This window comes from Rhodococcus sp. IEGM 1302 (assembly GCF_030056935.1).
In the GTDB taxonomy this organism is placed as follows: Bacteria; Actinomycetota; Actinomycetes; order Mycobacteriales; family Mycobacteriaceae; genus Rhodococcus_F; species Rhodococcus_F qingshengii.
The window spans coordinates 57,672-110,871 of record NZ_JASHKY010000018.1 but is presented as its reverse complement, the minus strand read 5'-3'; the positions used below and the strand labels follow the sequence as shown (position 1 = coordinate 110,871).

The following is a 53,200-nucleotide window of genomic DNA, read 5'->3' as shown; positions in this document are numbered from 1 at the left end:
AGCACGCCGCCAGCGTTCGTCCTGAGCCAGGATCAAACTCTCCGTTGAAGACTCTAGATATCACCAACCCGAAGGCCGGCTAATCAGTCATAGACAAAAAGAGTCAAATCACTAGCAAAAAACTCAACTAGCAAAAAATGTGTCGGCAACCATTCAGACGGAAGAATGAACAATCACCGACGAAAAATACTCACACCACACACAAACCAACCAAACCCCAAGAGGCGGTTGATCATTCGCGGATGTGAAGTACCAAAAAAAATTTTGGCACTGACATTCATCGACACACTGTTGAGTTCTCAAAGAACACGCACACACCATCACCACGACCCTATGGCCGCCGCTCCGGGGCAACTTTTCCAGCCTATCCCAACCTGGCCACCGGCGCAAACCGGAACCCCGTGAAGAAAAACTGGATTGTGTTCGTCAGGCACTTCGTACAACCTCGTGTCACTCACCCTCGCAGGTGGGAGTCGGTGTCCGTGTCGCTCTGACCTGGACAAAGTTACGCGAAGATCAACACAACACCAAATCGCCAGGTCAGAGCACTGACGCCGGTTAACAGGCGATACTTTTCTCGAATTTTTACTTCTCGCGATGACTTTCTGCGCCCACTGCGGTCTGTATGAGCAGGAACCAACAGGAACCGAAGCGTTCAGTAATCAGTCAACCGAGTTCAAGGAGCACCCAATGTCTCGTCTTCTCTTCGTCAACATGCCGGTCAAGGACGTCGTCGCTACCCGTGCATTCTTCAGTGGCCTCGGCTTCGAGTTCAACGACATGTTCAGTGACGAGAACACTGTCTCGATGATCGTCAGCGATTCCGCCACCGTCATGTTCCTGAACGAACCGCGTTTCGGGGACTTCATCGCCGACGACATCTGCGACACGTCGAAAGCTCGTGAAGCACTGATGTGTGTGTCGGCCGACAGCAGGGAGGAAGTCGACACCTTCGTCGACGCGGCGATTGCTGCCGGCGGCAGCAAGTGGATGGAGCCCCAGGATCACGGCTTCATGTACGGACGCGCATTCCGCGACCTCGACAATCACGTCTGGGAGGTCATGTGGATGGACCCGGCTGCGACTGTTCCCCAGCAGTAACGCACAGCAACAGCAGTAACGAGCAGTCGCGCGGGTCCCTCCATACTGGGGGGCTCGCGCAACTCCTTGCCCCTACAACTCGGCAGGGCCCCTACAGCTCGGCAGGCAATCCGAACCGTGCGAACAGACTCAGATCGAAGAAACACGTCACGTGCGAGATCCCGGACTCGGTGACATCGAGAACGTGCAACTGGAAAGCGCGGTGAACACCATCGGGCTCGCGCATGTAGAGGCCGAACGCCGGCTGACCGTTCGCAGCGGTCGGAAGTAGGCGCATCGCTCCTGGTCCGTCGGCCGGGCATTTGGTTCCGATGAGTTGCCCGATTGCCTCGGGGCCCTGGTACCAACCCTCGAACGGAGGCATCTCCCAGATGGCTTCGCGCGTGAACAGTTCGACGATGGCCTCGACGTCGTAGCTCTCGAAGCTGTGCACGTAGTCGCGAAGCAACTTCCGGGCAGCCTCGGTAGTCGGTTCCACGAGATCGTCCTCGGTGGGTCCGATGTGATTGATCTGCGCGCGAGCCCGCTGCAGCAGGCTGTTTACCGCAGTGGTTGTGGTGTCCAGCGCCTCCGCAACTTCCGACGCCTTCCACTGGAGAACGTCACGTAGAACCAGAACCGCACGTTGGCGCGCGGACAAGTGCTGCAAAGCGGCGACAAGGGCGAGCCTGACCGAATCGCGATTGACGACCATGACGGCCGGATCATTGACGTCGCCCAACTCAGAATCGGCGATCGGTTCCAACCAGGCAATCTCGTTGCGCTCGATCAAATCGTCGGCCGGGTCCGAACTAGGTGCGCCGAGGCCGGTCGGGAGGGGACGCCTCGATCTCCCCTCCAGCGCGGTCAGGCAGGTATTCGTCGCGATGCGGTAGAGCCAGGTCCTCAGAGATGACTGGCCCTTGTAACCGTCGAACCCGCGCCAAGCCCGGATGAACGTCTCCTGGACCTGGTCTTCGGCGTCGTGAATCGACCCCATCATGCGATAGCAGTGCGCCAGCAACTCGCGGCGGTACGGATCGGCAAGAGTGAGGAAATCACTGTCCAACGCCTGATCGACTGTCATTTGTTCAGACTAGTGGCCGAGCGCCCGAAACACAGGCGTCGGCGAGAATTCGATCAGGCAGGCGCCTGCACCGCAGTCAACCTGGATCTCTTCCGGAGAACGAACCCCAGTGATTCGTAGAGTCTGATCGCATTCGTATTCGATTGCACTGCATGGAGAAATGGCAGCTCGCCGCGCTCGCGAATCCCGGCAGCGACGGCACGGATCAGCGTCGTACCCAGGCCTCGACCCCGAAAGTCGCTGTCAGTGCACACCGCACTGATTTCCGTCCATCCCGGAGGGTGCAACCGCTCCCCCGCCATGGCAACAAGTCTTCCGTCGACGCGAATGCCGTAGTAACTGCCCATCTCGACGGTACGAGGAAGAAACGGTCCTGGCTTGGTGCGCTCGATCAATGCCAGAATTTCGGGAACGTCGCCCGTTCCGAGAAGTTCGACCGACGGATCAACGGAGACTTCGAGTGCGGATCCGTCCATCTGCACCGAGCCGAACTGATCCACAACGCGCCACCCTTCCGGCGGGCGGTGATCAAATCCTCGCAAACCTACTGTGCCGCCAGGACCTACGAGTGTGCGTAGGTTCTCCCAGTCCTCGGCGTCCAACTCGGGCGGATGACCGACAAACGGCGCGACCGTCGGGTCGTATCGCGCAACTCTCCCTGCCCAGCGAGCGAATTGCGCATGATGTCCGCGAAGTCCTTGTCGCACAGGATCGTCCAGCGGATGGGTGTCGACATCCGTGTCAACTGTCTCGACAAACGACGCCAGGGTCGCCTCCGTGGTCATCGAACCTCTTCCTGCCCTATTTGCCTGTGATGGAGGCGAACGAACCTCCCCGCCCACCTCTATGACAACGCTAGGAACACTTGCTGTCGTAGTCGCCGGATAGAATCAAGATGATTCTGACCTCGACCTGTATTTCCGGCGTCAATCAGGGCTCGATTGCAGATCTGCACCAGGACATTCGTCGCGACGCCTCACCAACCGGAAGGCTATTTGGCATGAGCAACTCCGACCCGATCAGGTCTGCATTCGACCAGTTGCCCCTGAAGGAGATGGACGCTGCAACGCTGGTCTTCGCCATTGAGAGCGCCGTCGACGAGCTGGCGATCTCGGGTGAAACCCTACGGCTCGCCATGGAGGTCGCGACCCTTGCGCACCTCGATCAGTTCAGAAAGAACGGGATCAAGTCCGACGAGGATCCCTACATCGTTCATCCCCTACGAAATGTATTGCGGCTGCTTCGGTACGGGTGCTCCGATGTCGAGATCCTGAGCGCAACCGCGCTTCACGACACGGTCGAAGACCGACCACACGCCGTCATCGCGCTCCTCGGTGGCCAGACTGCAGACGACATGTCCGCATCCGAAGCGCAGGAACGTGCGTCCACACTCATCGCCTCGCGCTTCGGCCACAGAATCTCCGAACTTGTTGAGGCAGTGACCAATCCAATCGACTACCCGCACGACAACACCACCGCCGGATATCAGGATCACGTCATCCGCGCGATAGCGGATCCCGCAGTGTTCCTCGTGAAGTTCAGCGACTTCGTCGACAACGCGGGAAGCGTGAAGTACCTGAACGGGACCGACAGACTGAGACTGGTCACGAAATACGAACCACTCGTGGAGCACTTCAAGCGGACTTCACTTGCTCTCGGCAACGCATTGCACCTCCCTCCCTCAGGACTCGACGCGATCGCAAAGCACATCGCAACCATCGAACGCGATTTCTCGAATACGGTCCGACCGGACATAAAAAATACTCGCCAGTAGTACCGATCAGTAATAATCGAGCAACCCAGAGAATTCTCCGAATATGCGATTTTGTTACCAGTGAGTATTCACTTTCTTGCCGATTTCATTACCATCGTGATCCGTGTCACAAGTCCGAATTCCATTGCACCGCAATGATTTAACGCCATATGTGTAACCGTGGTTCACGTTGACTAATATTCTTCAATTCGCCCAGGTGACATGAGCGTCGACATACTGCATTCTTAGATAAACCAGGGATTCCCTGGAAGCAGACACAATATGTTGCTGATTCGTGATTGGAGCGGTTCTGAGTCCACGCCTGCAGGGTGGCGCACAAGGCACACAGTGTCTCAGCGCACACAGCGCTTCGGTGCACACAGTGCTTCAGCGCAGGGGACTCGACGAACCGGAAGGGCAATCACTTGCCGACGCGCAACCGGGGGAAACACAGCGCATCGCGGCGTAGTTCACGAACCGGGGAATCCGGGTATGTGGGACACGGTCGGCTCATATCGCAACGTACGTGACGAAGAATCTCATCAAGGACGGTGGCAGTGACAATGTTCAAACGAATCGCAGTGGTCAATCGAGGTGAGGCCGCGGTCCGGCTGATCAGGGCTGTACGCGAACTGAACGCCGAACACGACTACGGCATTCGCGTCATTGCGCTGCACACCGAGGCCGAGCGCCGCGCCATGTTCGTCCGCCAGGCCGATGAGGGCGTGACCCTGCGCAGCACCGGCACCGGTAGCCCGTACCTCGACTACGCCGAACTCGAGCGAGCACTGCTCGCAGCCAAGGCCGACGCAGTCTGGGTCGGCTGGGGCTTCGTGGCCGAGGATCCCGCCTTCGCGGAGATCGTCGCGAAACTGGGCATCACGTTCATCGGCCCGAGCGCCGACTCGATGCGCCTGCTCGGCGACAAGGTTGCCGCCAAGATCCTGGCCGAGAAGGTCGGCGTACCGGTCGCCCCGTGGAGCGGCGGACCGGTCGAAACGCGCGCCGACGCTCGTCGTCATGCTCAGTCCATCGGATATCCCCTGATCATCAAGGCCCGAAGCGGCGGCGGCGGACGCGGTATCCGCAAGGTCTGGGCCGAAGACGAACTCGAAGTTGCACTCGAGCGCACGCAGGGCGAAGCAGAGCGGTCCTTCGGCGACCCCGTCGTCTTCCTCGAACGCCTTGTCACCGATGCACGCCACGTCGAGGTACAGGTCATCGCCGACAACCACGGCAATGTCTGGGCTCCGGGCGTTCGCGACTGCTCGATTCAGCGTCGCAACCAGAAGGTCATCGAAGAATCCGCCTCCCCCGTCCTGACCGAAGAACAGTCGGACCACCTCAAGAAGGTTTCCGCCGAACTGGTCAAGGCAGCCGGGTACCAGGGCGCAGGCACGGTCGAATACCTCTACCAGCCCGAGAACAAGCTCTTCACGTTCCTCGAGGTCAACACCCGCCTGCAGGTCGAGCACCCGATCACCGAGGTCACCACCGGAATCGACCTCGTCAAACTGCAGATCCTGGTCGCCAGTGGTGACGAATTGGTCGGTGACTGCCCGCCCGCATTCGGCCACGCCGTCGAAGCCCGCCTCAACGCCGAAGACGCCGACAACGATTTCGCGCCGGCACCCGGCACCGTTCAGCTCCTCAAGTTCCCGCTCGGCTCCGGCATCCGGGTCGACACCGGCATCGCTGCCGGGGACGTCATTCCGCCCGACTACGACTCGATGGTCGCGAAGGTCATCGCGTGGGGCCGCAACCGCTCCGAAGCGCTTGCGCGTCTGCGCACCGCCCTTCGTGAAACCACTGTCGTACTCGACGGCGGCACTACCACCAAGTCGTTCCTCCTCGATCTACTCGATCGCGACGAGGTCATCTCGGCATCCGCGGATACCGGCTGGCTCGACCGCACGGGCGCCCTCACCGGCACCACTCGCCGCGCGGACGTCGCGCTGATCGCCACCGCCATCGATGCTTACGACGCCGAGGAGTCCCTCGAGCGTGCGGCCTTCCTCGCCTCGGCACGTGGCGGCCGCCCACGCGCCAATCACGCGATCGGCCGTACCGTCGAGCTCAACTACCAAGGTCAGGCATACAAACTGACCGTCGGGCGTATCGGCCCGCACCGCTACCGCGTCGACGGAGACGCCGGAGACATCGAGGTCGACGTCGATCGTCTCGGTGACTTCGAGTCACGGCTGGTGATCGGTGATCGCCGCTTCCACGTCGTTTCCGTCGTGAGCCCGGCTCGCTATCTCGTCGAGGTCGACGGCATCAGCCACCAGATCAGCCAGGACGACGCCGGCGTAGTCCGCGCGCCGGCTCCCGCCGTAGTGGTAGCAGTACCGGTCGCGGTCGGCGACGACGTCGAAGCCGGATCCACTCTGGTCGTGCTCGAATCCATGAAGATGGAGACCGCGGTTCGCGCTCCGTACGCGGGTAAAGTGCGTGAGGTTCTCGCTACCGTCAACTCCCAGGTCGATGCCGGCGCACCGCTCCTGCGCGTCGACCAGGTCAGTGAGGAAGCTGTCACGGAGAAGGCTCCGCGAGTCCAATTCGATCTTCCCGCAGCAACTTCCGGTTCCGATACCCGCGCAGATGCATTGGCACAGCTCGAAGCACTGACCGCGATGATCAGTGGCTACGACGTCAGCGGTAAGCACGCAAATGCTGTTCTGGCCGAGTACGACGCACTTCGCAGCGCACTCGAATCCGAGGACCGCGAACTGGTACAGGCCGAACTGGCTGTGCTGACCACCTTTGCCGACATCTGCGAACTCTCGCGCAACAAGCCCACCTCGGGTGAGTCCGCGAAGGACGAATCCGTCCACAGCCCCCGCGAGCACTTCCACACCTTCCTGCACTCACTCGACTCCGAGCGCGAAGGTTTGCCGGCGTCGTTCCGCACGAGACTCGAACGGGCACTTCGCCACTACGACGTCACCGATCTGGAAGATCGCCAGGCCGTCGAGGAAGCGGTGTACCGACTCTTCCTGGCTCTGCAGCGCATGGAAGCCCAGATCCCGGTCATTGCAGCACTTCTCGAAGGCTGGCTCGTCGGCGACAAGGCTCCCGGTTGCTCGGCGCAGGAGCTCAACGAGGTTCTCGATCGACTCATCGTCGCGACGCAGGTCCGCTACCCCGTCATCGGCGACGTCGCCCGCAACCTTCGCTTCCGGTTCTTCGACGAGCCGCGCATCCGCAAGGTTCGCGAAGACGTCTACGACGGAGTACGCGGCAACCTCGCCTACCTCGAAGAGCAGCCGGACGCTGCAGATTTCGACGAGCGAATCGCCAATCTCGTCGCCACTCCCGAACCGCTCCTGGACCTGTTGGGTCGAAAGATCGGCCTCGGCAACCGCGATGGCGGCCCTCTGCTCGAGGTCATCACGCGTCGCTACTACAAGATTCACTCGTTCGAAGACGTCCGCGTTTTCGAGCACGTCGACCGCCGTTTCGTAACCGGTAACTTCGACCTCAAGGGCGACGGGCTGCATCTGGTCTCGACGGTGGCCGAATTCGATGCTCTCGGTACGGCTCTCGACGATGTCGCCACGATCGCGCAGGATGCTCCATCCGGTCGCGGGCTGGTAGTCGACATCTACCTCGACTGGCCTGATCAGCCCGCCGACGGCGACGCGCTCGTCGAGACGCTGCGCACCGAACTCTCGCGCAACGAGACGATCACACGGTCTCGCCGCGCGACGGTGATCATCTGCAACCCGAACGGGGATCCGGTCCGGTGGGTCACCTTCCGCCCCGTCGACGGCGAACTGGTCGAGGACCACATCATCCGCGACATGCATCCGCTCACGGGTCAGCGTCTGGACATGTGGCGCCTGAAGAACTTCAACGGAAAGCGCCTCCCGGCTCCGGAGAACACCTACCTGTTCCACCTCTCGGCCAAGGAGAATCCGAAGGACGAGCGCCTGATCGCTCTGGCCGAAATCCGCGACGTGACACCGCAACTCGACGACGAAGGTCAGATGGTTGCACTCCCGGCCATCGAGCGCACGCTCGCTGCCTGCCTCGACGGTATCCGTCGGGCGCAGTCCCAGCGCGGCGACAAGCGTCGACTCGCAGCCAACCGCGTCGTGCTCTACGTGTGGCCGGTCGCCGACGTTCCCAGCGAGCGGTTCTCGGTGATCGCTCAGAACGCAGCCCGACTGACCGTCGGCGCCGGGCTCGAAGAGATCACGCTCATCACTCGGCTGAAGGACCGAAAGGGCGGCGCGCCCAAGGAAGTTGCGCTGCGATTCTCCTACCGCGCGGGTGCCGGTGTGGTCATCAACAAGACCACACCTCCCACCGAACCGCTGCTCCCCCTCGACGCGTACGCCCAGAAGGTCCAGAGTTCGCGGGCACGCGGAACTGTGTACCCGTACGAGCTGATTCCACTCCTGACCGGCACCAAGGGCACCTTCGTCGAGCACGACTTCGACGAAGCGGGCGTCCTGTCACCTGTCGAGCGTCCGTACGGTCTCAACAAGGCCGGCATCGTCGTCGGCCTCGTGAACACGCCGACGCCGCGCTATCCCGAGGGAATGACCCGTGTCGCGCTCTTCGGTGACCCCACCAAGGCGCTCGGTACCGTGGCCGAGGCCGAATGCTCACGCGTCGTCGCTGCCATCGACCTGGCCGAGAAGTTGAACGCTCCGGTCGAGTGGTTCGCACTGTCCTCCGGTGCCACCATCTCGATGGAGAGCGGCACCGAGAACATGGACTGGGTCTCCCGCGGCCTGCGCCGAATCATCACCTTCACCCAGAACGGCGGCGAGATCAACATCGTCGTCACGGGCATCAACGTCGGCGCTCAGCCCTACTGGAACGCCGAAGCCACCATGTTGATGCACACCAAGGGCATTCTGGTGATGACCCCGGACAGCGCGATGGTGCTGACCGGCAAGCAGTCTCTCGACTACTCCGGTGGTGTGTCGGCCGAGGACAACTTCGGTATCGGTGGTTACGACCGCGTCATGGGCCCCAACGGCCAGGCGCAGTACTGGGCCCCCGACCTCACTGCGGCGTGCGAGATCCTGTTCCGTCACTACGCACACTCGTACCTCGCTCCCGGCGAACGGTTCCCGCGCCGCGCAGCGACGACGGACCCCGTCGATCGCGACGTGCGTAGCTTCCCGCACACCCACCCGTCGAGCGACTTCGAGACGGTCGGCGACATCTTCTCCTCGGCGAAGAACCCGGATCGCAAGAAGCCCTTCGACATTCGCACCGTGATGCGTTCGGTGGTCGACCAGGACCACTCTGTTCTCGAGCGTTGGGCCGACATGGCCGGCGCCGACACGTCGGTCGTTCTGGACGCGCACCTCGCCGGACATCCGGTCACAGTGGTGGGCATCGAATCCCGCGCGATCCCACGTAAGGGGCACTTCCCCGCCGACGGTCCCGACACCTGGACGTCGGGAACGCTGTTCCCGAACTCGTCGAAGAAGACTGCTCGCGCGATCAATGCTGCGAGCGGCAACCGTCCGATCGTGGTGCTGGCCAACCTGTCCGGCTTCGACGGTTCCCCGGAGTCGCTGCGCAACATCCAGCTCGAGTACGGCGCCGAGATCGGCCGCGCCATCGTCAACTTCGACGGACCGATCGTGTTCTGCGTCGTCTCCCGCTACCACGGCGGCGCGTTCGTCGTGTTCTCCGGTGCGCTAAACGACAACATGGAAGTTCTTGCTGTCGAAGGCTCGTTCGCGTCGGTACTCGGCGGCGCCCCCGCCGCCGCAGTGGTCTTCACCCGTGAGGTGAACACCCGCACCAACAACGACCCGAAGGTGCAGCAACTGGAGGCAGACTTGGCAGCAGCCAAGGATGACACGGAGAAAGCACATCTGCGCGTAGAACTGAACGCTCAGCGCATCGCCGTCCGCTCCGACAAGCTCGGCGAAGTGGCATCCGAATTCGAAGCGATCCACAACATCCAGCGGGCCCGAGAGGTCGGCTCGGTGGATGAGATCGTCCCTGCCGCAGAACTGCGCCCGCAGATCATCGCAGCAGTCGAACGCGGCATGAAGCGCGCACTCGCGCAGTAAGTTTCTCCGCACGTCGAGCGGTCCCGCGAAATGCGGGGCCGCTCGATTTGTGTCCAGGCCTCGATTTGTGTCCAGGCAGCGCCTGCGTCAGACCCCCTCGAGCGCCTCTCCGATCTCTTCGAGGACGTGATTGTGCTGCTCTGTTGCGAGCAGATGCCCCGCTGCAATGGTGACTGCCACGGGCCACTCGATGATCTCGAAGGCGACCATCAGTCCCATCACCGCAAAGTAGGCGATCTGCTCGGGTCTCGGAACAGGGATGGCACCGACGATCGGTAGCTCCAACTCGAAGCTCCGTGCCGAACGGACGGATTCGACTACCTCGCGGTGATCGACGGGGTTCGTGTGGTCGACGGTGTTCTGGGACATGTCACGATTCCTCAGGATTCATCTCGGGTCGCCCGGGAGTTCGGCGACGTGTCACTTCCAGCAGCGACGCTCACAAGCGTGTCTGATTCACCGGTTTCCGCTTCTTTGATTTCCACGTCGCTGATTTCCACGCTGTCGCGAGCGCTGACTCCCCCGGTTCGGGAGGTGTACGCAGTGCTCGTTCGCGTCGGGATCTTGCGAATCGTCGACTGACCGTTCGCGTTCTCCTCAGTTGCGGCAATCCGCTCCAACACCCGCGGAGCCAGCGCCGCGAGCAGCGTCGCCGCCGACGCGCAGCCCACCGCTTGGCCCCAGGCGATGGGACCGAGCGGCGTGCAACCGAGAAATTGGCTCACCACGGGTGTGCTGACGAGCGTCGCCAGCGCCGCAGCGGATCCGGCAACGGTTGCGACCACCAGCGGACTGCGTGATTCGAGAAGCGTCTGCCCCAGTTGGGTGCCCACCAGGGCAACCAACGCCACCGTCGACGCTCGCCGCCTCCTACCGCTCGCCCGGGCCAGAAGCCACGCTGCCAGCGCACCTATTGCCGTGGCACCGCCGCGGACAGCGATCGTCTGCCACAAGGCATGAGCGTCCATCTGTTCGGACTTCTCGGATCCGTTCTCGGACGGGGTGCTCATCGCAAGCGCGGCAGCGGGCAAGGCGTCCGTCATCAGATTGACCAGTAGCAACTGCCTTGCGTTGAGCGGTGATTCGCCGGACAACGCAGAACCGATCAGCGCGAATGCGACTTCACCCGCGTTGCCTCCGAGCAAAACCCCTACCGCTGATCTGACCCGCCGCCACAATTGACTGCCCTCGTCCAATGCGTCGGTCAGTCCGCCGACACGGCCGTCGAGGAGCACGATGTCTGCGGCGCCGCGCGCCGGATCACTGTCGGTCGACGCCACCCCGATTCCCACGCTGGAAACTCGGATCGCCGCAGCATCGTTCGCGCCGTCACCGACCATGGCGCACACCCGCCCGTCGGTCTCCAACGCTTGCACGATCTCGACCTTCTGCTCGGGTGTCACGCGCGCAAAGACGCTGCTGCCGCGGACCGCATCCCGTCTTTCGGTGCGAGAGAAGTTCTCCCAGTCAGGACCGGTGACAACATCCTCGCGTGCGACGTCCAACCCCAGTTCGGTGGCGACCGCGGCCGCTGTTGTCGGATGATCCCCGGTCAGCACGCGCACTTGCCGTCCGTCGCCTCGAAGTTCTCGAACAAGTTGCGTTGCTTCGGGTCTCAGCGTGTCCGAGAGTCCGAGAAGGCCGACCGCTTCCAGCCCCTCGGAGCAACACTGTTCGAGAAATTGCGAGTCTTCGCCTGCGCGTCGCGCGTCGTGTTCCGACAACTCGCGCTGGGCGACGGCAACCACCCGCAGTCCGCGTCCGGCCATGCTTTGAACGTGCTTCGCCGACACAGCATTCGGATCTCGTCCTGCTTCGGTCACGAATTCCGGCGAACCTTTGAGTGCGATCCGCCTGCCGAACAAAGCTGCCGAGTACGGCCGCCCCGACCTGAACGGAACGAGGTTGTTCGCCTCGACGTCACCGAAAACCGAAGCATCGTCCAGAGCTTGCTGGGCTGCATCGACGACGGCGGCATCCGTCGAATGAAACACGCGATCGTCGCGACTTCCCAGGGCACTGCGCGCCGCAACTTCCAGAATCTCGCTTTCGTCCCAGCCGTCGACGCGTTCGACCGCGGCCACCCGTAGCTTGTTCTCGCTGAGGGTTCCGGTCTTGTCGAAGCAGACCACGTCGACACGACCGAGCGCTTCTATCGATCGTGGCGCACGAACCAACACTCCTGCTGCAGTGAGCCTTCGCGCTGCGGCCTGCTGAGCCAGAGTGGCAACCAGAGGCAGCCCCTCCGGCACGGCAGCCACAGCCACGGCCACACCTCCGGTGACGGCGCGGCGCAGACCGGTACCACGAAGCAGACCCGCGACTGTCACCAACGCCCCACCGCCGATACTGGCCGGCAGGGTCGCCCTCGTGAGTTCGCGAAGTCTGTTGGTCAGGCCCACAGCAGGCCCGGATCGGGACACACCGACATCGGCACGCCTGGTCACCGTTCGGGCTCCGATGGCCGTGACCACGCCACGACCGGATCCGGCAAGCACTGTTGTCCCTGCGTAGGCCATGCACCTTCGCTCGGCCAGTGGCATCCCAGGGGTCGGGTCGGTCTGCTTGTCGACGGGCAGGGACTCTCCCGTCAACGACGACTCGTCGACTTCCAGCGATTCGACGCTCAACAGGCGACAATCTGCGGGCACGATGTCCCCGGACTCGATTGCCACGACGTCACCGAGTTCGAGCGCGTCGGCCGCTGTCTCGACCGTGCCGTCGTTGGTTACTCGCCGAGCTACCGGTTCCTGAGTCCGCAAGAGCCGCTGCACCGCCCGCTCCGAATGAAGCCGTTGAACAGCGGACATCGCGGCATTGCCGACCAAGACCGAGCCGACCAGGACGGCGTCTACCGGTGAACCGAGGACTGCACTGGCAGCGGAGCCGGTCGCCAACACAGGCGTCAGTGGATCCGCCAATTCTGTTCGCAACGCCGACAATCCGTCACGGATCAACCTGAACCGTGCGGGCGCTCGCACACGAGCTTCCGCACGGTGCGGTGTATGTCGGATGGATTCGGATAGTTCGCGAACGACAGCATCACCGTCCATCTCATGCCAGGTATCGCTCGGAGTACCGACAGGGACGGGCGCTTGAATCACAGATCGGGACAAGGTGTATCCGGTCCACAGTCCCGCGGCCGAACCAGCTGTGATCGGCCCCGGCCCAGCCCCTCGAACTCCCGGAAGCATGATCAAGGCACCCAATGCCGAAGAACCTGAGGAGAGTTCGACACCGCGCCTCGTCGCTGTTCGAGCAGCCGGGAGCGCATGGACAACCCGCCACGCCCCGGCCAAGTCGGTGTGGATGTCGGCACTCACGTGCTCGCCACTCGGTGGTGAAATCCCGATGCGTAGCACTGCCTGTCCCGCTATCGCCCTACTCGACACGATCGCAACTGTCCGACCCTCGGCCACCAACGCCGAGAGAGCCTCGCGCAGGCCGGCTTCGGCAGTCGATTGCGCCGGATAGAGCTCGTCGAATCCACTTCGCAGTGATCCGAGCCCGTCGTCGTCGATCGTGACGGCTGCGACCCCGGCCGCACGTATTTCGCCTATCAGTGTTTCCGCCAGACCTTTTCGCACGGGTCGCACGACCACTTCGGCGCCGCCGATGCGGTGCCTTCCCACTCCCACAGTTCCGTCGTTCAGAGCTTTCCTGGCTTGTTCCCACACTGCGACGCGATCCGACTCGGCCACCTCTCGTATGTCGGAAACCCGGAGCGAGTCGTCGAAGAGGACACTCGGATCGACGAGGACGGTGTCAATACGATCGAGCATGCGTAGAGCCGCAGAGTCCGAAACGGCGGTGTGGTGCGTCCGCCACAGACCGTATGACAAACCAGCAGCGAATGATTCGCGCGACATCCGAAGCGGTCGCGGCGCCGAAACCTTGATACTCGTCGCGACGGTGTCACCGCCGGCAGAGACGGTAGCCAGTGCAGCTCCGGCCGCCAGCTGAACCCCAGCGATCCTGTCTGCGTAACGCTCACCTGAGCCACTCGGTTCAGGCCTCGTGGAAGCACCGCGACCGCCAGGTTCGAATGACCACACCCGCCGAGAGTGTCGCGCCGCCAGAGTTTCGCGTAGCAGCATCGTCCGCAGCCCGAAATCCACGCCCAATGACGCAGGCGCATAGGTCAGAACGTCCGCGAACGACGTCGCCGACTCCAATGCGAAGTCGGTGAGCGAACGGCCAAGGCGCTGTTCGATTCGCCGACGCACCCGGGGTTGATAATTGATCGCCGACGCGGCCGCCGAGACATAGGCGGAACCTGGGATTCGCGGGGCACCGAATATCGATCCCGCTGCTGCAGGAATCATCCCCACACCCGCCAACGCGAGGGTGCCGGTCCGCAACGCCACGTCACTGACAGCGGTTCGCGGAATCGTCGAACCGCCCACCAACGCGAGTCCCGACAACGCCAGGCGCGGCGGCAAAGTTGCCACCGACACCGCACGCCGGGCCATCGCTGAGAACATCAGTGAGTGGATCGAGTGTGCGAAGAACTGTGAGTTCGATCCTGTGACCGGCCGGCCGCCTTGTGGGAGTTTCCGCTCGATTCCTTCTTTACCTGTTCTGGCTTGCTCGTGCGGCCAACCGCCTTGACCTCGCGATCCGTCCGACCGCTCTTGCGATCCCATTCGTGGAGTACCAGGGCCGTGCCGCCGACTGCCAAGATCACCGGCCATTCCACCAATCCCGCCGCACCCACGGCCGCCATCGTGAGAACCGCCGTCGGCGTCGAGGAACTACCCGCACGAATTCCGTCTCGGACACCCTCCGCCGATCCACGTATCCCGCCCGTCACTCCACCGATCACTCCACCGCCGACGGCTCCGGCCACCGTCGTCGTTGCGTCTGCCACACCACGAACGACGCGGGTGGCTTCGTCCACAATCATCATCGGACGCTCCTATCAGCAGTCCATCGAAGAATTCAGTATTTGAGGCCATACCCAACACGGACGGCGGCAATCACGATCCGATACATTTTTCGGCGAACCTGGCGAGGGCGCGCCATCGCCAGCGCCGTGAGAGGGTACGGTGCGGGATGCAGCGACCACCTTCATCGACGGGAGTTCCACACAGTGGCGATCATCGGAAATTCGGACCTCGACATCTTCCGACTTAGCTTGGGCGGCAACCCTTTCGGATGGACAGCAGACGAGAAGACGTCCTTCGAGATCCTCGATTCGTTCGCCGAAGCCGGTGCAAACTTCATCGACACCTCCGACTCGTACACGGCGTCGGCTCCCGGCAATTCCGGCGGGGAATCCGAAACGATCATCGGGAAATGGATCACCGATCGGGGACTGCAGAACGACATCGTCGTCGCCACCAAGGTGGGTAGCCATCCCGATTTCAAGGGCCTGAAGGCCGACAACATCGCGGCCGCAGCTGAGGCGTCGCTGCAGCGCCTGCAGACGGACTGCATCGATCTGTACTACGCGCATTTCGACGACCCGCAGACTCCGCTCGAGGAAACTCTCGAAGCCTTCAATGCGTTGGTCGTCGCGGGCAAGGTTCGCTATCTCGGAATCTCCAACTACAGCCCCGACCGCGTCCGGGAGTGGCTGCGGATCACCGAGGAGAACGGTTACGCCGCGCCCATCGCGCTGCAACCGCACTACAACCTGGTTCACCGCAAGTCGTACGAACCCGAACTTGCCCAGATCGCCACCGACAACAACATCAGCGTCTTCCCGTACTTCGCTCTCGCTTCCGGCTTCCTGACCGGAAAATACAAGACCCGCGCGGACATCGAAGGCAGCTCCCGCGAACGACTGACCGCCGGATACTTCAGCGACGCCGGACTCGACGTCGTCGCGGAACTTGCGACAATCGCGCAGGCACACGACAGCGAGATCTCGACCGTCGCGCTGGCCTGGCTGCTGACTCGACCGGGCATCACCGCACCGATCGCGAGCGTCAGCCGGCCCGAGCAGCTCCCGGCGCTACTGGACGCCCCGAATCTGGTGCTCTCGTCGAACGAACTGGACACTCTCGAACGGGTGTCGGCGGCAGTCGGAGCCTGAGATCAGGCAGTTTTGAGATGAGCGCCGAGGGCCGTGTTGTTGATCGTCCAGAACGACCAACCGTCATGGCTCTCGGTGTCGCCTGAGATGTGACCGGTGACGGCATTTGCGGCCGCGGTCGGATCTGGGAATCGGCGGCCTTCCATCGGTCCGCGCATGATCTCGACGACCTCGGTGGTTTCGTCGAAGCGCCCGACCCAGCGATATCCGTGGCAATCGGCTGTCATCTCGAGGCGATTGTCGACGACTTCGATCTCCTCGACACCGCTGGCGCGACGCTTCTTCGCGGCGACCGGCGACGTCTTACGCTTGGTCGCAACCGGGGTCTCGACGTAAATGCTCGGATCCTTGACCGCGGCCAAGCCCAGCGCATCCCAACGATCGTGACCGTGCACGACGCGCCCACGCGGAATCGCGTGATGGCCGGTGCGATTACGTCCGGGGCTGTCCATGATCCACAGGTCGACCTCGGCGCGGATGTCGTCGGCGACCTCGTTGGAGGGCAACATGTAGAACTCGTGCGGATCTGCTGCCAGGTCGACGAACACCCAGAACTCGGAGCGGGTGTCGTCACTCTCGAGCGACTCGTCCTGACGCCTGGCCTGCCAGTCACCGTCGAGCTTGGACCGCACGCGGACGATTCGGCTGACACCGTCAGCGCCCGTCACCTCGACGGGGTTACGACGTGAGTGCGTGAGACGGACAGCCTTGCCCCCACGCTGCGTAGCTTCGGAAATGAACGCATTGATGCCGCGGCTTGCGGTGTCTTCCATGATCGACCTGTCTCGAGCGGGTACGCCCGCATCACCGGATCGGCATCGGGGTCGAGCATTGAGCGAAATCCCGGCCTTTACTTCGATCGTGTGGCCGGTCAGTACCCCCGACCTTACAGCTCCGGCGACGGCCTGACTACGGCGCCCGACGCTCGTTCCCAGAGGTCAGCAGTGCAATGTCCCCGTAAAGCGCCGCCCGGTGAGCGAACATCAGCTCTTCCACACCGTCGAATTGATCCCCGACGTAGTGCGTGTTTGCAGCCGAAAGTTCACGTGAGCCCGAGCGCGCGAGTAGGTCGTCGATCCGGCTGTCGAGGCTCGCTGCATGCGCAACCGCGCGCTGCGAACTCAACTGATCCTCGGCCCGTGCGACCAGGTCACCGATCCGCGCGAGGGCCGCGACGCGCTCGACCAGCTGGTCCCAGACCGCGCCGAGCGCTTCCCTGCGCGAAGCGATTCCGGCTCGGGTTCCCTCGTCGCGTGCCAGCGCAGCCGCGTCGTCCAACTCCGCAAGAATCGAACGCAGCGCGACGGTGTCGACCGCGATCTGGGTGATCTCGTCGGCCAGGTCGAGTTGGTTGCGTTGAATGACGAAGTGGTCGGAATGCCACGCGCTGGAGCTTTCGATCCGGTCGAACAGATTCCCGGCGAGGTAAAGCAAGGCGTCGTACTCACCGGCGCGTCCCTCGGGTTCTGAATCGACCAGTCCGTCGAGGACTTCCGCGATGCGCCTTCCGGCATCGGCGATGACACCGGTTCCCTGGACCTTCCCGAACTGGGCGGCGAGTTTGTCGAGTGCTGCGTTTCCACTGCTGGCCACGACACCGAGCCCCACCGGCAGCTTGGCTGGAACCGGTGTACGGGTGAGCCCGGCAAAGAGAGCCTCGCGTTGCTCGACGTCGAGATGCAGGCCGTCGCGCCGGTCCTTGCGGATGGCACGGACACTGCTCGCGAAGTGACGATTGGAATGCACGATCGCCGATCGCATCGACTGAACGCGCTTCTCGAGCGCCTGCACCCGTCGTTCGAGGACAACCTGAACAGGGCCGATGCGAGTTGCGAGCAGTCGACGTCTGGTGCGGGCCAGCTCGTCGGTGAGATACCGCAACTCCGAGAAGCCGCCGATCTCCGGGAACGAACGTCCGACACTGCGCCGGTTCGCCAGGATCGATCGCGTCGACTCGTCCCCATACCCCCCGGCAATCAGCAGCGCGACATCATCGGACAACTCCGGCCGGTTCGACTCGACGGTTCCCGCCGCACACCACTCCCTCACTCGGGTGGAGATGAGCGTTCGCCGTTCGGTCACCGATGCCACGACAAAGACGTCGTCAGTTCCGTCTCTCATCTCACGGCCATCCGTCATCTCACGCCTCCTGCTGGGTGCCGGTTACCACTGTTCCAGAATCTGCCGACACGCGCCCGACCCCTGCGACCCAGCTCGACGCACCCCTGCCATACCGTAGGCGGGTGACCTCCCTGCGATCAGACGCGCACGCAGGTCACTCGCGCGCATCGAAGACTGATCCAGCAGTTCAACCGCTGCTTCCCGACCTCGCGATCGAACAACTTCAGTCCTTGTTGCAAGTACGTTCCTGGACTCTCGCGGAATGGTTCGCGATGGCCGACCAACGCGGATTCCTCGCACCCGCGGCCAGTGTCCCGCTCTTCATGGAAGCCGCGCTGAAGTATCCCGAGCACCGCGAGGCGCTACTTCGCCTCGCCGGTCGACGCGGGCAGTACCTGGCGGAGCAGAACCCGGATTGGGCCCAGCTACGACGAATCGGATCACGCCGGGACGAGCTGTGGCTTTCGCCCGATCGGGACGACCGTACGGCCTGGTTCGATTACATACGTACGGTCGACCCGGAACTGGCGAGCGAAGAGCTCGAGATCGCTTGGGACGACGAGGCCACGGCAAGCCGGCTGCACTTCCTCGACCATCTCGACGTCGGGCTGGGTGAACACGACTACGCGCTCCTCGAGCGTGCACTCAACGATCCAGCCGTGCGGGTCCGTGAGCGTGCAATTCAACTACTACGGCAACTCCCCCGATCTCCGTTTGCCTCTCGAATGGTCACTCGGGCTCGGTCCTGGGTGCGGCTCGAGACGAAGCCCTTGCGGCCGCGCCTTGCCGTCCGATTGCCCGGCTCGCTCGACGACCTCGCATTTCGTGACGGCATCGAAGACGTCCACTACAAGAACAAGGGCATCCGGCGCTGGTGGTTACGGCAAGTCGTGACCGCCACTCCGCTGACGCTGTGGGAATCTATGGCCGGTTCGCCACGCGAGGCCCTCACCATCCCCATCGAGAAGCAATGGCGCGCAGTGATGATCGAATCATGGACTGCTGCAACCGTTCTCCAGAAGAACACCGCGTGGGCGTCGGCATTTCTGGAGCGGGACGGGCGCACGACCGACCGGAGAATCGTCGCCATCGCGGACCCACGCGAGCGCGTCGAGTACATCGTTGCCGGCCACGCGGACGAGTACCTTCTGGGCGTCGACGGCAGCGCACTACTCGACGGCATCGACCGCCCATGGCCCCTGGCCGTCGCCGAAAAGTTGTTGAATGCCTTGGAGAACGAAGCGATGGAGCATGCTGCGACGGGTGAGGACTTGGGCATCCACTCGCGTCACAGTCACTTTTCCACCCTGCGAAGCGTGCAGGCGCGCTTCCCTTTCGACGCCGTACCGCTTCTGCAGGACGCGGCGGCCCGAACGAGTGACCCCGGGTGGCAACACGCATTCACCGACAGCGCCGTCAACATCGAGCAGCGCCGACTCCGCTTGGACGTCCTGCGCAATCACCGCTGAACGACGAAGGGGCCGCATCCTTGGAACGGAATGCGACCCCTTCGTCGTTCGTGAAAGATCAGACCACGCTGACCATCTCGTGATCAGCCACACCGGCGGCCAACACCCGAAGGTGATCTTCGGTGCTGCCGAGGGTGTGCTCGATGGCGACGAGTCGGCTCACGTAGTGCCCCACCGGGTACTCTGCGGTCATACCGATACCACCATGCATCTGGATCGCCTCCTGGCCGATGAGCCGAGCCGAACGCCCGATCTGCAACTTCACCCGCGAAGCGATCACTGGATCGACGACGCCGTCGGCAAGGGACATCGTTGCGTACAGACTCATGCTGCGTGCCAACTCGAGCGAGACGTACAGGTCGGCGGCGCGGTGTGTCAGTGTCTGGAACTTTGCGAGGGGAACCCCGAATTGCTTACGCGTCTTGAGGTATTCGGTGGTCAGGCGTAGCGCCTCTTCCATCGCTCCGACAGCCTCGGCGCACAGCGCGGCCTGCTCACGGATCTGCGCGGCCTGGATCAGAGCAGTAGCGTCACCGCCCTCACCGAGTGCTTCGGCCGGCGTATCGGTGAACTCGATCTGCGCCCCGCGCAACCCGTCGTGAGTGGCGTAGGACTTGCGTACCAAACCGGAGGCATCGCTCTTGACGAGGAACAGTCCGACGCCACCGCCGGGGAGCGCAGCGCTCACGACCAAGATGTCCGCCGTCGCGCCGTGGCCGACGGGATTCTTGATACCGGTGATGGTCCAGCCGCCGTCGACCTGCGCCGCCGCGGTGGCCCGTTCGGTTGCCGGCCAACGGATTCCGGGTTCCTGATCGGCGAACGCGAGGAACGTGGTGCCCTCGGCCACTCCGGGAAGAATCGACGAGCGCTGCTCTGCACTGCCACCTTCGGAGATGAGGCCGCCCGGCGTCACGACCGCGTCGAGTAGCGGCTCGGGTGCCAAGCGTCGACCGATCTCGGTCATGACCGCGCCGATTTCCACTGGGCCGGCGTCCATGCCGCCGTCGTCCTCGGAGAATGTCAGGCCGAGCAAGCCGACCTCGGCCAACTGCTTCCAGACCTGCGGGCTCCACCCGGGATCGGAGTCGATGATCGCGTTGCGCTTCTCGGCGTCGTAGCTACGCGCGAGGAGATCCTTGGTGGTGTCGCGGAGAAGTTTTTGTTCGTCGTTGAGTTCGAAGTCCATGCCACGCCTCACAATCCGAGGATCGAGGAGGCGATGATGCTGCGCTGCACTTCGCTCGATCCGCTGTAGATGGATACCTTGCGGTAGTTCAAGTACGTCGGGGCAGTGTGCTGCGCCCAGCTCGCGGAGGCGATGTCGCTGTCCGCGTCGTACGGCAGTGAATCAGGGCCGGCCACGTCCATCAGCAGTTCGACGCTCGCCTGCTGCAATTCGGAGCCACGAAGCTTGAGCAGCGACGACGCCGGGTTCGGCTGGCCGTCAGCGGAACTGGCTACCACTCGGAGCTGAGTGAGCTCGAGGGCAAGCAATTCGTTTTCGAGTTCGGCGAGGCGAGCAGCGAAGAGCGGATCTTCGAGCAGTGTTCCGTTGCCGACCTTGACCTCGGCAGCGCGGGCCTTGGCCTGGGCCAGACGAACCTTCGAGAAACCGACGCGGGTGACACCGGTGCGCTCGTTACCGAGCAGGAACTTGGCGTAGCCCCAGCCCTGGTTCTCTTCACCGACCAGGTTCTCTCCCGGAACGCGGACGTCCTCGAAGAACACTTCGTTGACCTCGTAGCCGCCGTCGATCAGCTTGATCGGGCGGACCGTGACGCCAGGCGTCTTCAGATCGACAAGGATGAACGAGATGCCGGCCTGACGCTTGGGCGCATCGGGATTGGTGCGCACCAGGCAGAAGATCCAGTCGGCGTACTGTCCCAGCGTCGTCCAGGTCTTCTGACCATTGATGACCCAGTCGTCGCCGTCGCGGACCGCACGGGTCTTGAGCGAAGCGAGATCGGAACCGGCCTCGGGTTCGGAGAATCCCTGGCACCACCAGATGTCGAGGTTGGCAGTCGCCGGAAGGAACTTCTCCTTCTGCTCCTGCGAGCCGAAGGCCGCGATGACCGGACCGACCATGTTGGCGTTGAACGCCAAAGGTTCGGGAACCGACGCAAGCTGCAGTTCGTCGAGCCAGATGTTGTGCTGGACCGGGGTCCAGTCCTTGCCGCCCCACTCGACCGGCCAGTGCGGTACCGCCAGACCGTGAGCGTTGAGGATCTGCTGCGCCTCGACCATACGGTCGCGCCCCAACTCCTCGCCGTGGGCGTACGCCTCCCTGATGTCCGCGGGGATTTGCGTACGGAAGAACGTCCGCATCTCGTCGCGGAACGCTAGTTCCTCGTCGGTCAATGCCAGGTTCATCGGGATTCCTTCGCACTCGAAACCGGATTCATGTTCGGTTCGACCGTACCCCGACAGCTATGGAGGCGGAACAGGTACCGCAAAAGACGGCACTCAGGGCCGACCCCCTACACGGTTTTCAGGACCAACAGGTAACCCCCGCCCGCGGCGTCGATACTTGTTTCGACATTCAACGCGGGAGCCAGACGCGACAACCGATCGATCAACCAATCCGACGCTTCCTGGGCGTCGTCCTTGCCGGGGCAGCGAGCGACGGCGACGCGGCCACCCTTTCGCTCGAGCTGCTCCACGACCCCGATGATCGGGGCGGGATCCACGACGAACAGCCGATCCGGCCATTCCACAACAGGTTTGACCGCACCCTTCTTGGTGTTGCATGCGCGGTGCGCCAAGCGTTCGACGCCACCTTTGGTCTTGCCACCCTTTTTTGCGGTGTTGATGCTGTCGATACTCGGGCCGCGCGGATCATTGACGGACATATCGGGATCGACCGGTTCGTCACACAGCCAGCAGCGCCAGGATTCACGTTCGCCGACTTCTTGAAGGGTGCTCATGTGGCAACGGTACCGTGCGCACTTTCGGCTGCTTCCGCTACCAAAAGTGCGCACGGGGCCGAAGGCCCTACATGTCTGCAATCGCCTCCAGCGGCTTTGTCTTGGCCGCTCGGTTGGCCGGCCACAGCGCCGCCAAGACACCCACCACACCCGAGCCGATCAGCATTCCGACCACCTGACCCCACGGGATCGTGATCTTGTCGAGGCCCTGATCCGCGAGAGTGCTCACGAAGGCCCAACCGAACGCGATGCCGAGAACAACTCCGACCGCCGCGCCGTACACCGCGATGAGGACCGACTCGAGGTAGATCGTGCGTCGCATCTGTCCTCGCTGCATGCCGACAGCTCGCAGCATTCCGATTTCTCGTCGCCGCTCGACCACCGAGAGTGCCAGGGTGTTGATGATGCCCAGGATTGCGATCACGACCGCGAGTGCAAGCAGTCCGTAGAGGATCGCCAACAACGTGTTGATCTGCTGGCCCTGAGTTCCCTTGAACTCCTCACGATCCTGCACCTGGACGACGACGTACTTCTCCGTGGCCGTTTCGAGCTCGGATCGCAGCGTTGTCAGATCCGCGCCAGGCTTCGCCTTCACCAGCACCACGAAGTCCGGCAGACTCTCGGCCGGCATCAGCTTCCTGTACGCCTCGTCCGAGACGATCCACGAGCCGATCAGCTGGTTGTCCTCGAACACTCCCGCGACAACGGTCTGGTACTCGACGCCGCCAGGACCGGTCAACGTCTGGGTCGAGCCCACAGTCCAGCCCTTGTCGTCCGCAGTCGACTTCGAGACGAGCATGTTGTTGCCGGTCAGATCGACCGTGCCCTCGAGGATCTTGTACTCGAGCACGCCTTCGATCGGGCCGTCGAACGAAGCGCCCTGCTCGTCCTCACCGTCGACCTTCGCACGCACTCCGTGCAACGACGTCGCGCTCTGCACGTCGGGCACCTGTCGGACCGCGTCGGCCGCACCTCGCGGCACGCCGATCGCGTTGGGACCGGTCAGGATGTAGTCGGCCGAAACACCTACGTCGACAAGAGCATTGATGCTCGCCTTGGCCGAGGAACCGAACACTCCGATGACCGTCACCAGCATCAGACCGAGAGTCAACGCGAATGCCGTTGCGGCCGTGCGACGGGGATTGCGCACCGCATTGGTACGAGCCAATCGCCCGATGGCACCGAACGGCTTGGCGAACACGGCACCGAGCGCGCCGACGATCGGCCGCGACAGCGCGGGAGCCCCGAGAAGCACCGCGATGATCAACGAGAACGCACCGAGGCCAACGATCAGCGCCGCGCCGCCGCCGGTACCGCGAGAGCCGAACACGAGCAGTGCCACACCGATCACGCCGAGAATCGCACCGATCAACGTCCGCACTCGCAGTGAGTCGCCGGTGGAGGCGAACTCCTCACGCATGGCCGCCACCGGCGGGATCTTCGACGCACGACGAGCCGGGGCGTAAGCGCTGAGCGTCGTGACGACGACGCCGACCACCAACGCGACGATGATCGTGCGGGCACCCACCTGGAGCGGGCCTTCCGGCAGACCGACGTCGAATGTGTTGAGGAGACTGCGCAATCCGTAGGCGAGACCGATACCGCCGAGCAGACCGATGATGCTGCCGATGAGTCCGACCACGAGCGCCTCGGTGACCACCGAACGGCCGACCTGCGCTCGGCTCGCACCGATCGCACGCAGCAGCGCCAGCTCACGAAGACGCTGCGCCACGATCATCGAGAAGGTGTTGTAGATGATGAACGTTCCGACGAGCAGAGCAATCGCGCCGAACGCCAACAGGAAGTAGTTGATGAAGCTCAGCGCCGAGTCGACCTCGGCCTTGGTCTCCTCACGAACCTGGTCGCCGGTCTGCACCTTGAGATCGGGGAAAACCTGCTCGACGCGTTGCTGCAGTTCCGTCTGCGACACCCCGTCGCCCGCGACGTCGATGTACTCGACGTGTTGGCCGTCGGTGAAGAGTCCACGGGCCTGCTCGTCGGTGAAGAGCGCGCCGATGAACCCGCCGGTGTCACTGCCCGCCCCCTCGTAGATGCCGGACAACGTCACGTCCACGATTCCGCGGGCCGGTGCCAGAACCTTGGCGGAGTCCCCCACCTTCAGTCCGGCTCGCTCGGCGGCGCTGGTGTTCAGCGCGACCTGACCGGTCTGCGTCGGAGGCGCGCCCTCGACGAAGGTGTCGGGTTCGGCAATCGCCTGGCCCGGCGGTAGGTAGGACTGACCGATACTCGGCGCGCCGCCGGTCTGAACAGCGCCGCCGTCTGCGTTGATCAGGACGATCTGTCCACTGACGGCCGGGGCTACCGCTCGGACGCCGTCGACTGCGGCAAGTTTGTCGACATCCTCGACCGGAACGCCACTGGTGTTGCGCTCTTCCATCGATACCCGGACGTCGACGCCCTGGGCGGTGTTCTCGAAGATCGAATCGAAAGTCTTCTGGAGGGTGTCGGTGAAAACGAACGACCCCGCGACAAAAGCCGTGCCGAGCACCACGGAGAGAACCGTCAGCGCAAGTCGCACCTTGTGTGCCGCCAGGTTGCGCAGGGAAACCTTGCGCATCGGCGAGTTACTTACCGAAGCCATGTGCTCAAGCCCCGGCTTCCACGTTCACGACCGCCTGCGGAGCGTCGAGCCGCTTCATACGATCAAGGACCGAATCCGCCGTCGGCTCACGCAATTCGTCGACGATCTTGCCGTCCGCGAGGAACACCACCCGGTCGGCATACGCCGCTGCTCGCGGATCGTGCGTCACGATCACCACGGTCTGGTTGAACTCGTCGACGGCCGCCCGCAGGATCGAGAGCACCTCACCGGAGGACTTCGAATCGAGGTTTCCGGTCGGCTCGTCGCCGAAGATGATCTCCGGCTGACCCGCCAGCGCACGCGCACACGCCACACGCTGCTGCTGACCACCCGAGAGCTCTCCCGGCCGATGATCGAGGCGATCCCCGAGACCCAGCTTGGTCAGGACGCTGTTCAGCCAGGTCGGGTCCGCCTTGCGTCCCGCGATGTCGAGCGGCAACGTGATGTTCTCGAGCGCCGTCAGCGTCGGCACCAGGTTGAACGCCTGGAAAACGAAACCGATGCGATCGCGTCGTAATTGGGTCATCTGTTTGTCGGAAAGCGTCGTGAGTTCCGTGTCGCCGATGAGAACGGAACCCGAACTTGCGGAATCCAGACCGGCGAGGCAATGCATCAGCGTCGACTTACCGGAACCGGACGGCCCCATGATCGCCGTGAACTCACCGCGGGCGAAATCTGCGGACACCGAACTGAGGGCGTGCACCTGGGTATCTCCGGTGCCGTAGGTCTTGGACAGGCCGACTGCGCGGGCCGCGACATCCTGGGCGTGCGAACTCATGATCGCCTTTCCTGTTCACTTCGGTGCTACTTTGCGGGCGTGACGGGCGCCCGTGAAAACACGGACGCCCGCAATGGTTGGTTCCATCCTGTCGGGTGGCGGGCGCGCCCGCCATCGGGGACCACCCTGATATCTGCGGCCGAGCCGGTCAGGGTCGGCGGAATGCGACCCCTCCTGCTTGCGCGCATTGACTGGAAACAGCGATACGAAGACCGGGCGCACATTAACCTTGTGACACCAATCACACGAGAGAGGCGGCCGAATGTCCGACGCCACCGCTGGAATCATTTTCGATCGGCTAGAGCACTGGGCGACGGTCAAGCCTGATCAAGCAGCGATGACCTTCCAAGGGACCGAATTCACGTGGGCTCAGTGGCGGGACCGCATCTTGCGTATCGCCGCCGCCCTCGCCGAATCAGGCATCGGTGCCGGCGACACTGTCGCGTTCGTCGACAAGAATCATCTGTCCTGTCTCGAAGTCACCTACGCCGCCTCACTGCTCGGCGCCGCGAATGTCGTTCCCAACTGGCGACTTTCGAGCGAAGGGCTGGATTACGTTCTCGCGGACTGTGGCGCTCGCATTCTGTTCGTCGGCAGCGAACTACTCCCCCAGGTCGTCGCGATGCGAGACCGCTTGACGGCCGTCGAATCGATCTTCGCCGTCGGCGGTGAACACGACGAATTCGAGCCGTGGATCGACGAGGTCACACCGCTGCACTCCCGCCCCGAGGTGAGCCCCGATGCCACCGCTCTGGTTCTCTACAGTTCCGGGACGACCGGTCGCCCCAAGGGTGTCCAGCTCACGCATCGAAACCTGTTCGCGCACAGCAACAATGTCCTCGAAATCCTGCCGGCCCACGAGGATCACCGATTCTTGATCGCGATGCCGATGTTCCACGTCGGCGGAACGTGCTACGCCATCATGGCAATTCACACCGGTGGCCGCTGTTACTTCACGAGAGAAGCCGACGGACCGTCGATCTTCGCCGGTCTCGCCGCCGGAGCCAACATCGCCTTTCTCGTCCCACCGGTCATTGCCGGAGTCCTGGCCGCAGGCGAGCAGGCGGTCGCCGCCTTCAAAGCATTCAAACGCATCACCTACGGCGCCGCCCCCATGCCGCTCCCACTGTTGCGCGCGGCACTCGCAGCGTGGCCGGACACCGAATTCGTGCAGGTCTACGGCATGACCGAAATGGCAGGCGTCATTACCGCGTTGATGCCGGACGTTCACCGCGACGAGTCGCAGGTCGAGCGCATGGCATCAGCAGGTACGGCGATCCCCGGCGTCGAGATGCGCGTGGTGGACCCCGTCACGCTCGAGGACGTGCCCACCGGAACGACCGGTGAACTGTGGTGGCGATCCGAACAGTGCACACCCGGATACCTGGGCAAGCCTGAGGCGACGGCCGAAACGATTACCGCAGACGGGTGGCTACGTAGCGGCGACATGGGCCGCGCCGACTCCGACGGCTTCGTCTTCATCGAGGACCGCCTCAAGGACATGATCATCACCGGCGGCGAGAACGTCTACTCCCCCGAGATCGAACGAGTACTGGTGGAGCATCCGGCAATCGCCGAGGTCGCGGTCATCGGCGTTCCCGACGACCGTTGGGGTGAAACCGTCAAGGCTGTCGTGGTTCTCACTGCCGAAGCGCAGATCGACGAAGCCGAACTGATCACCTATACACAGGAACGCCTCGCAAAGTTCAAGTGCCCGACCAGTATCGACGTCGTCGAGATTCTTCCCCGCAATCCCACCGGAAAGATCCTCAAACGCGACCTCCGCAAACCGTACTGGGACAACCGCGAACACAAACTGGTCTGAGTTCGCGTGCTGTAATGGGGCGGTGACTTCGCGCCGCCCCACCACACCCAATCCGACCGATCCGTGCCCGTGCGGCAGCGGCAACGCGTTGGCCGAATGCTGCGGCAAGTACATCAGCGGAGTAGCGCACGCACCGACCGCCGAAACCCTGATGCGTTCGCGTTACACGGCTTTCGCTGTGATGGACGACGAATATCTCACGCAGACTTGGCATCCCGACCATCGTCCAGCCCAACTCGATCTCGACCCCGACCAGAAATGGCTCCGGTTGGAGATCCTGGACACCGAACGGGGCGGGCTGTTCGATTCCGACGGCGTCGTGGAATTTCGCGCTCACTACACATTCGGACGCGAGCGGGGAATGCTCCACGAACGCAGTCGATTTGCGCGAACAGAGGGTAAGTGGCTCTATGTCGACGGCGATATCGGTTAGGTAACTCCGGGCACCGCCGCCGCGGATCCCGATAACGCGAGCCCTACGATCGAGTCATGACAACGAACCGGACGAGATCATTTGCCGCTGTCGCTGCCATCGCAGTGGGCGTGAGCCTGACTGCCTGTTCGCAGGACGCGGAGACCACTCCCACGGCAGCCACCTCGGCCGTCACCTCGACCTCGACCTCGAGTGCAGCAGCGTCGACCACAGAACCAGTCCCGACGGACAGCTCCGACAAGACGTCGGCTGCGGGCACCGAATCCAAGCTCACCGTCGTCGACATCCGAGTGGGCGAGCACGACGGATTTGATCGTGTCGTCTACGAAATGGGCGGAACCGGCACACCCGGTTGGCGCGTCAAGTACGTCGACGCGGCGACGCAGGAAGGCAGCGGTAAGCCCGTGGACATCAAGGGTGCCGCAGTGATCCAGGTCCTGATCGACGGTTCCGCATATCCCTTCGACAGCGGAGTCGAGCAGTACTCCGGCCCCAACCCGGTCCCCGGCGTCGGCGGAGTCGTGACCGAGGTCAACGGGTCCAACGTCTTCGAGGGAGTCACGCAGTCGTTCATCGGCGTGACCGAGAAGCAGCCGTTCACGGTCACGACGCTCAGCGACCCTCCTCGCGTGGTGGTCGACGTGGCCCGCTGAGGCCGCACTTGACCTGAAGTTTGGTTGAGGTTCTACCTTCGTGTCGTACCGGCCACGTAATCTTCGTGGCCGGCGACCGGAGGGGCGAAGTCATGAGTATGGAAGTCACCGCGTGGAACGCGATGTACAACGCGATGCACGCGCAAGAAGATCGGCGCCCGTTCTCGAAGGCGACACTGAAGCGGATCGCGACGTTCGCAGTTCCACAGAAACGCAACCTCAGCTGGTACCTCGTACTGAGTGTCGTCACTGCTGCGCTTGCCGTGGCAACACCTGTCCTGGCCGGGCGCGTGGTCAACGCGATAGTCGGCGGCGACGCCGTCGACGTGGTCGTCAAACTTGCCGCCCTGATCGCACTGGTAGCACTTCTCGAAGCCGCTCTGGGACTGTTGACCCGGTGGCTCTCGGCCAGCATCGGCGAAGACCTGATCCTGCATCTGCGCACCACCGTCTTCGATCACGTCCAGAAGATGCCCATCGCGTTCTTCACCAGAACTCGAACCGGAGCACTGGTCAGCCGTCTCAACAACGACGTCATCGGCGCTCAGCGCGCCTTCAGCGACACCTTGTCCGGAGTGGTCAGCAATCTGGTCACCCTGGTGATCACGCTGATCGTCATGCTCGGGATCTCCTGGCAGATCACCGTCCTCGCGCTGCTACTTCTCCCGATCTTCGTCATCCCCGCACGGCGCATGGGCGCAAAACTTGCAGCACTCAATCGTGAAGCAGCCAACCATAATTCGCTCATGAGCACCCAGATGACGGAGCGGTTCTCCGCTCCCGGCGCGACTCTGGTCAAGCTGTTCGGCCGCCCGTCGCAAGAATCTGCGGAGTTCGCGGTTCGCGCCCGGCGTGTGCGCAACATCGGAGTCCGGACCGCAATGCTGCAGTCCGTCTTCGTCACAGCGCTGACGCTGGTCTCGGCCCTTGCTCTTGCCCTCGTCTACGGACTCGGCGGTTTCTACGCGCTGCGCGGACAGTTGGACGCAGGCGCCGTCGTGGCGATGGCATTGTTGTTGACGCGGCTGTACTCGCCGTTGACCGCACTGGCCAGCGCCCGGGTGGACGTCATGAGCGCCCTGGTCAGCTTCGAGCGGGTATTCGAGATTCTCGATCTGGCGCCGCTCATCACCGAGAAGCCCGATGCACGCACGGTGCCGCAGGGACCGGTGTCCGTCGAGTTCAAGAACGTCACTTTTGCATACCCATCCGCGGACAAGGTGTCTCTCGCGTCCCTGGAGGAAGTCGCGATCCTCGACACCCGCGGCGGCGATGACGTGTTGCACGACCTGTCGTTCCGCACCGAAGCAGGACAGATGGTCGCCTTGGTCGGCACGTCCGGTGCCGGAAAGTCGACCGTGGCGCAGATGATTCCGCGCCTCTACGACATCGACTCCGGTTCGGTCGAGTTGGGCGGCGTCGACGTCCGCGACCTCAGTGCCGATTCCATCCGGGAGACCGTCGGCATGGTCACGCAGGACGGGCACCTGTTCCACGAGAGCCTTCGATCCAACCTGCTCCTTGCGCGACCGGATGCCACCGAAGAAGATCTGCGTGAGGTTCTGGAGCGCGCACGGCTCACCGACCTGGTTGCGTCGCTGCCCGACGGACTGGAGACCGTGGTGGGTGAACGCGGTTACCGCCTCTCGGGCGGCGAGCGTCAACGCCTGACCATCGCACGCCTGCTCCTGGCCCAGCCTCGCGTCGTCATCTTGGACGAGGCCACCGCGCATCTCGACTCGACGTCGGAAGCTGCGGTTCAGGAAGCACTCGGCGAAGCACTCGCCGGGCGGACTGCGGTGGTGATCGCTCACCGATTGTCGACGATCCGTTCCGCGGACCTGATCCTTGTCGTCGAGGCAGGCCAGATCGTCGAGCGCGGCAACCATGAGGAACTGCTCGCGCGCGGCGGCCGCTACGCCGAGTTGTACCGCACGCAGTTCGACACCAACGCCCGGAAGAACGGCGCCCTCGCACCGACGCCGATCTGATACCGCGCAGCGCCTTGCCCCCCACACAGAAAACAGGCGCTGTCCTCCTCGCGGAGGGCAGCGCCTGTTTCAGTCTTCATGACAGTCGTTGAAGCTGTAGGTCAGTCGTTGTAGCGATCGCGTCCGCCACCGCGGCGGTCGTCACGTCCACCACGATCGTCCCGGCCACCACGGTCGCCACGGCCACTCGGACGTCCCTGCGGCGGCCCGAAATCAGGCTGCAGCTGGATCAGGACGCCGGAGATGCGTGTGCGACGCAAAGCTTCGAGAGTCTCGTTGGAGAGGTCTGCCGGCAACTCGACGATGCTGTGATCCGGGCGAATGCTGATGTGCCCGAAGTCGCTTCGACGAAGCCCACCCTCGTTGGCGATGGCACCGACGATGGCACCCGGAACGACGCGGTGACGCTTGCCGACTGCAATGCGGTACGCGGCCAGCTCCTGGCCCTCGGGCCCACGCGAGCGCGGGGCCGGGCCATCGTCGAAACGACGGGGAGGACGTGGTTCACGAGGCTCGCGCTCACGACGCGGCGGTGCCGGCGGCTCGGGAGAAAGCAAGAATGCTTCGCCGTCGCGCGACTGCAACGCCAGAGCGGCAGCGATGTCGATGAGCGGTACGTCGTGTTCCTGGTCGTAGTCCTCGATCATCTTGCGGAACATCGCGAGATTCTCCGAGGCCAGGCTCTCGGTGATGGAGTCACCGAACTTGGCCACGCGCTGGGCGTTGACGTCGTCGACACTGGGAAGCTGCATCTCCGCAAGCGGCTGACGGGTCGCCTTCTCGATGGACTTGAGCAGATGACGCTCACGCGGGGCGACGAACAGCAACGCGTCACCCTGACGACCGGCGCGGCCGGTACGACCGATGCGGTGGACGTACGACTCCGTGTCATGAGGGATGTCGTAGTTGACGACGTGGGAGATTCGATCCACGTCGAGGCCTCGAGCAGCAACGTCGGTCGCGACGAGGATGTCGAGGGCGCCGTTCTTGAGCTGACCGATGGTCCGCTCACGCTGGGCCTGGACGATGTCACCGTTGATCGCGGCAGCCGAGTGCCCGCGGGCGCGCAGCTTCTCCGCCAGGTCTTCGGTGGCCTGCTTGGTACGGACGAAGATGATCATCGCCTCGAATGCCTCGACCTCGAGGACTCGGGTCAGTGCATCGAGCTTGCGCTGATGAGCAACCTGAATGTAGCGCTGCGTGATGTTCGAGGCGGTCGACGTCTTGGACTTGACGGTGATCTCGACCGGATTGTTCAGGTACTGCTTCGAGATCCGGCGAATCGAGCCGGGCATCGTTGCGGAGAACAGGGCGACCTGCTTGTCGCCGGGGGTGTCGCGGAGGATGCGCTCGACGTCCTCCTGGAACCCCATCTTGAGCATCTCGTCGGCCTCGTCGAGAACGAGGTACTTGAGATTGGTCAGATCCAGGGTGCCCTTTTCGAGATGGTCGATGACACGACCCGGGGTACCGACGACGACGTGTGCGCCGCGGCGCAGGCCCGACAGCTGGACGCCGTAGCTCTGGCCACCGTAGATCGGCAGCACGTTGAGTCCGGGGATGTGCGCGGAGTACTTGCCGAATGCCTCGGCAACCTGAAGCGCCAGCTCACGCGTGGGAGCAAGCACCAGCGCCTGGGTCTGCTTGATCGACGTGTCGATCCGCGACAGGACTGGAACTGCGAAGGCTGCGGTCTTGCCGGTACCGGTCTGTGCGAGACCGACGACGTCCTTGCCTTCGAGCAGCGGCGGAATGGTGGCAGCCTGAATGGGCGAGGGCGACTCGTAGCCCACGTCTGACAGTGCCTTCAGTACCCGATCATCGATGTCGAGGTCGGCAAATGTTGGGGGTTCGGGGTCACGCTCAATATCACTCATTTGACCAGCAGTTTAGCGGATAGAGTATAGACACGACGACATACCGGGGGTGCTTTTACGACAGATCCACCCTCCCAGCGGGTTTCGCCTAGCGTAGGAAGCATGACCGAAGCCACCGCAGCCACCCCCTCCCAGACCGTTGTCGCGATTGCCCAATTCGCCCCGGGGACGGACAAGAAAGCCAACCTCGAATCACTGCGATCACTGGCTTCCGATGCAGCAGCACGCGGCGCGAAAGTTGTCGTGGCGCCGGAATACTCGATGTTCACCGCACCGAAGACGGATGAGCGTTTGATCGAGTCCGCGGAGGACCTGGACGGCGAATTCGGTTCGGCGCTGGCGTCGGTCGCCGCGGAGTTCGGAATCTTCCTCGTGGCAGGAATGAACGAGCGGATCGACGACGTGAGCAGAATCTCCAACACCCTCGTCGCGATGGACCCGAACGGCGAACTGGTGGCGACCTACCGGAAACTGCATCTTTACGACGCTTTCGGTTACCAGGAGTCGGCCGTGATCCGCGCGGGCGAGATCACCGAACCGCAGACTTTCGGGTGCGACGGCCTGACCTTCGGCCTCCAGACCTGCTACGACCTGCGCTTCCCGGAAGTCACCCGGCGCATCGTCGACGTCGGCGCAGACATCTTGCTCCTGCCCGCCCAGTGGGTGCCGGGGCCGCTCAAGGAAGACCACTGGACCACTCTCGTGCGCGCCCGGGCCATCGAGAACACGATGTACATCGCAGCGGCAGATCAGAGCGCGCGCGGCGGCGCGGGTGCCAGCATGATCGTGGACCCGATGGGCGTCGTGATGTGTTCACTTGGCGAGCAGGTCGGGGTCGCCACCGCACTCGTTTCGGCTGCTCGCATCGCCGAGGTACGCGAGAAGAATCCCGCTCTCGCGCTGCGGAGGTTCACAGTCTCGTCGCGGTGACCTGCAGCGAGTAGCGTCGAACTGGTCGGGGTTCGAGCTTCTCGAGGACAACGCAGTGACCCAGTATCGGGATCGATCTTCCGCCGGCAAATTTCTGGCCGGGCGGCTCGAGACCTTGCGTATCGACAAGCCCGTCGTTCTCGGACTCCCGCGCGGCGGAGTTCCGGTCGCAGCCGAGGTGGCTGCGGCATTGAACGCTCCGCTCGACATCGTGGTGGTGCGCAAGCTCGGCAGTCCGTACAACCCGGAACTGGCGATGGGCGCCATCGGTGAGGGCGGCGTGCGGGTCCTCAACCACGACGTCATCGCAGCGGTTCGCGTCTCGAAAAGAGAACTCGTCGCCGTCGAACGCGACGAGCGAACCGAATTGGAACGGCGGGCGCATCTCCTGCGCGAGGGGCGGACCCCGGTTTCCCTCCACGGACGCACTGCGGTGATCGTCGACGACGGAATGGCTACGGGCGCGAGTGCCGCGGTTGCCTGCCGATGCGCGCGCACCGCGGGTGCTGCCGCCGTGATCGTCGCGGTCCCAGTAGCCTCCCCCGAAGCCATGAGAGTGATCGCGCGCTCCGCCGATCGGGTCGTCTGCCCCTTCGTTCCTGCCCTGTTAGGCGGCGTCGGTGCTGCATTCGAGGACTTTCATCAACTCAGCGACGACGAAGTGCTGTCCTTCCTCGCCTGAGTGCACACCTCTCCAGCCTGAGCACAGTCCAAGAGATCTCTGAGAATTTGTGATGTGTGCAACATTTCGCTCCTCGGTGCCGATAGCCCAAATGGAACAAAAAGAATTCGGCTTTCTGGAGGAACCGTGACCATCTCGACCGATACCGTCGACGCCGTCGCAGCTGCGTGCCGTGACCGCCTGGGCGACCCTTCCGCCTGGGTTGCGTCAGACGCTTATCGACAGAGCCTCGCCCTGTGCATCATCGAATCCGTTCAGTCCACGTCGGGTCACAGCGAAGTGACCGTCGTCGATCGCTACCTGGCGTACCGGAAAGCCCGCGAGGACAAACCCGTCACGGATGGCGCACGTGAACTACTCCGCACCTTCGAGGAAGCCGGCAGTTCGGACCAGTGGGCAGGCAAGATCGGCTCGTACAAGCGTCGCTACACGGCGACGGGTGTCCCGATCGAGGCACGGCACATCCAACAGGTCGCCGAGAAACTCCATCACTTGCGGATCAACAGCGTCGAGGACCTGCTGTCGGCCGCCGATTCCGACAACGCTCTCGAAGCCGTTCACCATGCCTGGGTGGACGCGTGCGGAGACGGTTCCGAAGTGACCTGGGCCCACCTGTTGATGTTGGCCGGAATTCCGCACACCGATCTGGGGACCGCTGCCGACACCTTCATCAGCGCGACACTCGGCACCACCGAGTTGCCGGGAGACACCTCGGAGATCCTTGCAGCTACTGCAGAGCAACTCGGAGTGGATCCGGACCGATTGGACTACGCAATTCGGCGGTGGCTGTCCGTGCACGGTCGCACGCTCCAACACGTCGCCTGAGTACCTGTAAACAGGCGGTCACACTAAACTGCAGGTCAGCGCCCGACCAGTTCTACCGAATAGTAACGACAGTGCAAAATGACGACTAATGTGATGCAATGCACATCAGAAATGTCAGTAGTCACTGGAGGGGTCAATAGTGCGCGAGTTCTCAGTTCCACAGTCGTTCTCAATTCCGGAGAACGTATCCATGGCCGACTCCGTGTTCCGTCACGCCGAAGAAGACCCCACATTCGTGCCGTTCAAGAGGCCGTCGAACGGTGGATGGGTCGACGTCACTGCAGCTGAATTCGCGAAGCAGGTCTCCTCAGTTGCCAAGGGCCTGATCGCTTCGGGCGTCGAGCTCGGCGACCGCGTCGCTATCCTGTCAGCGACTCGCTACGAGTGGGTCGTTCTCGACTACGCCATCTGGACTGCAGGCGGATGTACCGTCGCGATCTACGAGACCTCCTCCCCTGATCAGGCGCAGTGGATCCTCGAGGATTCAGCGACGACACTTCTGGTCGTCGAAACGGCCAAGCACGCGGAGACTCACAAGGAAGTCACCGACGGCGCAGAAGCCCTCCGCGAGGTTCTTGTCATCGAGTCGGGTGCGATCGACGAGCTGTCCAGTCGCGGTTCGGCAATCACCGACGAAGAACTGCACACTCGTCGTCACCAGGTCACCGCTGCCTCGCCCGCGACCCTGATCTACACCTCCGGGACCACCGGACGCCCCAAGGGTGTCCAGCTGACGCACTCCAACTTCTACGCCGAGTCCAACGCCTGCCGCCTGGCGATGCCGGAGTCGATGGTCCCCGGCAAGAAGACTCTGATGTTCCTGCCGCTTGCCCACGTATTCGCGCGGGCGATCTCCTTCGGCGCTTTCGACGCCAAGGTCACGGTCGCCCACACGTCGGACCTGACGACGCTGCTCGAGCAGTTCGCCGGCTTCAAGCCCAACTTCATCCTCTCGGTGCCCCGCGTGTTCGAGAAGGTGTACAACTCGGCTCGCCAGAAGGCAGTCGACGGCGGTAAGGGCAGCATCTTCGACAAGGCTGCTGCCACCGCCATCGAATACAGCGAATCCCTCGAAAAGGGTGGCCCCGGCCTGGCACTCAAGCTCAAGCACGCGGTATTCGACAAGCTCGTCTACTCGAAGTTGCGCGCAGCTCTGGGTGGCGAGTGCGAGCGTGCAGTCTCCGGTGGCGCAGCCCTCGGCGCGCGTCTCGGCCACTACTTCCGCGGCGTCGGCATCCCGATCTACGAGGGCTACGGACTCACGGAGACCAGCGCCGCAATCACCGTCAACACCTCGAGTGCGCAGCGCGTCGGCACCGTCGGCAAGCCGATCAACGGCCATGCAGCACGGATCGCCGAGGACGGCGAACTCCTCCTGCAGGGCCCGGTCGTGTTCGCCGGCTACTGGCACAACGAGAAGGCCACTGCCGAATCCATCGTCGACGGCTGGTTCCACACCGGCGACCTCGGCTCGATCGACAACGAGGGCTACGTCTCCATCACCGGACGCAAGAAGGAAATCATCGTCACCGCGGGCGGCAAGAACGTCGCACCGGCAGGCCTCGAAGATTCCCTGCGCGCGCACGCTCTGATCAGCCAGTGCCTCGTCGTCGGCGACGGTCAGCCGTTCATCGGTGCACTGATCACCCTCGATCCGGAGACTCTGCCCGGTTGGGTCGAGCGCAACGGCCTGCCCGCCGGCACCCCGATTGCCGATCTGGTGAAGAACGCCGACCTGATCGCCGAGATCGACTCGGCCGTTGCCGACGCGAACAAGAAGGTCTCCAACCCCGAGCAGATCAAGAAGTACACGATCCTCGAGGTCGACTTCACCCAGGAGACCGGTGAATTGACGCCGACGCTCAAGCTCAAGCGCAACATCATTCACGAAGCTCACAAGACCAAGATCAGCGACCTGTACGCCTGATCGATCGTCTTTCACGGGTCTGGCCCGGTTCGAATGCGAACCGGGCCAGACCCGTTTCACTGTCCGGCGGAGAGTAGTTCCTTTTCGATCTCGGATGGAAGGCCGTGCACCGCACGATCCTCCCGCTGAGTCGGCAGAGTTTCCCGCTGCATCCACTCCCAGGTATCGCGCACGGTGTCTTCGACGGGCCGGCACCGCAGCCCTGCTTGCCCCGCCTTGGCGGTGTCGGCTTCGAGGAAGCCCGCGAACTCGCCTTCTTGCGGAACCCAACACGGAAGTTGTGTCCACGGCTGCACTCCCGCAGCGGCCAGCCTGTCCTCGTCGATCCACACGAGTTCAGCGTCCGAACCGGTGGCAACCACGCACGCCTGGAGGAGTCCGGAGGTAGTGGTGTGGCCGGACGGGCTGATGACGTCGTATGCCCCGCTGATCCCGGCGGCCAGTCCGGCCAGGACAAAGGTTGCGATGTCGCGGGCATCGACGTACTGCAACGGTCTGGTCGGCACTCCGGGAGCAACGACACGTCCGCCCGCCGCGATGCGCTGCAGCCACCACGGCAACCGCCCGATGTCCTCGCGCGGGCCGAGGATCAAACCTGCCCTCGCGAGTAACGCGTCCGGGAAGGATTCCAGGACAGCGAGTTCGGCCCCGCGTTTGGCGGACGCGTAATCGCTGTAGTCATCGGAGGTCGCAGATGCGGCCACCACTGGTGAGGTCTCGTCTACGTGCAAGCCCCATTGGTAGACGGATCCACTGGAGATGTATGCGTACCGGTCGACGTGACCGAGTAAGACGCGCGCATTTTCCCCGATCACTCGGGGGCTACCCGACCAGGTGTCGACGACAAGATCCCATCGACGATCACCGAGCGCATCAACCATCGCACGCTGATCGGTGCGATCCGCGAACAGGACCTCCGCTGTAGGTGGTGGCGCTCCGGTGAGCCCACGATGGAGCACTGTCACTTCCCAGCCCCGAGCCAAAGCGTCATCGACGAGAGCGCGGCCGAGGAACCGTGTTCCTCCGAGCATCAACAGCTTCATGAGGGCCATCGTCACTTGAAAAGCGTCGTGCGGCAACACGTTCGTCTGGTAGCGCAATTTCCGGCGACTGAGGCACGGACGAACCGCTCAGATACCTCGTCCGGGATTGAGAATGTTCTTCGGATCGAATGCGGCCTTGACTGCAAGCATCATTTCGCGTTCGGTCTGGCCGACCATGTCTGCCATGTACGGCGCTTTGAGAACCCCGATACCGTGTTCACCGCTGATCGTTCCGCCCAACGCCAGTGCGCCGGCAACGATGTCGTCGAAAGCTCCGCCCGCACGATCCTGCGCACCCGATTCGGCAGCGTCGAACACGATGGTCGGGTGGAGATTGCCGTCGGCGGCGTGACCGAAGGTTCCGATCGTGACGCCGTGGCGATCGGCCGCTTCACGAATGCATTCCAACATGGACGGCAACGCCGGCACCGGCACCGCGACGTCGTCGAGAAGTACCGTGCCCAACGCCTCGAGAGCCGGCAAGGCCATGCGGCGCGCGGCGGTGAACTCTTCACCTTCCACCGGATCGTCGGTGTGGAAAACCTCTCGGGCCCCGGCACTTTCGCACGCCGCGGCGCAGTCCGCTGCCTCGGCGGCCGCCGACCTACCGTCGCACTGGATGAGCAGCATCGCCCCGGCCGATTCGTCCAGCCCCATCTTGGTCAGCCGATTGACGGCGCCGATGGTGACGTCGTCCATCAACTCCATCTGACACGGTTCGGCCACTGCCGACACGGCGAGGACGGCATCGATCGCGGACTCCGCGGAATCGAAGAAGGCGACCACAGTGGTCGCGGCAGTGGGCGCCGTACGCAACCGCATCGTGGCTTCGACGATGACCGCGAGAGTGCCCTCCGACCCGACGAGCAGATGTGTCAGGTCCAGCCCCGCAACATTTTTGCGCGTCCGTGCACCGGTACGGATCACACGCCCGTCGGCGAGTACCGCCGTCAGGGCCGCAACGTGATCACCGGTGACGCCGTACTTGGCGCAACAGATGCCGCCTGCATTTGTCGCCAGATTGCCGCCGATACTCGAGATGGACCGGCTTCCCGGATCCGGTACGTACCAAAGACCCTGCTGTGCAGCAGCTTCCGCCAGGTCACCGTTGATCACTCCGGGCTCCACCGTGGCGGTGCGCGCGGCAGGATCGATCTCGAGAATTCGATCCATGCCCGCGACGCTCAAGACGATGCATCCGTCAAGTGCGTTGGCGGCGCCGGCCAACCCGGTACCTGCCCCTCGTGTCACCACCGGAACGGCGAGTTCGTGGGCCACCGCCATGACCGCAACGACGTCGTCGACCGTCTTCGCCTTGACCAGCGCGGCGGGCCTTCCGGCTGCGGTGAGCAGTGATTGATCCCGGACGTACGCACCCATTCGGTCGGGATCGGTTGTCGCCCTGTCCCCCACCGCTTTCTGCAGACGCTCGCCCAACAGATCGATACTCGTGGTCATTGTGTTCGTCCTTCGTAGAATCCGCGCACATGGCGCTCGACCAAAACGGCAGCCTCGTCAACTGCACCGCGCTCGATCGCGTCGGCGATACCCTCGTGCTCTGCCAGCAGTGCGCCGAGCGTGGCCGCCGAGTTCTCGCGCGAGTCGAGTTCACTCAGCAGGTAGCCGGCGATGCTGTCGCGGAGAACCGTCATGACCAACCCGAACGCCTTGTTCCCGCCGGCTCCGGCCAGCGCAACGTGAAAGTCGACATCGGCGTCGTGGAATGCGACCGAGTCGTCGGCAAGGGTTGCGACGCGCATCCGCTCGATCGCATCCCGGGCGCCGTTCGGCACCGCGACGACAGTGCGCAGCGCAGCAGCTTCGAGCAGCACTCGCAATTCGACAAGATCGCCCAATGGAACTGCACCCACCTGCAACGCCGTGCTGAGAGCTGTGGCCGCGGAATCGGCCGTATGCTCGTGCGTCACCCGAGGCCTGGCAGTAGAAGTGGTGTCCGCGCCGGTCAACAATCCCTGCGCTTGCAGGACACGAAGCGCCTCACGGACCGTCGATCGCCCCACCGAGAACGTCTGCGCGAGTTCCTGTTCGGTCGGCAATGCCTCGCCGACGGGAAGCGAGCCGTCGAGTATGGCAGCACGGATTCTTCCCGACACGGCAAGGCTGAGCGGCATGCGCGACAACGGAGTCGTATCCATGCCGCGACGCTACCACCCCTTGCCTGCTTGTCTGACAAACTGTTTAATTGAGGAGATTCGTGACCCGGACCACAACAGAGAAGGTGCCGACCATGACCGACAAGCTCGAATTGGATCCCGCGACCACCGCCGTCGTGCTCATCGAGTACCAGAACGACTTCACCACCGAGGGCGGTGTTCTTCACGAGGCCGTCGCACCAGTCATGGAATCGAACGGACTCCTCGCGAACACCGCCGCGCTGGTCGATGCGGCCCGTGCGGCGGGTGTCACCGTGATGCACGCACCGATCACCTTCGCCGAGGGGTACAACGAAATCACCTCGCATCCGTACGGAATCCTCAAGGGCGTCGTCGACGGAAAGGCCTTCGTGAAGGGTTCCTGGGGCGCCGCTATCGTCGACGACCTCACTCCGAAAGACGGCGACATCGTCATCGAGGGCAAGCGTGGACTCGACACTTTTGCCAGCACCAACCTCGATTTCATTCTGCGCAGCAAAGGAATTCGCACGATCCTTCTCGGCGGTTTCCTGACCAACTGCTGCGTCGAATCGACCATGCGCACCGGATACGAGAACGGTTACCGGGTCATCACACTCACCGATTGCGTGGCAGGCACTTCGGTCGCCGAACACGAGAACGCGATCACCTACGACTACCCGATGTTCTCGCACCCCGTCACGTCGAAAGAGGTGCTCGGCGCGCTCTCCTGAGAGGACTACCTGGAATGCGCGAGAAGGAATTCACGGCTGACGTTGGTGACACTGGCGTGAACCTTCTCGTGCAGCAGGTCGTGACCGGCGTCCTCGAACTCACGCATCTCGACGTTGCGCAGCGTCCGCGCCCAGTCCCGGACGGGATCGACCGGGGCGATCCGGTCGTCGGTACCGTGAACGACCAGGACTGGGATGCCCGCGTCGGAGAGTTCCGCCCACCCGTGTTGCTCGACCGCACTGCGCGGGATGCCGCACAACACCGCGGACGCGAATTCGTGATCGCGATGAGCCAGCACCGTCAGCGCAGTCACAGCACCTAACGAATGACCCATCACCGCCTGCGGAACGTCGGGCAGTTCCGCCAAGGCGATGTCAGCCAGCGCGGCTGCATCGGCAGCAAGATCGGAGAGCGGAGCCCCGACTCCCGGATCACCCTCCGACAAACCGTGCCCGGTGTGATCGATCGCCCACACGTCGATCCCCGACGCCGTCATTGCGCCCGCGAAGCGGTGATACTGGCCGCTGTGCTGGCCGAGACCGTGCAGAAAGACCAGTGACACCGTGGGCACCGCACCCCCTGCCGCCGGCCAATGCCGAAAGTGCACCTGACCGGTTCGTCCGTCGAAGAAAGGCATGATCGTCATTCTGCACCCCGCTACCGATATCCGCGGCTCGTGAGCGATTACTGGTGGGTTGCCTTGTCGGTGAGCGATGGCACAATCGCCCTGTGTTCCTACTCGATGATCAGATCGTCTACAGCGCCAGCGACCTCTCGGCTGCGGCCTCGTGCGAGTTCGCACTGCTGCGGCAACTCGACGCCCGAACCGGTCTGATCGCGGCCGAGGCCGCCGAGGCGGATCCGATGCTCGAACGGACGTCGAGCCTCGGCGACTCGCACGAGCGCGAACAGCTTCAGAAGTTCATCGATCAGCACGGAGACGGCGTCGTCGTCATGCCGCGACCGGAACACTCACGCGCAGGCCTGACCGCTGCCACGTTGGCCACCGTCGAGGCAGCACGATCGGGCGCGCCAGTCATTTATCAGGGAACCTTTTTCGACGGCCGATTCCTCGGGTTCTGCGATTTCCTCGTCCGCGAAGGCGACACCTACGCGGTCTACGACAGCAAGCTCTCCCGGCACGCCAAGGTGTCGGCACTTCTACAACTCGCCGCATACGCGGATGCGTTGGAGCGCAATGCAATTGCCGCCTCCGATCAAGTTCATCTACTGCTAGGCGACGGCAGCACGTCGTCGCACGACATCGGAGACATCGCGCCGGTATTCGCGGCACGTAGAGCTGAACTCGAACGAGTCCTCGACGAGCACCGCGCCGAGGGGAAACCGACACAGTGGCTCGACGATCGGTACCTGCGTTGTGGTCGATGCGACACCTGCAGCGTCGAGGTCGAAAGCCATCGAGACCTGCTGCTGGTTGCGGGTGTCCGCGGCAATCAGCGTGAACAGCTGATCGTCTCGGGGATCACGACAATTGACGAACTCGCCGCGAGCACCGGCCCAGTCGAGGGAATCCGCCGGGAAACACTCGACAAGCTCCGTGCACAGGCAGCGGTTCAACTACGCCAGGAACTGTCCGGCGACGCCGAATTCGAGGTCTACGAACCCTCGGCGCTCGGCGGACTCCCCATCCCCGACGACGGCGACATCTTCTTCGACTTCGAGGGCGATCCGCTCTGGGCCGAGGACGGGTCCACCGATTGGGGGTTGGAGTATCTGTTCGGTGTGGTCGAAGGGCCTGCGGACGACTACGTGTTCAAGCCGTTCTGGGCACACGATCGCGAGGGTGAGCGCCAGGCGCTCCTCGACTTCCTCGATTACGTCACCGCGCGTCGAGAAGCTCATCCAGGCATGCACATCTACCACTACGCCGCGTACGAGAAATCGGCGCTGTTGCGCTTGGCCGCACGTCACGGTGTCGGCGAGCAGACCGTGGACACCCTGCTCAGCGAGAACGTGCTCGTAGACCTGTACCCGATCGTCCGCGCGTGCCTGCGGATCGGACAACGCTCGTACAGCATCAAGAAACTCGAGCCGCTCTACATGGGTGAGCACGGCCGTGACGGTGACGTGACCAACGCCGCCGCCTCGGTCGTCGCTTATGCCGACTACTGCGAATTGCGCGACGGCGGACAAGCCGACCAGGCCAGGGAACTTCTTCAGGGCATCTCCGACTACAACGAGTACGACTGCGAATCCACTCTCCGCCTGCGCGATTGGCTCGCCGAGCGCGCCGCAGAACATGGTGTCGAACTTCGAGAGCCGACCGGACAGATCAAGATTCCACTCGAAGAACTCACCGAATCGGAAATCGCACTCCGCGACTTCGCCGGCCACAAGGCCGGTTCGACACGCACCCCCGATCAGCAGGCTGCTGCTCTATTGGCCGCAGCAGTCGGTTACCACAATCGCGAGCGGAAGCCGTACTGGTGGGCCCACTTCGACCGATTGGTCACACCGATCGAAGACCTCGTGGACATCCGCGACGTCATGGTGGTCGAGCAGTCCGAAATCGAAACGGACTGGCACAAGAGCACCGCGCGGCAGAAGAAGTTTCGTCGCCACATCCAATTGACCGGAAGTTTCGGCACCGGAACGTCTTTGAGCCCGGGCAGTGATCTTTTCGCGCTCTACGCAACCCCCTCCCCGGATGCCGTTGCAAGCGAGAACCCCACCCAGCGCGGCACCAGCAGCGTCAAGGTCACCGCCGTCGTCAAGTCCGAAGGGCTCGACGTGGTCACCGTGGAAGAACTGCTCAGCGGTGACGAATACATCGATTCCCCGGTCGCGTTGGCACCTGGTCGTCCGATTCCCACCGGACGCATGGAGAAGTCCATCGCCGCTGCCGCGTCCGACGCCAGCGAGAGCCTGCCCGAACTGCCACACATCGCGGCAGTCGACATTCTCAGGCGCAGCACCCCGAGAACCCTCTCGGGTTCAGCGCTGCCACCTGTCGGCACCGACAACAACTACGCCGACGCCATCACCGCCGCACTTCTCGACCTCGACGATTCCTACGTGGCGGTGCAAGGTCCTCCCGGTACCGGCAAAACCTACACGGGCGCTCGTGTCGTCAAGACACTGATCGAACAACACCATTGGCGAATCGGCGTGGTGGCACAATCACATTCGGTGGTCGAGAACATGCTCGGCGGCATTCTGAAGGCCGGCGTGGACCCCGCACTGGTCGCAAAGAAGGGCAGCCGCAGCAAGACCGCGGAATGGCAGGACATCGCGTCCGAGGAATACGCCGGATTCATCGCCGAAGCGGAAGGCGTCGGCTGCGTCATCGGCGGCACTGCGTGGGACTTCGCGAACACCGATCGTGTTCCCGCCGGCAGTTTGGACTTGCTCGTGGTCGACGAGGCAGGTCAATTCGCGCTGGCGAACACCATTGCCGTCGCGATTTCCGCGCGAAACCTGTTGCTGCTGGGCGACCCGCAGCAGTTGCCGCAGGTGAGCCAAGGTACTCACCCCGAACCTGTCGACGAATCGGCACTCGGTTGGCTCGCCGAGGGACACGGCGCACTGCCACCCGAACTCGGCTACTTCCTCGAGAAAACGTGGCGGATGCACCCGGATCTGTGTGCGCCCGTGTCCGCATTGTCGTACGAGGGCAAGCTGCGTTCCCAGGAAACCGTCAGTGCGGCAAGGAAGCTCGACGGACTCGCTGCCGGAGTACACACGGTGTTCGTCGATCACCGCGGCAATTCCACCTACTCCCCGGAAGAGTCCCAGGAAATCGTTCGCCAGATCCAGGGCCTTCTCGGCACGCCTTGGACCGACCCGAGCGAGTTCGAGGGAACCAGGCCGCTGGAGCAGTCGGACATTCTCGTGGTCGCGGCGTACAACGCCCAGGTGGGCACCGTCGAGCGCGATCTCACCGAGGCCGGTCTCACGGAGGTCGAGGTCGGGACCGTCGACAAGTTCCAGGGCCGCGAGGCTGCGGTGGCAATCGTGTCGATGGCCGCATCTGCCGTCGAGGACGTCCCGCGAGGGATGTCGTTCCTGCTGTCGCGAAACCGTCTCAATGTTGCTGTCTCACGCGGCAAGTGGTGCGCGATCATCGTTCGATCGCACGCGTTGACGCAGTACATGCCCAGTACGCCTGCGGGATTGGTCGAACTGGGCGCGTTCATGAGGCTGACGAGCTAGCCGAAGCCTGTCTTACCCGAAACACTTCCCTACCCGAAGCACTGCCCTTCGCCGCGATAGGTGGGAACCGAGGTTCGGGTGCCGTCGGCTTCGACCACGTACACGCGGTCGAAGCGCTCGCACAGCTCGCCGGCTTTGGCGTGACGGAACCACACGCGGTCGCCGATCGCGATGTTTCCGGCTTCCTTCCCGGTGACCGGCGTCTGGACTTCGCCTGCCCCTTCGTTGCGGAGCAGTTTGAGACCAGCGGGCCAGACCGGTGACGGAACGCGGGTGGCTCCCGCAGGTCCGGACGCGATGTATCCGCCACCGAACAGGGTCGTGACCGACGGCGTCGGTTTGCGCACGGCCGACAGCGCGAAGAACAGCGCCGGATCGGGACGGAAGGCACGGTAGCGGTCGAACAGGGTCGGTACGTACAGTCCGGAGCCTGCTGTTACCTCGGTCACCACAGGATCGGCCGAGCTGACCTCCAGCGACCCCGTACCGCCGCTGTTGACGATCTCGAGTGCACCCACGGCATCGGTGACGGCCGCGACCACAGCGCCCCTTCTGGACGCCAGTTCGCGGGCAGAGGCCTTCTTGACCCAACCGATCGGAGCGCTGGTGTCCGGGAGGCCGGCGATCTGGGCTTCGTAGAACATCACTCCGACGACGGAGAATCCGCGTTGGCGCGCACGCGCCGCGAGTGCGGCGACCGCGGCAGGTTCGCGCAGCGGCGAGCGTCGTACGCCTAGATGAATCGGACCGATCCGCAGTGACGCGTCGACGTCGAGACACACCCGGACAGGCGCATCTCCCGTCGACGCCGAACGAATGAGGTCCAACTGCGCATCGTCGTCGACCATCAAGGTGATCGATGCGAGAGCGGTGTCGTCGGCAGCGAGATCCGCGATGGCGCCACGATCGGCGGTCGGGTACCCCATCAGGATGTCCCGTGCGCCCAGCCCGACCAGCCACAGAGCCTCGCGCAGTGAGTACGCCATGATTCCGCGGAATCCGCCGGACGCGGTCAGTGTGTCGCCGAGAGTTTCAGCCAGAACCGTCCGACAACGAACCGATTTGCTCGCCACTCGCACCGGGGTTCCACCGGCACGGCGCACCAGGTCGGCTGCATTACTGCGCAGTGTGGTCAGATCCAGAGCAGCCAGAGGCGGGTCGAGTTCTCGCGTGGCAGCAGTGAGTCGATCAAGGGTCCTGGTCACAGATGATCCAATCGTCGCGGCGTGCGACCAGTCAATCACCAATCCTGGACGTATGTCCAGGATGGCGGTTCTACTGAGGCGCGACCACTGCTTTATTGGCGATTACCTGAACCATTTCTCCGAACTCGGCAATAGTCGCGTCGGAGTCACGATCGACCAGCCATCGCAGAACAAGGCCGTCGATCATTGCAAGACTCAGTCGCGCAATCGAACTCAACGGCTCCGTCCACACCGTGCCCGATATCTTGGCGCACTCTTCGAGAAACGACACCGCGAGCTCATCCATTATTCGGTACTGCTCAAATGCAACCGCCCCAGCACGTTCGGCTCCGAGATTGCGACTACGCAGTGCCTGCGCGGTAATTTCGTAGGTCAACAACTGACGATCCGGGGTTGCCTCGATGGTCGGCCACATTCCGGTCAGGCCGATGTGCAGCAATTCCCTGAGCCCCTGCACGCCACTGAGATCCGGCGCGTGGCGGACCTGCGCGAACGCATACTGCATCGACGCACTGAGTTGCAGAATGAGCGTTTCACCCATTGCCGCGATCAGCGCTTCCTTGCTCTCGAAGCAGTAATGAACGACGCCGAGCGATACCCCGGCCTCCTCTGCCACCGCCCTTACCGTCACAGAACTGACACCGCGCTGTTCCGCAATAGACAAGGCGGACTCGACCAATTGTGTGCGGCGTTCGTCCGCCGGGAGCCTGTTCAGCATCCAATGATCGTAGAACGCAAATGACAAAATCTTCGCGCAATACTTGCCTGGACGACCGTCCAAGTACATTATTGCGTAATGGCTTCGGACACTTGGCAGAACTGGGCGGGCACTCAAAGCGCCGCGCCGCGTCGCTTTGCGACGCCGACAAATACCCCTGAACTTTCGTCGTTGGTCGCCGAGGCCGCCTCGCGTGGCCAACGTGTGAAGGCCGTCGGCGCCGGCCACTCGTTCACCGGTGTCGCGGTCACTGACGGTGTCCTCGTCAGCCTGGACAACTTGAGCGGAATCGACTCGATCACACCGACCGACGACGGTGCGCTGGTCACTGTTTTTGCAGGCACTCGCCTTCATGCTCTCAACGACGCCTTGTGGCAACGCGGATATGCGATGGCCAATCTCGGTGACATCGACGTCCAGTCACTGGCCGGCGCGACGTCCACCGGCACACACGGCACCGGCGCACGATTCGGCGGTATCGCCACGCAGATTCGCGGAATCGAGATCGTTCTCGCCGACGGATCCGTCGTTACCGCAAGCGCCGACGAAAACGTCGAATTGTTCGAAGCAGGCCGCCTCGGATTGGGCGCAATCGGCATCATTTCGAAGATCACTCTCGCCTGCGTCCCGCGATTCACACTTCGCGCAATCGAGGAACCCGACACGCTGTCTCACATACTGGACACCCTCGAGAGCGATCGTCTGGGCTTGGACCACTTCGAGTTCTACTGGTTTCCGCACACCGATCGTGTCCTGACGAAGAGCAATACGCGACTCCCCGGAGATACCGAACCCGATCCGGTGGGCAAGGTCCGCGCGTTCGTCGACGACGAACTCCTCTCGAACACACTCTTCGAAGGTGTCAACCGCGTTGCCACCCTGGCACCGGCCGCGATCCCGAGAATCAACAACGTGTCGTCCCGATTGCTCGGCGCCCGCGAGTTCACCGATCGCAGCTACCGGGTATTCGCGTCTTCGCGCCGCGTGAAGTTCAAGGAGATGGAGTACGCGATTCCGCGCGAACACGTCACCGAGACACTTCACGAAATCGATCGCTGGATGAAGAAGTCCGGAACCAACGTCGCTTTCCCCGTCGAAGTACGTTTCGCTGCCGCCGACGACCTCTGGCTCTCCACTGCTCACGGACGCGACACCGCATACATCGCGGTACACCAGTACCACCGCCGACCCGAAACCGAATACTTCGCCGCGGTGGAAGCCATCGCGCGCGCCGTCGACGGCCGGCCGCATTGGGGAAAAATGCACAACCGGACCGTCGACGACCTGCGTCCTACGTACGACCGACTCGACGACTTTGTCGCCGTTCGAGACAAGTACGACGCGAATCGTGTGTTCGACAACGAGTACTTGCGTCAGGTACTCGGCGACTGACGGTCAGTGCCGCAGCAGTTCCGCTTTTCGCGCATCGCTCGCAAACGAGGCTTTGATCGAGTTCCGGGCGAGGGTGTCTCGCTCGGCCTCCGTCAGACCCAGGGCTCGGCCCAGTTCGGTGAAATTGTCGTCGACATATCCCCCGAAGTAGGCCGGGTCGTCGGAGTTGACCGTGACGATCAAACCCATCTCGAGCATCGATCGAAGCGGATGATCCGACAGCGAATCGAACACCCGCAGACGAACGTTCGACAACGGGCAGACCGTCAGTGGAATCTCCTCGTCGACCAGACGCTCGATCAGGGCAGGATCCTCGAGTGCCCGGACTCCGTGGTCGATCCGCTCGGCGCCGAGAATGTCGAGCGCCTGCCAGATGTACTCGGGCGGTCCCTCTTCACCGGCGTGAGCCACAACGTGCAAACCCTCGGCACGCGCGCGGGCGAACACGTCCTCGAACAGTGACGGCGGGTTGCCGACCTCCGCGGAGTCGAGTCCGAGCCCGACGATCGGAGCCTGCAGGCGAATTATCTCGGAGAAGATCTCCTCGGCGTCCTTGACGGGCTGATCTCGGAGGATGGCGGCGATTGCCGCGCTGCTGAGCCCGAACTCGCGCTCACTCGATGCCACCGCATCCATGATCCCGTCCAGGACCTCGGTCAGCGGAACACCACGGACCACGTGCGCCTGTGGATTGAAGAAGAACTCGGCATGCGCGACGCCGGCGGCAGCCGCACGGCGGAAGTACGCTCGCGTCAGGTCGGCAAAATCCTCCGCGGTGCGCAGGACGGCCATGTTGGCGAAGTAGAGATCGAGGAACGACTGCAGATCGGTGAACTCGTACCTCGACTTCAGATCGTCGATGTCCTTGTACGGCAAGTCCATTCGATTGCGCTCGGCAAGTCGGTAAATCTGTTCGGGTTCCAGAGAACCCTCGATGTGCATGTGCAGCTCTGCGACAGGTGTAGCCATGTCGGTGTTACCGCCCCTCCCAGACCGGGGCGCGCTTCTCGGCGAACGCCGTCGCGCCCTCGCGTGCATCTTCGGACGCGAACACCGGCGCCATGACCTGCAACTGCTTCGCGAAAGCTTCGTCGTCGGACCAACCGCCGGCCTTGACGATGATCTCCTTGGTGACCGCAACCGCGAGCGGTCCGTTGCGGGTGATGCGATCAGCCAGCTCCAGCGCGCCTTCGAGCGCCTTACCCGGCTCGGTCAACGTGTTCACGAAGCCGTAGCGGTAGGCCTCCTCGGCTGTGAAACTGTCACCGGTCAGGGCCAGTTCCAATGCCTTCTGGTACGGAATCCGCTTGGGCAGGCGCAACAATCCGCCTCCACCTGCGACCAGCCCTCGCTTGACCTCCGGGATACCGAACTTCGCTTCGGACGACGCGACCACCAGGTCGGTGGCAAGCACGAGTTCCGTGCCGCCTGCCAACGCGAAGCCCTCGACCGCCGAAATGATCGGCTTACGCGGCGGCCCTTCCGTGAATCCGAGACCGCGTCCCGGCACGAGTACGTTCTCGCCGGCCACGAATGCCTTCAGATCCATACCGGCACAGAAGTTTCCGCCGGCCCCTGTCAGCACCGCCAAGGACAGATCGTCGTCCGCATCGAGCTCTTCGACCGCAGCGGCCAATGCGTGACTGACCGCCGAGTTGATGGCGTTACGCGCCTCGGGCCGGTTGATGGTGATGATCAGTGTCCGCCCGCGCCGCTCGGTGAGAACCTCGTCCGCCATGATGTCCCTCTCGTTTGTCGACCACGCTCGCGTGACTACGCGACGTTGCGTTCGACAATACGGACGAAGCCATCGGGGTCGATCTGCGCGGTGTCGTGAGTGCAGAACCACCCCTGGGTGAACCTCGTCGAGGTCGCTTGCGGCGAGTTCCAATACCGACGCGTGACACTCGGTCCACGGCACAGCAACTCACCGAAACCACCTGGAGCATCCGGGCCGTACAACGCCACTTCCATTCCACCGAAAGCGATTCCGACGCTTCCGAGGTGGGTGGGTGCCGACTCGGTTGGCAGAATGAGACCAGCCCCACAGGTCTCGGTTTTGCCCCACCCGATCACATGCCGAGCAGCCGGGAACAGGGTCAGCAGCTTGGCTTCCTGTTCGACCGTGATCGGCGACCCGCTGCAATCGATCCACTGCACCGACCTCGAACCGGCACGCGCCGCCGGCCCGAGGGTGAGCAACCGAGGCTCGAGCAGGTCCTCGGGCCGCCCGGTCACGATGTCGACGGTATGCACACTCTCACGCCAGAAGTCGCCGGCGAGGACCACCGTTCCACCGACCACCAACGTCGCGAGCACGTGCACGAATTGCCGTACCGACTTGAAGTCATTGTCCACCAACAGATTGCGCACACCTTCGACGCCGTAATCGCGCGAGTGCAGAATGCCGACGATGGCGGAGAGCACGTTCTCGTTGCTCAACTCGACGCCCAGCATTTCGCCCGAAGAATCGGCGGTGTACGCGAGGATCGCCATCTCCTCCGGGGCGGCACCGTCGTCGATGAACGGAACACCGTGTGGGAGTTCCCCGTCGAGCACCAACACCGAGCCACTGTCCGCGATGACGAAGTCCGCCGCGTCGTCGCTCAGATGAACACCCACGGAGACTGGAACACCGCCGGCGAGAATGACGCCGAGGCACGCCTCCATCCACCTCACCCCGGCGGCGACGCGAATGGCCACACGGTCCCCGATCTCGACGCCTCGCGACTTCAGCCCGCCTGCGACCCGCGACGCCTCGGCCCACAACTCCGCGAAGGTGACCTGTTCGCCGTCGACCTCCTCCACCGCGATGCGTGAGGAGAATCGATGAACGGCGATATCGAGGAGTTCGGACAGCGACGGGTCGAGTTGGCTGTACCGAAGCACCCCGTCACCCGCACGGGTGACACGGGCGTCGGCGAGGAGCTGAGTCGAACACGGGTATTCCACAAGCGTCGACCGCATCGATACCTCCACGTCACTGACAACCCACCGGCCATTCGACTATATGACGTGGATCACAGTTCGTGGAGGTCTCTGGCGATAATCGTCGCAAACTTACTTTCCGGAGTAGACCGCTTTGCCCGGTCCGACGTCGAGGAAACTGCGGACAGCGCCGCGTAGGTCATCGGTGGCGAACAGCGCACCGGACACCCCGGGAGTCACCGAATCCGCGTGGGCGATCCCACCGGAACGCCAGGCCGCCACGATCTGCTTGGTGGCGTCGTGGGCTCGCGTGGGCCCGTCCGCCAACCGGGCCGCCAGGGCACGCGCCGCAGCATCGACATCGTCGTGAACTGCATTGACGACGCCCCACGAGTGCAGGGTTGCGGCGTCGTAGAGATCGCCGGTCATGACCAACTCCCGAGCCCGTCCGGAACCGGCGCGCTCGGCCAAACGCTGCGGTCCACCCATGGACGGCGTCAGACCGACCACTGTCTCGACCAGTCCGAACTTCGCCTTCGGCGCCGCGAGGATGATGTCGCAGGCCAAGGAGATCTCGAAGGCAGCAGTCAGCGTCAGCCCGTGCGCCGCGTAGATGACCGGGCACGGCAACGCCTCGAGCGGATGGCAGATCTGGGCGAACAGTTCGCGCCACAATTCCGCTCCCTGCTCCGGGTTCAGTCCGTCGAACACATGGACGTCGACGCCGGCCGAGTTGACCTTGCCCTCGGCGCACAGAAGCACAGCGCGCGGTGGGTTTTCGGTCAGCGCTGCAACATCGGCGATGACGGCGTCGAACATGGCCTGATCGAACAGATTGAGTGGTCCGTGCGCGAACGTCAGGACAGCCACCTCGGCACCACCATCGGTGGTGAAGCGCTCGAGACGGGTGGGATTCGATTCGGGAGCAGTCATGCCGCCACACTGCCACATCGAACCGGCCTACGATCGTCGGGTGGACGGTCTGAGAAATGCACTCGCGGACGTTGTGGGACACCGGTTCGTCGTCGACGACGCCGACGTGTTGGCGACCCGTTCCACCGACCAGACAGGGCGCTACAGCGGGCGCGCCAGCGCTCTGGTCCGACCCGGAAATACCGCCGAAGTCTCGGCAGTGCTGAACGTGTGCCGCTCGCGCGGCGTACCGGTCACCATTCAGGGCGGGCGAACCGGTCTGGTCGCCGGGACGGTGCCCGAGCACGACGACGTCCTGCTCTCCACCGAACGCCTCGAGGCGATCGGCGAAGTCGATGTTGCCGCCGGTCGGATCACCGTCGGTGCGGGAGCGACACTCGCGCAGGTACATTCGGCGGCCGCCGCCGCCGGTTTGAAGTTCGGTGTCGACATAGCCTCGCGGGACACTGCGACGATCGGCGGCATGGTCTCCACCAATGCCGGTGGCCTGCACACGGTTCGATACGGGAACATGGCCGAACAGGTGCTCGGACTCGAGGTGGTACTCCCCGACGGAACTCCTGTGCGCCGGTCACCGAAAGTGTTGTCCGACAATTCCGGATACAACCTGCCCGCACTGTGGGTGGGCAGCGAGGGAACTCTTGGTGTGGTCACGGCAGTCGATCTGAAACTACGACGGGTACCGACTCACCGGGTCACGACGCTGACCGGTTTCGACCGACTGCAAGACGTCGTGGACGCGGGGCGTACGTTGCGCACTCTCGACGGCGTCGACGCACTGGAGTTGGTGGACGGCCGTGGTCTCGAACTGGCCGCACGCCATTTGAACGCCGCGGTGCCGACGGGGCGACCGTGGTACCTGCTCGCCGAGGTGTCCGCGGCCCACGATCCGCT

40 protein-coding genes (1 of these 40 running past the window's edge) are annotated in these 53,200 nt (G+C 63.4%); 17 read left to right on the top strand and 23 right to left on the bottom strand.

The window, feature by feature from the left end:
* The first annotated feature begins 690 nt into the window (after positions 1–690).
* Positions 691–1,101, top strand: a complete 411-nt coding sequence (locus QM609_RS21490; RefSeq protein ID WP_042923411.1) for a VOC family protein — start codon at positions 691–693, stop codon at positions 1,099–1,101.
* Positions 1,102–1,192: 91 nt separating this feature from the next.
* On the opposite strand, the gene QM609_RS21485 is transcribed toward QM609_RS21490, so the two are convergent.
* Together QM609_RS21485 and QM609_RS21480 are read right to left on the bottom strand one after the other, a co-directional pair.
* Entirely contained in the window at positions 1,193–2,167 is a 975-nt protein-coding gene (locus QM609_RS21485; protein WP_050656655.1) for a sigma-70 family RNA polymerase sigma factor, read from the bottom strand.
* Positions 2,168–2,220: 53 nt separating this feature from the next.
* The gene (locus QM609_RS21480) at positions 2,221–2,952 is read right to left on the bottom strand and encodes a GNAT family N-acetyltransferase (RefSeq protein WP_050656656.1); all 732 of its coding nucleotides are present in this window, start codon (positions 2,950–2,952) and stop codon (positions 2,221–2,223) included.
* 215 nt (positions 2,953–3,167) lie between these two features.
* Between QM609_RS21480 and QM609_RS21475 the strand changes: the two genes are divergently transcribed.
* Entirely contained in the window at positions 3,168–3,941 is a 774-nt protein-coding gene (locus QM609_RS21475; protein ID WP_228232746.1) for a hypothetical protein, read from the top strand.
* A 542-nt stretch (positions 3,942–4,483) separates the two neighbouring features.
* Entirely contained in the window at positions 4,484–9,967 is a 5,484-nt protein-coding gene (locus QM609_RS21470) for an ATP-binding protein (protein ID WP_050656664.1), read from the top strand.
* Between the two features lie 87 nt (positions 9,968–10,054).
* Here the strand turns inward: QM609_RS21470 and QM609_RS21465 are convergent, their stop codons facing one another.
* From QM609_RS21465 to QM609_RS21455, 3 genes are read right to left on the bottom strand one after another with little or no spacing between them, the layout of a single operon-like run.
* A complete protein-coding gene (locus QM609_RS21465; RefSeq protein WP_050656658.1) occupies positions 10,055–10,336 on the bottom strand; it encodes a hypothetical protein in 282 nt (93 codons plus the stop codon).
* Positions 10,337–10,347: 11 nt separating this feature from the next.
* A complete protein-coding gene (locus tag QM609_RS21460) occupies positions 10,348–14,451 on the bottom strand; it encodes a cation-translocating P-type ATPase (RefSeq protein WP_050656659.1) in 4,104 nt (1,367 codons plus the stop codon).
* Positions 14,451–14,876: a hypothetical protein gene (locus QM609_RS21455; RefSeq protein WP_050656660.1), complete on the bottom strand. Its 426-nt coding sequence runs from the start codon at positions 14,874–14,876 to the stop codon at positions 14,451–14,453. Before QM609_RS21455 ends, QM609_RS21460 begins: the two co-directional genes overlap by 1 nt.
* 183 nt (positions 14,877–15,059) lie before the next feature.
* On the opposite strand from QM609_RS21455, the gene QM609_RS21450 reads away from it, so the two are divergent.
* Positions 15,060–16,007 carry an aldo/keto reductase gene (locus QM609_RS21450; RefSeq protein ID WP_007732210.1) on the top strand — a complete coding sequence of 316 codons (948 nt, stop codon included), beginning with the start codon at positions 15,060–15,062 and terminating at the stop codon, positions 16,005–16,007.
* Between the two features lie 2 nt (positions 16,008–16,009).
* On the opposite strand, the gene QM609_RS21445 is transcribed toward QM609_RS21450, so the two are convergent.
* Both QM609_RS21445 and QM609_RS21440 read right to left on the bottom strand, forming a co-directional pair.
* The gene (locus QM609_RS21445) at positions 16,010–16,780 is read right to left on the bottom strand and encodes a hypothetical protein (RefSeq protein ID WP_003945109.1); all 771 of its coding nucleotides are present in this window, start codon (positions 16,778–16,780) and stop codon (positions 16,010–16,012) included.
* Between the two features lie 136 nt (positions 16,781–16,916).
* Positions 16,917–18,146 carry a hypothetical protein gene (locus QM609_RS21440; RefSeq protein ID WP_050656661.1) on the bottom strand — a complete coding sequence of 410 codons (1,230 nt, stop codon included), beginning with the start codon at positions 18,144–18,146 and terminating at the stop codon, positions 16,917–16,919.
* A gap of 104 nt (positions 18,147–18,250) precedes the next feature.
* On the opposite strand from QM609_RS21440, the gene QM609_RS21435 reads away from it, so the two are divergent.
* Positions 18,251–19,597, top strand: coding sequence for a DUF5691 domain-containing protein (locus QM609_RS21435; protein ID WP_050656662.1), 1,347 nt, complete (start codon positions 18,251–18,253; stop codon positions 19,595–19,597).
* A 58-nt stretch (positions 19,598–19,655) separates the two neighbouring features.
* On the opposite strand, the gene QM609_RS21430 is transcribed toward QM609_RS21435, so the two are convergent.
* From QM609_RS21430 to QM609_RS21410, 5 genes are all read right to left on the bottom strand, one after another.
* A complete protein-coding gene (locus QM609_RS21430) occupies positions 19,656–20,786 on the bottom strand; it encodes an acyl-CoA dehydrogenase family protein (protein ID WP_030536908.1) in 1,131 nt (376 codons plus the stop codon).
* An 8-nt stretch (positions 20,787–20,794) separates the two neighbouring features.
* On the bottom strand, positions 20,795–21,970 hold the full coding sequence (locus QM609_RS21425) for an acyl-CoA dehydrogenase family protein (protein WP_050656663.1): 1,176 nt from the start codon (positions 21,968–21,970) through the stop codon (positions 20,795–20,797).
* A 107-nt stretch (positions 21,971–22,077) separates the two neighbouring features.
* Positions 22,078–22,524, bottom strand: a complete 447-nt coding sequence (locus tag QM609_RS21420; RefSeq protein WP_007736175.1) for a hypothetical protein — start codon at positions 22,522–22,524, stop codon at positions 22,078–22,080.
* Between the two features lie 67 nt (positions 22,525–22,591).
* Positions 22,592–25,126: an ABC transporter permease gene (locus QM609_RS21415; protein ID WP_019749299.1), complete on the bottom strand. Its 2,535-nt coding sequence runs from the start codon at positions 25,124–25,126 to the stop codon at positions 22,592–22,594.
* Between the two features lie 4 nt (positions 25,127–25,130).
* On the bottom strand, positions 25,131–25,904 hold the full coding sequence (locus tag QM609_RS21410) for an ABC transporter ATP-binding protein (protein WP_003945134.1): 774 nt from the start codon (positions 25,902–25,904) through the stop codon (positions 25,131–25,133).
* Positions 25,905–26,166: 262 nt separating this feature from the next.
* Between QM609_RS21410 and QM609_RS21405 the strand changes: the two genes are divergently transcribed.
* From QM609_RS21405 to QM609_RS21390, 4 genes are all read left to right on the top strand, one after another.
* Positions 26,167–27,729, top strand: coding sequence for a long-chain-fatty-acid--CoA ligase (locus QM609_RS21405; protein WP_283337426.1), 1,563 nt, complete (start codon positions 26,167–26,169; stop codon positions 27,727–27,729).
* Between the two features lie 22 nt (positions 27,730–27,751).
* A complete protein-coding gene (locus QM609_RS21400; RefSeq protein ID WP_007736170.1) occupies positions 27,752–28,162 on the top strand; it encodes a YchJ family protein in 411 nt (136 codons plus the stop codon).
* Between the two features lie 56 nt (positions 28,163–28,218).
* Entirely contained in the window at positions 28,219–28,815 is a 597-nt protein-coding gene (locus QM609_RS21395; protein ID WP_007736169.1) for an AMIN-like domain-containing (lipo)protein, read from the top strand.
* A 92-nt stretch (positions 28,816–28,907) separates the two neighbouring features.
* Positions 28,908–30,806 (top strand): ABC transporter ATP-binding protein, encoded by a 1,899-nt coding sequence (locus QM609_RS21390; protein ID WP_030536913.1) that lies wholly within the window; start codon positions 28,908–28,910, stop codon positions 30,804–30,806.
* A 101-nt stretch (positions 30,807–30,907) separates the two neighbouring features.
* Here QM609_RS21390 and QM609_RS21385 read toward each other — a convergent pair whose 3' ends face one another.
* Positions 30,908–32,683 carry a DEAD/DEAH box helicase gene (locus QM609_RS21385; protein ID WP_003945121.1) on the bottom strand — a complete coding sequence of 592 codons (1,776 nt, stop codon included), beginning with the start codon at positions 32,681–32,683 and terminating at the stop codon, positions 30,908–30,910.
* A 102-nt stretch (positions 32,684–32,785) separates the two neighbouring features.
* Here QM609_RS21385 and QM609_RS21380 point away from each other — a divergent pair, with 102 nt between their 5' ends.
* The 4 genes from QM609_RS21380 (at position 32,786) to QM609_RS21365 (ending at position 37,047) form a co-directional block, all read left to right on the top strand.
* Complete coding sequence (locus tag QM609_RS21380) at positions 32,786–33,613, top strand: carbon-nitrogen hydrolase family protein (RefSeq protein WP_050656184.1); 828 nt, start codon at positions 32,786–32,788, stop codon at positions 33,611–33,613.
* 55 nt (positions 33,614–33,668) lie between these two features.
* The gene (locus tag QM609_RS21375; RefSeq protein ID WP_050656185.1) at positions 33,669–34,295 is read left to right on the top strand and encodes a phosphoribosyltransferase; all 627 of its coding nucleotides are present in this window, start codon (positions 33,669–33,671) and stop codon (positions 34,293–34,295) included.
* Positions 34,296–34,421: 126 nt separating this feature from the next.
* Positions 34,422–35,120 carry a DUF8548 family protein gene (locus QM609_RS21370; protein WP_003945151.1) on the top strand — a complete coding sequence of 233 codons (699 nt, stop codon included), beginning with the start codon at positions 34,422–34,424 and terminating at the stop codon, positions 35,118–35,120.
* A gap of 139 nt (positions 35,121–35,259) precedes the next feature.
* On the top strand, positions 35,260–37,047 hold the full coding sequence (locus QM609_RS21365) for an AMP-dependent synthetase/ligase (RefSeq protein WP_003945133.1): 1,788 nt from the start codon (positions 35,260–35,262) through the stop codon (positions 37,045–37,047).
* A gap of 56 nt (positions 37,048–37,103) precedes the next feature.
* On the opposite strand, the gene QM609_RS21360 is transcribed toward QM609_RS21365, so the two are convergent.
* The 3 genes from QM609_RS21360 to QM609_RS21350 all read right to left on the bottom strand — a co-directional run bounded on the left by QM609_RS21360 (position 37,104) and on the right by QM609_RS21350 (position 40,246).
* On the bottom strand, positions 37,104–38,099 hold the full coding sequence (locus tag QM609_RS21360) for an NAD-dependent epimerase/dehydratase family protein (RefSeq protein ID WP_082239085.1): 996 nt from the start codon (positions 38,097–38,099) through the stop codon (positions 37,104–37,106).
* Positions 38,100–38,177: 78 nt separating this feature from the next.
* Positions 38,178–39,548 (bottom strand): FAD-binding oxidoreductase, encoded by a 1,371-nt coding sequence (locus QM609_RS21355; RefSeq protein ID WP_076948318.1) that lies wholly within the window; start codon positions 39,546–39,548, stop codon positions 38,178–38,180.
* Entirely contained in the window at positions 39,545–40,246 is a 702-nt protein-coding gene (locus QM609_RS21350) for a FadR/GntR family transcriptional regulator (RefSeq protein WP_030536920.1), read from the bottom strand. The genes QM609_RS21355 and QM609_RS21350 overlap by 4 nt, the downstream gene beginning before the upstream one ends.
* Positions 40,247–40,338: 92 nt before the next feature.
* Between QM609_RS21350 and QM609_RS21345 the strand changes: the two genes are divergently transcribed.
* Entirely contained in the window at positions 40,339–40,956 is a 618-nt protein-coding gene (locus QM609_RS21345) for a cysteine hydrolase family protein (RefSeq protein ID WP_030536921.1), read from the top strand.
* A 5-nt stretch (positions 40,957–40,961) separates the two neighbouring features.
* Here the strand turns inward: QM609_RS21345 and QM609_RS21340 are convergent, their stop codons facing one another.
* Entirely contained in the window at positions 40,962–41,603 is a 642-nt protein-coding gene (locus tag QM609_RS21340; RefSeq protein ID WP_082239081.1) for an alpha/beta hydrolase, read from the bottom strand.
* A gap of 83 nt (positions 41,604–41,686) precedes the next feature.
* Between QM609_RS21340 and QM609_RS21335 the strand changes: the two genes are divergently transcribed.
* Positions 41,687–45,130, top strand: coding sequence for a TM0106 family RecB-like putative nuclease (locus tag QM609_RS21335; RefSeq protein WP_050656187.1), 3,444 nt, complete (start codon positions 41,687–41,689; stop codon positions 45,128–45,130).
* Between the two features lie 29 nt (positions 45,131–45,159).
* Here the strand turns inward: QM609_RS21335 and QM609_RS21330 are convergent, their stop codons facing one another.
* Entirely contained in the window at positions 45,160–46,335 is a 1,176-nt protein-coding gene (locus QM609_RS21330) for an amino acid deaminase/aldolase (protein WP_003945107.1), read from the bottom strand.
* 70 nt (positions 46,336–46,405) lie between these two features.
* Complete coding sequence (locus QM609_RS21325; RefSeq protein WP_020908434.1) at positions 46,406–47,053, bottom strand: TetR/AcrR family transcriptional regulator; 648 nt, start codon at positions 47,051–47,053, stop codon at positions 46,406–46,408.
* A 78-nt stretch (positions 47,054–47,131) separates the two neighbouring features.
* Between QM609_RS21325 and QM609_RS21320 the strand changes: the two genes are divergently transcribed.
* Entirely contained in the window at positions 47,132–48,445 is a 1,314-nt protein-coding gene (locus QM609_RS21320; protein ID WP_050656188.1) for a D-arabinono-1,4-lactone oxidase, read from the top strand.
* Between the two features lie 3 nt (positions 48,446–48,448).
* Here QM609_RS21320 and QM609_RS21315 read toward each other — a convergent pair whose 3' ends face one another.
* The 4 genes from QM609_RS21315 to QM609_RS21300 form a co-directional block, all read right to left on the bottom strand.
* Positions 48,449–49,414: an adenosine deaminase gene (locus QM609_RS21315; protein ID WP_003945144.1), complete on the bottom strand. Its 966-nt coding sequence runs from the start codon at positions 49,412–49,414 to the stop codon at positions 48,449–48,451.
* Between the two features lie 7 nt (positions 49,415–49,421).
* Positions 49,422–50,183: a crotonase/enoyl-CoA hydratase family protein gene (locus QM609_RS21310; RefSeq protein ID WP_050656189.1), complete on the bottom strand. Its 762-nt coding sequence runs from the start codon at positions 50,181–50,183 to the stop codon at positions 49,422–49,424.
* A gap of 35 nt (positions 50,184–50,218) precedes the next feature.
* Positions 50,219–51,412, bottom strand: a complete 1,194-nt coding sequence (locus QM609_RS21305; RefSeq protein ID WP_007736152.1) for a class I adenylate-forming enzyme family protein — start codon at positions 51,410–51,412, stop codon at positions 50,219–50,221.
* A gap of 93 nt (positions 51,413–51,505) precedes the next feature.
* Positions 51,506–52,324, bottom strand: coding sequence for an enoyl-CoA hydratase/isomerase family protein (locus QM609_RS21300; protein WP_371683536.1), 819 nt, complete (start codon positions 52,322–52,324; stop codon positions 51,506–51,508).
* Between QM609_RS21300 and QM609_RS21295 the strand changes: the two genes are divergently transcribed.
* A protein-coding gene (locus QM609_RS21295) for an FAD-binding oxidoreductase (RefSeq protein ID WP_050656191.1) crosses the window boundary here: on the top strand, positions 52,305–53,200 show its 5' portion. It continues 505 nt past the right edge of the window; the window shows 896 of its 1,401 coding nt (coding positions 1–896); its start codon is at positions 52,305–52,307; the stop codon falls past the right edge of the window. The genes QM609_RS21300 and QM609_RS21295 overlap by 20 nt on opposite strands.

Bases quoted from the DNA above. Each gene is read 5' to 3' on its own strand.
- QM609_RS21490 (WP_042923411.1), top strand. From the start codon at position 691: ATGTCTCGTCTTCTCTTCGTCAACATGCCGGTCAAGGACGTCGTCGCT.
- QM609_RS21485 (WP_050656655.1), bottom strand. From the start codon at position 2,167: ATGACAGTCGATCAGGCGTTGGACAGTGATTTCCTCACTCTTGCCGAT.
- QM609_RS21480 (WP_050656656.1), bottom strand. From the start codon at position 2,952: ATGACCACGGAGGCGACCCTGGCGTCGTTTGTCGAGACAGTTGACACG.
- QM609_RS21475 (WP_228232746.1), top strand. From the start codon at position 3,168: ATGAGCAACTCCGACCCGATCAGGTCTGCATTCGACCAGTTGCCCCTG.
- QM609_RS21470 (WP_050656664.1), top strand. From the start codon at position 4,484: ATGTTCAAACGAATCGCAGTGGTCAATCGAGGTGAGGCCGCGGTCCGG.
- QM609_RS21465 (WP_050656658.1), bottom strand. From the start codon at position 10,336: ATGTCCCAGAACACCGTCGACCACACGAACCCCGTCGATCACCGCGAG.
- QM609_RS21460 (WP_050656659.1), bottom strand. From the start codon at position 14,451: ATGTTCTCAGCGATGGCCCGGCGTGCGGTGTCGGTGGCAACTTTGCCG.
- QM609_RS21455 (WP_050656660.1), bottom strand. From the start codon at position 14,876: ATGATGATTGTGGACGAAGCCACCCGCGTCGTTCGTGGTGTGGCAGAC.
- QM609_RS21445 (WP_003945109.1), bottom strand. From the start codon at position 16,780: ATGGAAGACACCGCAAGCCGCGGCATCAATGCGTTCATTTCCGAAGCT.
- QM609_RS21440 (WP_050656661.1), bottom strand. From the start codon at position 18,146: ATGACGGATGGCCGTGAGATGAGAGACGGAACTGACGACGTCTTTGTC.
- QM609_RS21430 (WP_030536908.1), bottom strand. From the start codon at position 20,786: ATGGACTTCGAACTCAACGACGAACAAAAACTTCTCCGCGACACCACC.
- QM609_RS21425 (WP_050656663.1), bottom strand. From the start codon at position 21,970: ATGAACCTGGCATTGACCGACGAGGAACTAGCGTTCCGCGACGAGATG.
- QM609_RS21420 (WP_007736175.1), bottom strand. From the start codon at position 22,524: ATGAGCACCCTTCAAGAAGTCGGCGAACGTGAATCCTGGCGCTGCTGG.
- QM609_RS21415 (WP_019749299.1), bottom strand. From the start codon at position 25,126: ATGGCTTCGGTAAGTAACTCGCCGATGCGCAAGGTTTCCCTGCGCAAC.
- QM609_RS21410 (WP_003945134.1), bottom strand. From the start codon at position 25,904: ATGAGTTCGCACGCCCAGGATGTCGCGGCCCGCGCAGTCGGCCTGTCC.
- QM609_RS21405 (WP_283337426.1), top strand. From the start codon at position 26,167: ATGTCCGACGCCACCGCTGGAATCATTTTCGATCGGCTAGAGCACTGG.
- QM609_RS21395 (WP_007736169.1), top strand. From the start codon at position 28,219: ATGACAACGAACCGGACGAGATCATTTGCCGCTGTCGCTGCCATCGCA.
- QM609_RS21390 (WP_030536913.1), top strand. From the start codon at position 28,908: ATGAGTATGGAAGTCACCGCGTGGAACGCGATGTACAACGCGATGCAC.
- QM609_RS21385 (WP_003945121.1), bottom strand. From the start codon at position 32,683: ATGAGTGATATTGAGCGTGACCCCGAACCCCCAACATTTGCCGACCTC.
- QM609_RS21380 (WP_050656184.1), top strand. From the start codon at position 32,786: ATGACCGAAGCCACCGCAGCCACCCCCTCCCAGACCGTTGTCGCGATT.
- QM609_RS21360 (WP_082239085.1), bottom strand. From the start codon at position 38,099: ATGGCCCTCATGAAGCTGTTGATGCTCGGAGGAACACGGTTCCTCGGC.
- QM609_RS21355 (WP_076948318.1), bottom strand. From the start codon at position 39,548: ATGACCACGAGTATCGATCTGTTGGGCGAGCGTCTGCAGAAAGCGGTG.
- QM609_RS21350 (WP_030536920.1), bottom strand. From the start codon at position 40,246: ATGGATACGACTCCGTTGTCGCGCATGCCGCTCAGCCTTGCCGTGTCG.
- QM609_RS21345 (WP_030536921.1), top strand. From the start codon at position 40,339: ATGACCGACAAGCTCGAATTGGATCCCGCGACCACCGCCGTCGTGCTC.
- QM609_RS21340 (WP_082239081.1), bottom strand. From the start codon at position 41,603: ATGACGATCATGCCTTTCTTCGACGGACGAACCGGTCAGGTGCACTTT.
- QM609_RS21325 (WP_020908434.1), bottom strand. From the start codon at position 47,053: ATGCTGAACAGGCTCCCGGCGGACGAACGCCGCACACAATTGGTCGAG.
- QM609_RS21320 (WP_050656188.1), top strand. From the start codon at position 47,132: ATGGCTTCGGACACTTGGCAGAACTGGGCGGGCACTCAAAGCGCCGCG.
- QM609_RS21315 (WP_003945144.1), bottom strand. From the start codon at position 49,414: ATGGCTACACCTGTCGCAGAGCTGCACATGCACATCGAGGGTTCTCTG.
- QM609_RS21310 (WP_050656189.1), bottom strand. From the start codon at position 50,183: ATGGCGGACGAGGTTCTCACCGAGCGGCGCGGGCGGACACTGATCATC.
- QM609_RS21305 (WP_007736152.1), bottom strand. From the start codon at position 51,412: ATGCGGTCGACGCTTGTGGAATACCCGTGTTCGACTCAGCTCCTCGCC.
- QM609_RS21300 (WP_371683536.1), bottom strand. From the start codon at position 52,324: ATGTGGCAGTGTGGCGGCATGACTGCTCCCGAATCGAATCCCACCCGT.